We start from the raw sequence: 42,782 nt of genomic DNA, 5'->3' as shown, positions 1-42,782 counted from the left end.
GTCAACTGCGCCGAAAGTCCAAACATATCTCTGACATCGCGATCTACCAAGGATTGCATCGCCAATTCATTTGTCAGGGTTGGCGGCACAGTTTGGTTCACATCTTCACAAGCACTCGCGAACGCCTGAAGGGTTGCATCAATTTTGATGGACTGCTCAGGCGCTACTTGGAGTTTGCAAGATACTGTCAGGAATTGTTTCATGACAAGATTGTATCAGGTATTGAAGGCAGAAGGCACGGGGAAAGTTTTAAGATTGCTTCGTTCCTCGCGAAGCGTGGCAATCTGAAAACTCAGAGCTAGTTATAGCGGATCTCAATCAGGTGAGGTACTCGCCGGTTTTCTTACCAATTCCGCAATCGAAAATCGAAAATCGAAAATCCCAATCAGTACCTCACTCAATTGACAATTGCGATCGGTGCCTGGTGCCTTCTGCCTGCAATTTTCCTCAAAAACCGATGACTTGAGTGTCAGCAGGCAGTGCAGTGGCCTCGGAGACCTTTTTAAACACGGTTGCCTGTTCGTTTAAGGCATTAGGTCTGGCCTGTCCGGGATTGGTGCCTTGCAACTGAAGCCGCATTTGACCTTCGGAAGTCAATTCAAAAACTGTCTCAACGGTTTCTGTGCTGCTGAGGCCGACATCAAGGTGCATCGGTTTTTCACCGAGATTAACTTTGTACCTCATTTCTTTGGCGCGGGCTGCTCCGTCGGGGCCTTTAGCCATGAGAAACAATTTGCCTTCTGGGGCAAAGACGAAGGTGAAAGACTCACCGGAGGGGACTGTGCCTTGCCATTGACCTAGGAGTTGCGTGTCGATGTTGCTGGCGGCCGGGGCGGCAGCTTCAGCAATTGTTGGTACTGCTGCGGATGCCGGGCCGAGTGAGGCGTTGAAGCTAATTAGGATGCCCAAGCAAAGGCTACCTGCGATCGCTTTACCAATCATTTTTGAATTAGACATGAGACCGATCTAAAAATTGGTTATTTGTTTTGTACACTGTAGCGGTAAAACCGTACATTGTTTAGTTTAAATCTCTTTTAAGGATAGATATAGGTTATGGGTTGAGGTTTAAACCTGCAATGGAGTTGTCATCCCCGGACTAAAACTTCTCCTGAGCTTGTTGAAGGGTCATTCGATTTTAGATTTTAGATTTTAGATTTTGGATTGACCCCACGGATAAATTCGGGGGCTTGTACCACCTTTGAAATTCTTGGTCACGGGGCTTTCAGTTTTTTTATTGTAAAATCCAATACAAATCTGATTTTAGCTGCACAGTTCGCTGTGGTGAGCTGATTGTTCTTAATTCCAAACACCTAACTGACTATTGCCTTCGATCGCACCCCCAGATAGTTTGGGAAATCGATGGCATTAATAGTCTTTCATTAATTGTTTTCAGGATCGCTTTCGACTTGTTCTGTCGGAGATTCCGGCGCTGGTTCCTGTGGATTTTGCGATCGTTTCGTTCGCTCCAATGCCTCTGCGTAAGACCAAGCCACGCTCACAAGAAAAGCTTTCGCCATACCGTCCAAATCTTTTGAATCCTCGCTTTCGGGCGGTTCAGCTTTTTGGTTGCCGTCGTTCGTCATGTTTTTGTTTTCTCCCGGGCAGGTTTTTCTAACGACTTGTTGCAGTGTGCGATCGATACCCAAAAATTATGATTTTGCTTGCACCCGCACCCTACTTATCTTTGAGGGTATGACCTTGCTCATCACAGATAATATCATAAATACACTGATTCGACGATCGCATCAGAAGGAAACCTTTACTTCGCTCGTGGCCCGCAAAACGGACTCTTGCTGGAACGTGCGTTTGTAAGTTTCGATAATTTCATTAATAGCTTGATTTTTTTCTGGGCTACTTTCATAAATCATAATAACTATTTTAGAGTTTTCTCGAATCAGAATTCCCGATCTGTTGAGAAACTGCCCCGAACCTTCTAATACAGTTAGCCCTTCCCGAAAGCGAGGGGTAATAACTGACTTGACAAACTCCTGCCATTCTGCTTCTGAAATTGTCTCGCCTCCCGGTTTAGTTAAGCCAAAAAACAGTTCATCTTTGAGGAGATTTGTTTGTTTGGCATTAGTATCGGAAGTTTCGGGAAGCTGAGCGCGGGCAATTGTTGCGGGACAAACAGGCAGGACGAACAGCAGGCCGGTCAAGCAAAGACTGTTAAGATGTTTATTCATCAGGAATTACGCAAAACTTCTATATTTATGGTGCCTCCTAGGGCGTGTTTTCAAACTATTACACAACAGAATGCAGGCGATCGCGCGATCGTGGCTGTATAATTTGCCGCCAGCTTCTGATATCGGGTAGCCATCCGACTTGCATTGCTTGAGTCGATCGCACGTTCAACTTTTTTAGTCCTGGACGCAGAATGGTTTAGAAAGCGGGTTTTTTTACGAAAAGATCGGTTGTAGACCGCACCGAAGCTCAAAAACCCGGTTTCGCACGGGCTTCGATGCGTCCAGGACTGATTAACTTGAAATCTTTGTACCGAAGTAGCTGAATCTTAATTTCCCCAGATGTTTAATGTTCTGCCTGGGAGCATTTCATAGTTGTAAAAACACTTTTTCTGACTCCTTCCTTCTGCCTCTGGCCTCAAAACTCCAATGTCTAGCTGGGCTGCTTTCATTGAGATGCTCCCGTTCTGCCTTACCCTATTGGATGAAGCAATTGCTCAATTGTCCGTACTAACGTTTCAGGCTCGACAGGCTTGGGAAGATGCTTTTGAAATCCGGCTGCTAGCGCTTGCTGTCGCTCGCTCTCACCTGCAAATGCTGTCAGAGCGATCGCGGGAATCTGTCCTCCCTGGTCTCTAGATAGCTGTCTGATTTGACAAATCAACTTATAGCCATCGATTTGTGGCATCCCAATATCAGCAATCAAAACATCTGGCTTAAATTTAGTGAGTTGTTGCAGCACATCGGTTGCTGAAGATACAGAGATCACGGTGGCTCCCGCTTGCTCCAAGATAAATTGAACTAATTCTAAATTGTCTAGTTCGTCATCGACTGCCAGAATACACAATCTAGCCAAGGGTGAAGTGTGAGCATTGAGCGATACATTTTCCTTGCGGTCACTGTTTGCCTCATTGCTTCTGACTAACAAGGGAAGTGTGACAGTAAATGTTGCTCCCTGTCCTTCTCCAAAACTTTCGGCTTTGACAGTTCCACCATGTAGCTCAACGATATGACGCACGATCGCCAATCCCAGCCCTAACCCACCAAATGTTCTCGTAATAGTGCTGTCGGCTTGCCGAAATGTGTCAAAGACATAGGGAATAAATTCTGGCTTAATGCCTTTCCCTGTATCCCTGACTTGAATTTGAGCATAAGAATCAATCGTTTTTACCTCAACTTCAACTCGACCTCCTGTAGGGGTGAACTTAATGGCATTGGTCAGCAAATTCCAGACAACTTGTTGCAATCGGGTAGCATCTCCTAAGACGTGGCTGACATTGGGTTCTAGCTGGGTTTCAATTTGAATATTCTTCGCTTCGGCGGCCAAACTAACTGTTTCGATCGCAGCTTTAAGAGTTGTTTTCAAATTAACAGGAGTAGAGTTAAAACTCAGCTTGCCTTGCAGAATCCGAGAAATATCCAGCAAGTCCTCAATCAGTTGAACTTGCAACTCGGCGTTGCGTTCAATCGTTTCCAGAGCTACCGCCGTCTTGCTGGAATCGAGAGTTCCTCTTCGCAGCAGTCGAGTCCAACCCAGAATCGGATTCAACGGAGTTCGCAATTCGTGCGACAAGACAGCTAAGAACTCATCTTTAATTCGGTTAGCTGCTTCTGCTTGTGCCCTTGCTTGCCGTTCTGACTCGTAGAGCCTTGCTCGGTCGATCGCCTGCGCCGACATCTGTGCCAGTGCCAAAACGAAAGCCCGATCGCTCTCACAAAGCTGGGGAACGGTCGAAAAGCTGAGCGACAGCCCACCAACGGCTTGTCCTTCAATCAACAGCGGCACTGAAATCCAGGCTTCTGAACCAACCTTGGCATAAGCTTGGGCTAAATCAGGATAACGGGCAATTCGGTTTTCGATGGTTTCTAGCCAAACAGGTTGCCCAGTTCGCACGGCTTCTGCCAGAGGATAGGGTGCATGAATCGAAAAACTGCGCAGAAATTCTCCTACGTGCTCGTACCCGATCGCTTGAACAATCTCCAGTTCGCTTGTATCCTGGTTTAATACCGCAAGCAAACCACAACTCCCTCCCAGTGCAGACATTCCCTGTTCAATAATCACCTTAGCCACTTGAGCCGAGGTTAGCGATTCAGACAACGCTGTCATCAATGCCAGGAGTCGAGCCGTCCGCTTGGCAGCGAGTTCGGCGGCTAATTGCGCTTGTTGTGTTTCATTATAGAGACGAGCGTTATCAATGGCGATCGCTGCTCGCTGAGCCAAATCTTCAGCCAGGGCAATGTCTTCCAGGCGATAGCGGCGATCGGATTCAGCAAACACCAACGTAATGCTGCCCAACACGCGCCCGCGCGCCTTTAGCGGTGCAATGATGCAGGACTTTAACCCAACTCCACGCAAGATTTCCAGATATTCACCATTGGGCACTGCGGCAACCAACTGTTCATCTGTAATCTCAATTGAAATTTCAACCTGTCCTGTTTGCATGACTTTAGCAGTGCCATACCCATCATCGAGATGTCTGGGAAAGCGCCGATCCAACTCCCAGCCAAACTTTACTTTTTCCGGATCTGAATGAGCCACCGCAACACGACCAATTGTGCGATCGTCATTCAGCAGATCGACACTGCACCAATCTGCAAAATAAGGAACTGCCAGCTTTGCAACGCTTTGGAGAGTTTGTTCGTACTCTAGCGAAGAGGAAAGGACAGCACTCACTTGAGCTAAAAATGCTGATTTTTGTTGAGAATTCTCTGCTACAGCACGGGCTGCCTGTTCTTGAACAAGCTGTACTCGTTCGTCTTCGGTTTGCTTGCGTTCAGTAATGTCGCTGAAAGCAGCAATGATATTGATAATTTGCCCCTGTGCGTCAAACAAAGGGGAAGCATTGATCGAGAGAATCGTGCGAGTTCCACAGGCATGGCTAATGGCCTGTTCAATACCATAAACAGGCTCACCTGTTTGCATCACCCGCGCAAACGGCAGTTCATCTTCTGGGAAAGGATGACCCTCCACGGTTGCAATTAACCAGGATGGAGCGTTATAGCCTCGCTCCACAATGTCGCTGGGAGTCAATCTTAAAATCCTCTCTGCCGCCGGATTTGCGGCAATAATCTGTCCGGTAGAATCTAGAATGGTGATGCCATCAGGAATAGTTTGGAAGATGCTCGATAATTGCGCTTCACGTTCGCGCAGAGCTGTTTCTGCCTGCTGGCGTTGTGTAATGTCGTGCATCACGACAACTGCACCCTGTTTTTCGCCGTTTGCTGCAATAATCGCCTGTCCAGTGGCTAATAGCAATCGCGCAGTTCCCTGCTTCGGAACAATCATCATTTCCACATCACGAACGTTGTGTCCTTGCAATGCCTGGAACAGGGGAATATCCTCTGTATTCATGAGTGTTTTGCCGTCGGGCAAATACAAGTCATAATATTCGGCCCATCGATCGGGTGGAACTGGCTGCTGAGGTAATCCATGAAAATCTTTAGCTGCTTGGTTAAATACAGTCAATATGCCATCGGCATCGCAAGCGACAATACCAGCTTGAACGTTGTTGAGGATTGCCTTCAAAAAGTCTTGTTCTTTCTCAAGAGTGGCTTCTACCTGCTGCGAATTGGCGATTTCGGCTTGTAATTGTCGAGCGGCTTGAAATGTTTCACTCGTGTCTTGGAAGTAAATAAGTAAGCCATCTTCACTCTTGATGCAACGAATTCTCAACCACTTGTTGAGTGAGGGGTAGTGGTCTTCAAACTCGATTGCCGTTGACGTTGCGATCGCTTGATGGCAATATTTATATAGCTCAGAGGTAAGATCGACAGAAAATACAGTCCATATATTTTTGCCGGTGAGGTGTTGCCGCTTCTTGTTTAAAAGCTGCTCTGCTTTATGGTTTACATAGGTGCAGTGCCAATCTGAATTAATAGAAATGAAGGCCTCAGCCATGTGATCTACTATCACCGCAAATCGTGCTTCGAGTGCTTGGCAGTTCGTACATAGCTCTTGACGAAAATTTACAGTAAGCTCTTCTCGATGATTCAAGGAGTTTGTACCTTCTACATTCATTGCGGTTAGTCCTGCCTATTTACCTATTTTGCCAATTATTGGTAGGGATCAAAATGTACGTGGCTGACGCAGATATCCCCCTAAATTCGAGTTTAAAATGGGGACTTTGAGCGTTCTTCCCTTTTTTAACCTATGCGTTACCCACATCTTTCTTAACAATCTTGAAAGCCTTAGGCAAAAATACTTTCAAAATTCATTTTTCCACCCGCCTTGACCATTAAAAACTTGGGTTGGTCGATAAAAAGTTAAGTTTATTGAGAACTCGTGTCGAGGAATGGGGTTTGATAGCGCAAGAGCGATCGCTTTCCAAATGTTAATCAAGATGTTTATAAAGCATAGCTTAAAAACGAGGCTAGGGCGTGTTTTCTTGCCTCGTTGTATCTTAGATTGGGGCAAACTCCGGCATAGAATCTTGAGGAACACGTGGAGACTTAAGTACCGAACAGTGGGAGAAGTTAAAACCGCTACTTCCCCGCTCAAACCCCGAACAGGTAAATCCACTCACGATCGCCGACAGGTTGTTAATGGCAGGAAAGTGGATACTCAGAACCGGGACTCCCTGGCAAGACCTGCGGCGAACGTTATGAAAGGGGGAAAGTGTGACCGCAAGGTTTTAGCGGTGGCAAAAAGCGGATATTGGGAAGCAAGTCTTAGAACCGACTTGAGCAATGCAAGTCCGATCGCTACTTGATATGAGAACCGGGCTGCAAATTATACAGCCACGATCGGGCGATCGCCTGCACTCTGTTGTGGTTGTAGTTTGAAAACACGCCCTAGGGACGATCGAGGTTTTAGGCTTTTGGTGGGTAAGTCCTATTAACCTAAAACGCTTCCCAATCAAAAACCCAGTTCCACATGAGAAACTGGGTTTTGGAGTGTCAGTCCTAGTTTATTTATGCTCGCCTACTTGATTGCGTCGGCCGTATTAAGTAGCTCAAGCTATTTAAACGTCAAACTTTTCAGGTGTTGAGAAACCCTCAAGGGCGAGCACTCTTGGCTGCGCCCCGAAAGCAATCATGTTTCTCAGTGTTATATTTTTTTAGTTGGAGCTACTTATCCTTTAATTCGCGGATACTTCTCTTAGCAGTGTCTTGGTACATCTCCCCGAATTCTTTCACGGCTGCTCCTGCTTCTTGCCCAATCTTCTGAGCTCGTTCGCCCGGAGAGTCTGACGTTTCGCGAGCTTCTTGCCTCCATTCCCGCGTTGTTTGGGGTCTTTCAGGATTGTTTAGATCGCCTTTTGAGCCTCCTGAAGTGCCGAAACCTTTGTTACTGTGTCCCGAATCAACATTTGCCGTCAGCAGCATAAAACCGACTAGGACGACACTCAAAAAACTCTTCACTTGAAAGCCCTTAAGCAGGGAACTGATGCGAGCGATCGCAGTGGAAATCAAATTCATCTCGGTAATACTCCCTAAGTTGATTGGCGATAAATTTCAACATTTTTAAATCTCATTGGCTCACTCCAAACTCAGCAGCTAACGCGAGACAAAGCCAACTTAGCTTCACTTTGCTATTAACCACCTAAATAGAGTTATAGGTTAGCGATAAAATCTGGTAAAAACGCCACCTATGTGTCAGCCAATTAGCTTGTTCACACATGAATATCAAGTTAACAGCAGCAAAATTGTTCTACCTCTAACTAAAGTGATAACTTAATTAGAAGCAAAAAAAAAATTTTTATACACATGGTTAGACAAGTTTTTATCAATCATGCTATGCAGGGCAAATTCTTACTGCAAGCGATCGCCCGTTTTTACATCAAACCAGTGCAGCAACTGAGGCCCAAAAACCAGCTCTACAATTTCGGAATTCCAGTGGCGGTCATTTGGCAGCAAAGCCCGCACCGTTACTGACTCCACACCTTTAACTCGGACGCTAACTAAATTTTGCATTCCCAAGTTTTCCACTAAATAAACCTCACCTTTAATTGCCTCTGGGACCGACATATTGCCGGCCTCTGCATCTGCAAAACCGACGTTTTCCGGGCGAATTCCCAACACAATTTCTGGCGGCACAGTCGGCATATCTGGTAGTCGCACTCGAAAATCGCCCAAAATCGCAAAATTTCCCTGGCATTTAAGCACGAGCAAATTCATTTGCGGGCTGCCCACAAAACCCGCTACAAAATGATTGGCAGGACGGGTATAAATTAAGTGTGGCGGGTCTAGTTGCTGCACGTTACCGCTGTTAAGAACTGCGACTTTTGTAGAAAGCGTCATTGCTTCGGTTTGGTCGTGAGTGACGTAAACTACAGGAGCTTTTTGGGAGGAAAACAATTGTTTGAGTTCGGCCCTAACTTTTTCCCGCAATAATGCGTCGAGATTGCTCAAAGGTTCGTCGAGCAAAAATACTTCCGGTTGGCGCACTAATGCGCGGCCTAGGGCGACTCGCTGCCGCTGTCCGCCTGATAGTTTTCCTGGTTTGCGATCGATTAATTCGGTCAGTCCGAGGGATGTTGCAACTTCTGTCACTAATCGGTTGATTTCGCCGGAGGAGATTTTGCGAAGTTTGAGGCTAGATGCCATATTCTCGTATACTGTCATGTGCGGATAAAGCGCGTAACTTTGAAAAACCATTGCTATATCGCGATCGCCCGGTCTGAGATAAGTGACATTGCGATCGCCAATTATAATCTCGCCTCTAGTCGGCTGTTCCAACCCTGCAATTAACCGCAGTGTCGTAGATTTGCCGCACCCCGACGGCCCCAGCAAAGTCAGAAATTCCCCTTCGCTGACATCCAAACTAATGTCTTTTACGGGAACAACTTTAGGGCTGTAGGTTTTATTGAGGTTTTTGAGTTGCAGTTTGGCCATGATTTTTAAAGTGTTGACTGTTGACTGTTGACTGTTGACTGTTGACTGTGTTGTTTGACTCGTTCCCATGTTCTTCCTAGGAACCAGTTCAATCTAAAATCTCAAATCTAAAATCTCAAATCGATTTATCCTTTTACAGCCCCCGCAGTTAAACCTTGAACGATGCGCCGCTGGAACACCAAAACCAGGAAAACTAAGGGCAAAGTACCCAAAACGGTAGCTGCGGCGATCGGCCCGTAAGGAATCTCAAATACTGATACCCCGCTAAGTTGAGCCGTGGCAACGGGGATTGTTTTTAGAGATTCGCGAGTCATAAATGTCAGTGCAAAAATAAACTCGTTCCAAGCTGAAATAAATGTTAAGATTCCAGTGGTTACTAACGCGGGAAATGTCATCGGTAGCACGATTTGCCACAGCATTTGGAAAGTGTTGTATCCGTCAACTTTAGCCGCATCTTCCAAATCTTTTGGCAACTGTTGAAAGAAACTCCGCATCACCAAAATTGTCAGCGGCAGATTGATCGCAGTGTAAGGAATAATTAATGCTAAATAATTATTGCCTAAATCCAAAGCTTTAACAATTTCCAGCAGTCCCAAAAATAGCAGCACCGCCGGAAATAGCGTCACAATCGTCACACTTGCCAGGATGATTTTCTCGCTCCACAGCCGCAACCGGGCTAAAGCGTAAGCTGCTGGAGCGCCTACTGCTAAACACAGCAATGTTGAAGTAATCGAAACAAAAGCACTATTTAAAATGTAAAGTGCAAACGGGCGGCGCTGGAAGAGGGACAGGTAATGCTCGAAAGTAATTCGTTTGGGAATGTAGACGTTTGGAATCGCCGAAATATCTGGATTGACTTTGAAAGAAGTTAGCACCTGCCAGATAATAGGTGCGAGGAAATAGGCGACAATTAATATTGCCGATATTGGCAATATTAAGTGCCGGATGTTAAAGGTTGTTTGGGTAGTTTGTTCGCGGGCAATCGACATAATTTATACCAATGAAACGAACGTGTTAAGCTGTTGCGGTATTGAGATTTATTTTTTGGGCGGGCTTTCCGGCCCACCCCACAAGAGTTTCAAGAAATAGCGAGAAACCCGGTTTCTACGAGTTTTGTGGACGCGAACGAGAAATATAGGAATAAACCGGGTTTCTGGAGTCTGCGTGCGATCGCAAACTAATACCAATTTTAAACGAAATAACAGTATTCTTGTTCCCCCCGCAATGCAGCGGGGGGTCGAAGAGTGTTGCACGATTTTAGAAAAATGGTATAACTTAAATTCCACCAATCGAAAATCCAAAATCTCAAATCTAAAATTGACTGGCGCGGGCTCTCGATAACAGGTAAGCGGCGATCGCAACTGCTGCCACTAACATCAAAAAAGTACACACCACCAAAGCGGCCCCGTACCCAAAGTCTAAATACCTCATTACCGTGCTGTAAATGTAGATAGAAACCGTCTCCGTTGCCCCCGCCGGCCCCCCTCCCGTCATCACCTGAATCAAGTCAAAAATGCCGAAAGATTGGGCAAATCGAAACAGCACAGCAATCACTATTTGCGGCATCAGCAGGGGCACGGTAACTTGACGGAAACTCTGCCAGCTACTCGCCCCGTCAATGGCGTGGGCTTCGTACAAATCACCGGGAATCGATTGCAATCCCGCTAGCAAAAGCAAGCTGACAAAGGGCGTCGTTTTCCACACATCTGCTGCAATCACTGCCATCATTGCCAAAGTCGGATCTCCCAGCCAGCTAATGCTATTTTGAATCAATCCCAATCGCTTCAAAATGTCGTTAATTACGCCGTATTGGTCGTTAAAAATCCACCCCCAAGCTACTCCCATCAATGCAGTTGGCAGCGCCCAAGGCAGCAGGGAAATTGTGCGAACAATGCCGCGTCCTGTGAAGGATTGATTTAAGACTAAGGCAATGCCCATGCCGAGAATTAATTCCAGCACAACAGAGGCGACAGTAAATACTGTGGTGTTGCCTAAAGTTTGCCAGAAACGCCCGTCGCCTAACATTCGACTGTAGTTAGCAAAACCGGAAAAAACCAGTTTTAATTCAGTACCGAGGTTTTGGGTGAATACACTCAGCCAAAAAGCGCGCAATATTGGGTAAGCAAATACTAGCAGCAGAATTATCAAAGCTGGTGCTACTAATATCCATCCGGTTGTTTGTTCGCGCTGTCGCATCTTGTCTGATTGCATATTGTTCACCTTTAATTTATTTTTGGGCGGGCTCGCGTGCCCAACCCCTACTCCCCACAATTGAATTAACTTTGCGTGGAACAGGCCGGAGTGCCTGTTCGGGCGGGCTTTCCGTCCCACCCCACAATAAAAAAATTCACTCTTGGCGGAACGGGCATTTTGCATTCGGGCGGGCTTTCCGGCCCACCCCACAATAAAAAAATTCACTCTTGGCGGAACGGGCCCGAAAGCCTGTTTAGGGCTTACGAAGCTTGGGGTTGTTTCAAACTGCCTAATAAATTGCGAGTTTCGCTAGCTGCTGCTTTCATTGCTTGTTCTGCACTCATTCTCCCGGTAAAAGCTGAACTCAAATAGCGCTGCAAAATATCAGAAGCTTGAGCGTATTGTGCCAGGGGCGGGCGCAAAGCTGGCCGTTCCACTACTTTTAGCAGTTGCGGGTAGTGGGGATATTTAGCGACTATTTCTTTGTTGGTAAATAGGGATTTGTAACTGGGAATTAAACCGGTTTGTAAAATAAATTTGCGCTGGGTTTCCTCGCTGGTAAGGTACTGAATTGCTTTCCACGCTTGTTCTGGATGTTTTGAGGTTTTGGCAATTCCCCAGCCCCAGCCGCCCAAGCAGGAACCGCCTGTTTGACCGGTACTGCTGAGCATTGGCTCGATCGCAATTTTGCCTCTAACATTCGATCCTTCGGCATTTGCCAGCTTCCAAACATAGGGCCAGTTTCGCAAAAACAGCGCTTTGCCGTTTTGAAACAACAGCCTGGTTTCTTCTTCGCCGTAGGTGGTGACACCCGGAGGAGAAATGCCAGAGGCGATCGTATTTTTGAGAAATTCCACTGCTTTAATTGCCTCCGGTTTGTCTAACCCAACTTCAAAAGTTTGAGGGTTCGCCCAGAAGCCGCCGAAACCGGAGAGTACCTCGACAAACATCGCAGATACTCCCTCGTATTGTTTGCCTTGCCAAAGATAACCCCAAGTTGCTTTTCCCTGTTTCTGCAAGTTTTGAGAGATTTTTACCATCTCTTCAAAGGTTTTCGGCGCTGGAATTTTTGCTTGTTCTAAAATGTCTTTTCGGTAATAAAGCATTCCGGCATCGGAAGCGTGGGGAATTCGGTAAATTTTGCCCCGATACCGCCCGCCTTCGACGTTACCTTGGATGAATTTTGATAGTTGTTTGGGGGGAATTTTGTCTGTCAAATCCCTGACCCAACCTGCGGCTGCAAATTTGGGAACCCAGACAATATCCATGTTGATGATGTCGTAGGGCGAGTCGCCTAAAAGAAAGGCAGATGTGTAAAGATTTTCTATGAGGTTGGTGTCAAATGGCCCTTCTATGAGGTTGATGCGAATGTTGGGGTTTTTCTGTTCAAATTCTTTGACAAAGGGTCTCCAGTTAACAATGTCTTGACCTTGCATTAACATGGTGAGCACGACTGGCTGCTGAGTCAGTGCCGGCAGAATAAATAAAAGCAAGACGGCGGTTAATGTGACAGCGAATAAGGCTAAAACACGAGGCTTCTGCCTTCGTTGCGGTGGGGAATTTATTTTTTGCATTTGTTTTTAAGAAGTGGCGGTGCGATCGCCTTGTTTCTCTCATAACTCGCTTTCTTTTGTTTCGCTGGATTTAACGAGTTTGTGCAATAAAAATTTAAGTAAACTTTAGCTTACTTAATAATGGTGGAGTAAAAAGTCCAAATTTTCATCGAACAAGCCCGACAGCTACTTAAGCAAACATCTATCTACAGATAGAGATTGAGATAATTATCTAATATAGCAGTTGTCAATCGGATAAAACTCACATCTTGCACCATTGTCAAGAACAGGCTTTCCGGCCTGTTCCACAATGAAATCGATCTCTTGTGGAACAGGCCGGAAAGCCTGTTTCTCAACAAGTAATTGAGAATTGTGCAATTTCTCAGATGAAACAAAGTAGGGACTTATACCCAGCCTAATTTCCTACAGATGTTCGCATACAATCTATATTTATCGATACTTTTAAGAATTGGTATAACTTTTGTCGATCGCCCGATCCGCGATCTATTCTGCTATAAAAACCCGGTTTCTGAGTAAGTCCTAAATACAAAAAACACCGCTCCTCAAAACAGGAGAACGGTGTATAGGGGGTGTTATGGGTTGTTGTCTGGGATTAACCCTAACAAATCACGATCGGCTCAGGCTATGCCTTGTGATGGTTAAAAAATTGGCACAAACCTGGATTATCGCCCGGATCGCGATCGACCGCGAGCGATTAGCCCAACCATTCCACAACAGCATCTTCCTTGGTATTGGTGTGCCGTTCAGGGGTTTCGCGGTTGAATTTCATGTGGATAGCGCGGTTTTGTTCGCCGTCGGCTGCTACTGCAAAAATCGGATAGTCGATTAAGCCGTCTTGGAAAGACATCTGGAAGCGGAAAGTGCCGTCAGCATTGAGTTTAATCGGCTGTCCGCCTACGTAGACGGTGGCGTCGGGCTCGGTGGCGCCGTAGACGATCAGTTCGGCATCAGCAACCAACCAGAACTGGCGGGGGCGCATCGGGGCGGCGAAGCCAACTCCCGACATACCGACACCCGACATACCGAAACCGGACATGGTGAGGCCGGACATACCGACACCGGACATAGTGAGGCCGGACATACCGACACCGGACATGGTGAGAGCGGACATAGTAGGAACAGCCCACATTCCGACGCCGGAGGGGAACACGTAGGAACTGAGAGCTTGTTCGTGGATGCCGACTTGTTGCACCGAACCGGCGACGTGCTGCATGGAACCGAAGATAGAACCGGCTACGCGCAGGGCTTCGGCAGATTCTGCCATCCCGAATATTTGTTCGTAGATGGCGTTGCCGGTGCTAAAACCAGCGCCATTGCCTGCTTGTGCCATTTTCTTGGCGGGAGGCACCAGTTCGGCGAAGGTTTTGCCTTGCAACTCTTCTTCCCAGTCGAGGGTGATGAATTGGTCTTCAATCCAGTCGCTGGGATAGACGGGAGGAACGCGGACTTCGGCCGATCGAGCTAATACCAGCCAGCGGCCGTCTGCACAGCGGTAGCCGATGTCGATCGCGTAGTCCCGATCGCTTACGGGGATTGGCACGTACCATTCCCGCGCCAGTTCGTCGCAGGGATATTCTTGAATGCTGTGCGGGCTTTGGGTGTCGAGATTAACATCTGTAACGTCGTAGATCCGCAGGGCGAGTTGCTGTCCTCCTTGGCGGCGCATTTCTTCTTTGCGATCGTTGGGGATGTCCCAGTAAGTGTAAGCCCATTCTGGATCGCGTGGCATTAACACAACCCGACTTTCGCCGTACCCGTTGGGCAAATCTGCTAAACCTTCATCTACAGACGACAAAGAACCGCCTGTTCTATCTTCTTGACCGAGTTCAAACTTTGCTGCTTCCACTGCTTCTTGTGCCTCTAGTTTGCGAGATGGACTATATGAAAATTTGGTGCGCTGAATTTCTTGAATAGATGCCAGGAGTTGCGATTTCCGCATCCGGCTGTAGCGAGAGACTCCACATTCGCTAGCAACTCTGCGGAGTTGTCGCAAAGTCATCTCTTCTAATGGTGGGCGTTCTTTTGCCATGAGTTTGTTCTCCACTTATTTGGGATGGCGGGTTAGATTTTTCTTTTCAACACAAGTGTGTTGATTTTTTGAGTTAGAAACTCTTTGTAAGTGCAAATATGCTTGAGCTTCCACATCTCTCCAACCTTTGAAGCCTTGCTTGTTTTTAGCTTGCCTTGTCCCCACTTCGATCGGGGGCTGTGACTTATTAGCTTCTGCACGGACCGTCCGATCTAAATAAAACTTTATCTGTCGATTCTTGACTGACAAGATCGATTGTTTGAGTGCGATCGGTGCTGCTAGCAACGCTGTGCTGGCAGCACACGCGCTTTTTGACTCCCAGAGCTGCTTAATCCAAGCATTTCTTTGGGATCGCTTTGTCATGACTTAATCTTGCAGACAACTTGCGATCGGGTCAAGGGGTCTTTTCGGTCAATTATGGGTACTTATACGCATTTTCGTGAGTTGGGGGATCAATTTGTCAAGGTTCCATGACAATTTGGTGCCGACGGGGATCGTACCAGGAGCTATTGTCAAGATTCCATGACATAAATTAGATGTAAGATTGAGTCGGCTGGGGCGGTAGTATAGATAGAAGAGATTGAGTACCAAATTTCCTAGGCTGGCAGTTGGGCGATCGTCTTCTGCAAGCTTCGCTAACGGGCGATCGCAGCTACAAACCCGCAGTCCTGAACGCAAAAATGGTTTGACGCGCTACGTATACAGATAAGTTGCCCGCTGCACACCCCAGACATAGAGGTTCTGCGTAAATCTTGTAAAATCTAAAATCTAAAATCGAAAGACATAGAGGTTCTGCGTAAATCTTGTAAAATCTAAAATCTAAAATCTAAAATCCAAAATCGAATGACTTTAACGCTTTACAACAGCTTGACCCGTCGCGAATCACCTTTTGAACCCATCGAACCGGGAAAGGTGCGGATGTACTGCTGCGGCGTTACGGTATACGATTACTGTCACGTCGGTCACGCCCGCGCTTACATTGTTTGGGATATGGTACGGCGTTATCTGATGTGGCGGGGATACGATGTGCGCTACGTGCAGAATTTTACAGATATTGACGACAAAATTCTCAACCGCGCCCGCGAAACTAATTCCACAATGGAAGCCGTGGCGGAACGCTTCATCGATGAATATTTTGCAGATATGGACAAGCTAAATATTCTCAGGGCCGATGAATATCCCCGCGCCACCCATACAATGGACGGCATAAAACGGCTGATTCACGAATTAGAAAATAAAGGTTATGCCTATGCTTCCGGCGGCGACGTTTACTACAGCGTCAGGCAATTTCCCGATTACGGAAAACTTTCCGGCCGCAAGTTGGAAGAAATGCAAGCCGGGGCTAGCGGTAGATTGGAAACCGCAGAAATAGAAGCTCAAAAAAAGCAAGATTCCTCTGATTTTGCCCTGTGGAAAAGTGCTAAACCCGGTGAACCTGCTTGGGATTCATCTTGGGGAAAAGGCCGCCCCGGATGGCACATCGAATGTTCGGCGATGGTGCGCGATTGCTTGGGCGAAACTATTGACATTCACTGCGGCGGTTCCGATTTAACTTTTCCCCACCACGAGAACGAAATTGCTCAATCTGAAGCCGCGACGGGCAAGTCACTTGCTAATTATTGGATGCACAATGCTTTTGTGACTGTCAACGGCAAAAAGATGTCGAAATCTTTGCACAATTTTATTACAATTCGCGATTTGTTGGAGGGGAATTGGTCGGGCGATACAGCTTTGGAAGGAAGCGAGAAGTTAAAAGCGGTCGAACCGATGGCGGTGCGGCTGTTTGTGTTGATGGCGCAGTATCGCAGCCAAATTGATTTTACCGAAGAGGCGATCGCTAGCGCTAAAAATGGCTGGCATACTCTGAAGGAAGGCTTGCTTTTTGGCAGTCAACACGGATCTAAACTTGGTTGGGATGTTGAGAAAATCGAGCAATTGACTGGACAAGATAGCACACTTGTGCAGCAATTTCAATCAGCAATGGACAATGATTTCAATACTCCCGGTGCTTTGACAGTGTTGTTTGAAGTCGCTAAGGAATTGGGCAAGGAAGGTAATGTTTTAGTGCATCAGGGAAAAACAGAAACTTCACCGGATTTATTGCAACAAAAATGGGTGAATTTGGTTAAATTAGCCGGGGTTTTGGGTTTAGAAGTTCAGCCGGAAAGTGATAGCAATGATGCTGTTGACGGTTTGAGTGATGCGGAGATTGAGGTGATGATTCAGCAGCGGAAAGATGCCCGAAAAGCTAAGAATTTCGCTGAGGGCGATAGAATTCGCAACGAACTTAAGGATAAGGGAATTACTCTGATCGATCAAAAGGATGGTACCACGATCTGGCATCGCAGTTGAAATTTAGAGTTTTTTAACCGCAGATGAACGCGGATAAACGCTTCAGAAAAATCCATCCGCGTTCATCTGTGTTCATCTGCTGACATCTGCGGTTAAAAACTCCCATTGACAAACTCCGCAACAGCCGCGACAAATTCGGCGGTTGATTCGTAGGGCAAAACATTGCGCCCCGGCATTAATAAACCTTCCGCATTGGGAAAAGCAGCTAAATATTGCGCTAATCTTTCATCCGGTTTCTCTTCCTTACCCGCTTGACTGATGCTGGAGGCTTGTTCTCCCATCACAACGAGTGCGGGTCGATCGAACTTTTGAATCGTGCTACTATAATCCTGCCGCCAAAACCCAGCTAAAAACGAGAAAACCGCGTGCCGGCTGTCAGGATTCGCCGCCCCAGCCTGCAAAGCATCCAACCATTGGCTGTCAACTTTTGACGCATCGCCAAACAGTTGTTTGATAGAAAAAGAACGCAAAAACTCAGCGCGTCTGGCGTAGCGGTAAAAAGCGTTTCCCAAGGGAGAACTTAACAAATTCCAGACAATTCTTTGCTGTGTGTCTGTCGAATGTTTGTTCATTACCGCCCAAGCTGGAGGCCCTGCGAGGACTAAGCCGCGAATTAAATTTGAGCCGCTTTCCTGCTGCATTTTTGCTAAAGCCAAGCCTACAGCTAGTAAAGCACCTTGCACGAGGACGATCGCAGGTTTTTTGACTGCCGTTTCCAAGAAATACTGCAACTGTGCGGCCCAATCGTCTGGATAGCAAGCCACAGCGGGCATTTCGCAATCGCCGCAGCCCAAAAGGTCGGGATTGTAAATCGGATTAGTGTTCCCTGCTTTGTACCAACTCTCACAAAATCTATGCCAAAAGACTCTTGACAAGCCAACTCCTATCGGATGAATTAATAACAAAGGGATGCTATCTTCTGTCGCAGTAGTTGGTTGATAAACCTCATAAGCACAGCGATAATTTTGCCATTCGTAAAACAGCGTTGGTGATTTTATAGACGAAATAGTGGAAAAATCTTGGGTTGAATATTGCGGTTGCATATTATTATTTTTGGGTGCAGATGTTACTTTTTATTATAATATGAGCAGTGGCGGGTTTTACCCGACATATATTTGGTAACTGACAAGATAAATAAACCAGCCCTGCGGTATGGCATAAGCGCGAATACAAACCTTGATTACTACTTAATCATGTCAGAACAGCGGATTACCATTTCTTTACCTAACTTGCTGCTAATTGTAGCATCGTCCTTGCTGCTAGTGCTGCTGTGGCAATTGCGGAGCCTGCTAGTAATTCTGATGATATCAGTCGTGCTGGCAGCATCGATCGTCCCGATCGTTAATTGGGCCCAAACCATGCGGGTTCCCCGCTGGCTGGCGGTGATTATGGTTTATTTAACTCTCATCGGCGGATTTAGCGGGACGGTAGTGTTAATCGGGCCCACGGTCATCGAACAAATAGAGTTACTGCTGCGGCAGTTACCAGTTTATGTCGAAAGTTTGAGAACTGTGGCAACTAATGTATTGAGTCGGTTGAGCGACAATGCCCCAACATTGGTGGGTCAGTTAGTGGACACTCAATCGGTGACTAATTGGCTGATTCGATCGAGCCAGCAACTGGTTTTGCGATCGTACAGTTTAACTAGAGGCATTCTCGGCGGTTTCTTCAGTTTAGTTTTAGCGTTATTTATTTCAGGTTACATGGTTGCCGACAGCGACACATTAATCAAAAGTTTGGTGCAGTTTTTCCCGAAACCTTGGGATGCAAGATTAGCCGCACAAGCCACGCCAATCGGTCAAAGAATGGGGAGTTACATTCGCGGGCGAGTGTTAGTTTCGGGCATTTTAGGAATATTTATTACCGCAGGTTTGAGCGTTTTGGGAATGCCGGAATTTGCTTTAGGCTTGGGTGCGATCGCAGGTGTTACCAACTTAATTCCCTTCATCGGGCCAGTGTTGGGAGCAGTACCGGCATTAATCGTAGCCTTTGCTAAAGGTGGCTGGCTATTTGTGTGGGTATTGCTGTTATTTGTAATCATCCAGAATTTGGAAACCTACGTACTCGATCCTTTGCTGGTTGGTTCGTCGGTTGGCGTGCATCCTTTATATCAATTGCTGTCTGTCTTGGGAGGCGTTCAAGTATTGGGAATTATTGGAGCTGTAATAGTACCGCCTTGGTTTGCGGGAGTGGCAGCTTTGATTGAGAACTTGTATTTAAAACCGAAGCTTAGGAGCGAACATCGAGAGACAATAAATCAGGCTAAAAATAATTCTGACTTGCCGCCTGTTACACCTTCGGCGTGATAGCGGGGGAGAAGAAATTTCGGGAAGTGAAATATATATTTTATATCGTTTCTGTTGGCATCGGAATAATAATTTTAGGAGTGAAGTGCGAGCTTAATGTCTCGCGTTTAACACTTGCTCGCGGCGAGGCTCGTGCTGGTGTATAATTCCTTACTTACCGAGTTTGAGATTAAATTCACAACCAGAGTTTTAACATCCCAAAAGCCGTTTGCATCCAATTATTCGATCGCTACCATTGACACTTCAACACAGTATCTACAAGTGGGCCCACTGATAACTAAGGATTAATTGCCACTTCAATGCGGCGGTTGCGCTGCCGATTAGCATCAGAACTATTATCCACCGAAGGGCGACTTTCCCCATAGCCGATCGCCACCCAATGATACTTCTGACCGAGTACGCCCGACAAATACTGCACCACCGCCTGAGCCCGCGCAAACGACACATTGCGATTGTCCGCCGCTTCCCCCGCGTCGTCAGTGTGGCCGGCAACCCGCACACTTGCCCCCTCGTGATTGCCCAACTCCGCCACCAAATTGTCCAAAATCGCACTTGTTCCCGGGCGCAAAGAAATGCTGCCAGTATCAAACAAAACATCGCTGGGGAGAGTCACCATCAGCCCATCCCCCCCAAACACCGGATTGTTGGCATTCTGTGAGGCAGCATTCACCGTTTCAGGATTCAGACTCGGGCTGCTGCCCGCCACCGCGGGTAAAGCAGGAACAGGAGTTGCCGCCGTTTCCGGCCCTGCCAATTCCCGCGACATCAACTGCAAACGCTTTTCCAAAGTTTCCGTCGGGCGGCTGCTGCCCAACTGACTCTCCAAAGCAGCAGTGCGGCCAATCAGCGCGTTGAGCTCGCCCTGCAACTGTCTCAAATCCGACTGCAATTTCTCTCTCTGGGCAGGACTGATTTTTGACTGGGGAGTCGGTGTAGCGGTTGGTGTCGGGACGGCCGGAATTTGGGTTGCTGGGGCGCGTTTCGGGCTGGGGGTCAAATTTTGAGTTACGCGCAGCAATCTCTCTGCCAGCGGCATCTCCGTCGTGCGTGAGGGATAAATTTGAGCGACCGCCATCCCCAAAACCCAAGCAAAACCGCCGCCCACCCCCAGCAGCAGCAGTCGAAATATCAGCGACAGTACAAGCAAGCCTTTTCCCCGCGACTTGGAGACGCGAGTCGGGGGGATTGAAGGTTTTTGATTAAAAGATGGCGTCATGTTTCCTCCCTCTCGGTGTACATAGCAGAGTGAACTACTCAGCGCTGACATAAAGGTACAGCGTGAGCTTCTGAATTCAACGGGGATTGCGTCAACTTGGACTTGCGTCCCAGTTTCGGGCTCACATCCCCTCCATCAGCAGAAGTCCTGGTTCCCAAGACCCATAGCATTCTGATTCCTTCTGCTCTGATATTTATTGAGGCGTTTCCATCCCTATCGTGATGAGTACCGCAATTAGGACAAGTCCATGTCCTAACGTCTAATGGCATTTCACTCACCTGATAGTGGCAATTTGAGCAGAGTTTCGAGCTAGGGAACCATCGGTCAATCTCTACCAACACTTTACCTTCACGGTCTAGTTTGTAATGCAAGAAATTGACAAATATTCCCCAACCTACATCAGAAATTGCTTGAGCTAGTTTGTGGTTACGAACCATGCCCTTTGTGTTTAGACTTTCGACTGCGATGACTTGGTTATCGTCAACAAGCTTTCTTGACAGCTTATGTAAGTAGTCTTGGCGGACATTGCTAATTCGTTCGTGAACCCTAGCCACCAGTTTCCTGGCTTTGTCTCTTGACTTGCTTCCTTTCTCCTTTCTGGCTAGTTTTTTTTGTTTTCTTTTGAGGTTGCGCTGGTGTTTTGCTAAAGGCTTTGGATTAGGGTACTTGGATGTCTTGATACCATCATTGACAATCGCAAAATCTTTCAACCCTAGGTCAATTCCAGCTACTTTTCCATCGGTGCAAGCAACTGGTTTATCTCCTTCTAGTTCTGTCAGCACAGAGGCATAGTATTTCCCTGAAGGAGTAACACTTACAGTTACGGTTTTGATAGTTCCCTCAATCGGTCGATGTAGCTTGGCTTTGACAGTGCCGACACGACCGGGAAACTTGAGGGAGCCGTCAACAAGTTTGACTGATTGCGGGTACTGGATTGACTGCCTATGTTTCTTTGCTTTGAATCTAGGGTATTGAGCTCTCGACTCAAAAAAGTTCTTGTAAGCAGTTACCAAGTTGAGCGTAGTCGCTTGCAAAACCTGAGAATAACACTCAGACAACCATTGTGTTTCTTCTTGTTTTTTGAGTTCTGGTAGGAGTTTGTTCAACGCAATCTGAGTCAAGCCTTTACCCGTGGCTTTGTAGGTTTCAATACACATATGGAGTGCGTAATTCCACCACCAACGGGAACAGCCAAAGTGTTGAGCTAATATGGTTTGTTGTTCAATTGTCGGATACAGTTTAACTTTGACGGCTTGATGCTGCATTACTTCTACCTCTTGTTACCATTATATACATTTATGATAAAAAGTCAACATTGTTGGCAAATTTTACGCCTGTTTGACCGGATAAAATTTGCTTGGGGGAGTCCATGTATCCCAACGCTGACCCAACGGGTACAGCGTGGGACTTATCGCTCCCCCAAACCCCCTCAAAAGTTAATTTCGATACTATCTTACCTATCTGATTTTAGATTTGAGATTTGAGATTTTAGATTTGTCCTTCCATCTAAAATCTAAAAAAGAAACCCGGTTTCTACAAATCCGGGGTTTGACTGCGAAGCATCGAGGCAGAAACCGGGTTTATCATCTCCTGCGTGCCAGCCTGAATCTGTTGGATAATTCAGTAAAACTTTTGGAAAAAAACCGATGACTGACCCTTTAAATAGCCCTTATCCCGTTCCTTGGGAATGGATTACCGAGACTCACGCTAAAGTGAGCTCCACTGCCGGTACAGGCCTCCGCTACTATCGCAGCCCTTCCCTACTTTCAACTAACGGCCAATACGCTGCTTACAGTCGAATTGAGTTGCAAGTGCAGCCCGAATTCTCCCGGTGTCGGGTTAGCAGCATCATGTTTGTGGAAAACCTCAAAACCGGGGAACTGCAAACAGTTGCGGCTGCTTCGCCGCTGGCAGAAAGTGGGATGTATGCTAGCGATGATACAGATATGTCCGGGACGATCGCGATTTTAGTGCCTGTTTCTTGGAATCAAGAGGGTTCCCGCGTTCTCGCCCGCGAATTTGAAGCCCTTTTCAACTCTTCCGATATGTCCGACTACGCGGTCATCTGGGACAAAAATGATAATTACACTTATACCGTTGCTCCCGCTCGCAGTCTTTACACTCATGCTGTATTGTTGGGTTGGAGTCAAGTTTGTCCGGGACAAGTTCTATTCCGCGCCGGCAATTTGGGCGATCGATCTTGGCCTCTTTGTGCAGTGGATATGAAAGGTCAAACGGTAGCTGTCACCGAGGACAAACCCCTAGTTTTCGGCAGTCAAGCCAGCACAGACTGGATCGAACCTAAAACTCGTTTTTAGATATTATGGCTACATTTTCTTTGAGCGGGCCAACAATTTTTTTAATATCTGGTCAGTCTTTCGACCAATTGATTTTGACTTTGGGGCTGATTGTTTTAGCTGTTGTTTTCGGTTTAACAGCATTTATTTTTATTCGGATTTTTCTCAATTGGTTGCAGGCGAAACTGGAAAAAAGCAACCTTTTTTTTAGACGCTCGTTCAAAAGAACAACAGACAATTCAACCGCTAATATTTCAAAAGCTGAAAACGTTTTTTTAGAACCCGTATTCGTAGAAAGTGACGGCAATTTAGCTGCTGGTATTTTTGGAGAAAAAAGCGATATTGCAAAAGCGTTTGACCAGGAAATTACCTGCGAAGATTCAGCAGCAGTTGCCGATCTCTACAAGCCGATCGCTCTTTGGCACGGGCGCTTAATTTTACCCTTGAACGAAGAGCGCCAGCCCTACGGTACAGTGTTTTTTGAAGTGATAAATGCGCCCAAAAAATATCAAAATTTCATTGGCAAAACAGCATTTTTGAAATGGAGTACAAATCGCGAAGTACAGTTTTTCGTCCACGCAGTCAGTCAAGATATCAACTTCACAAAACAGGCTATAGATAGTAAAAAATCTGGCAACATTCATCCAGATAGATTGAACGGCTGGCGAAATGTCGGCCCTTTAGAAACTCTAGCAGGCAGCAGACTCGAAGACAGCGTGACTGTGATGCTGCGAAGGCCCGTGATTGCGATTCATTATAGCAGCAGCGATCGCCGCGAACTCACGATCGATCGCGAACCAGTACAAATTATCGGAAGTTTGTGCGCCTTAGTATCAATTTTACAGCGAAAAGAACCCGACAGCGACAAATTTATTGTCCGGCATTTCAACAAAACATCTCAACAATTTGACGGCGCAGCCGAAATTATTCGGATTCCGCAAGTACAGCCAGACAAAAATGGCGTAGCGAGGTCTACCAATCACCCGATCGAACAATCGCCCTTAAATCCAGACGGCTGGTACATTTACGGCGAAAGAGACGAAGACAGTATGTTTGTAGTCCAGGCAATCGAACCCCGCAAAATTGCTCAATTAATCCCAGATGAAACACATTTCGGACTGCAAAAATCTATCGCTTATTTAAACAGCAAAAATTGGGAAAATACACCAGCCCAAAAAGGGCAAGCAAAAAGAGTATTGTTAATGCCAAATGATGCGACAGAAAACGCTTCAATCTCTCCTTGGCAAGAAGGAGATGTCGGGATAGTGATTCACAGTTTCGGCGGTATCGGCGGCAAAAAAGGCGAAAAGCCAGCGCTGGGAATTGTCACCGGACATTTTGCTTTGGGAGTAGCAAAAGTAGTGCGCGATCGCTTTACCAGCGAACTGCGTTTTGACATAGAATACAAACAAGTTTACGCCCACAATCCCGACGGAATTGTCGCCGGTTCCAGCAAATGGCAAAGTTACATGGGAGACTTGCAGCGCGGCTGGTTGGGCGATCGCCCGGTTTGCGATATCATCTGTAAATTAGACTGCGTGTGTTGCGACTACGATTTTGACGGCATCACTTTGTCGCCTTTAACCGAATTAAACCAGCAACTAGATATCATGATGGCCCGCTACCGCAGCGGAGACGGCACCGGTGCAAGTTTAGTCACGCCAGCAACTTCTTGCGTGCAAGATTCAAGTCAGGCAATCTACGCGACAATTAAAAAAATCACTTCGGAAATAGAGTCAAATCCTCAGATTCAAAACTGGTTGAAAACACATCCCACCGACGCACAAACCCAAAGATTTCACCAGTTAGTAGCTTTAGGAGAGAGTTTAGAAAAAGTATTAATGCCCCTCGGCATTGTCCGTCCAGATTGGCGCAAAAATTCGAGATTGGCGGGGATTGATTCTGAACTGAAAAAAAGCTTTTTTGCCGGTATAGCGAACCTGATCAAAGCTGCTATTAGTTACCGAACAATGCTGCCCAGGCGCACCCAAGATGAAATCGCCAAAATTCTTTTAAAACAGGGAGCATTTTTGTGGATAATTCGCACAAATCAAGTCGGAGGATTTGACCCAGATATTGAACCGATCGCACCGACAGGGTTTTGAATCAGCAATCGGTTTGTAAATGATTCTGCGATTGATATCAAATCCGTTGGCATCGGAATTATTCATCTCTCTCTTCCCTTTCTCTGTATCCTCTGTTTTCTCTGCGGTTTCATCATTCCGATACAACCGGAATTGATATGACAACTGACTGTTTGGACACTTGAACAATACCGATGCAACCGGAAACGATATGAAATCGCTACTAGAAAAACCAAGTCTGCCTCCGCCGACTAAGAGATTGATATCATGTCCGGTCAATTACCCTGATTCCTGTAGGGGCTCCCCTCACCAACAATATTTGCTAAAAACCGACAATCTCAAAAACCCGCCCCGGCAATTGTATTATGCGCGATCGATCGGACATGGTATGAGGCAGCATTTAAGCGGGAGTTGGTATCAGTCAACAGTCAACAGTCAACCGTTAACAGTCAACATTTAACCGTTAACAGTCAACAGTCAACCATTACCAAGGACTGACTTGAACAGTACCGTCGGGTGCCAAAACCACCCGAAAATCAGCCAGCGGTTCCGCAGGTGGCCTGCTGCCAATCGGTTTGTAAAGCAACTCCGACAAGGGCGTTTCGGATCGATCGACTGCTGCCGAATTCTCCGACTTGTAACCGACAATCGCCCCGTCTTGGGCCACACTCACCCGATAAACCAACTCCGCACCAACCGGAGGCTGATTCTTGACAACGCCGTCTATTTGCTGGGAAAGTTTGCCCCTCAACACCTCAATTGTCGCTGGATCGGTAATTGCCACGGCTGCTGCTTCCGGACTTGCCAAACCTTCAGAAACAGGACTGGGCGTGCTTTCCGGCAAAGTGCTCGACTGCGGTGTGGCGCTTGGTGAAGCGTCCGACTGCGGCGCGGGGCTCGGAGTCGGCGAAATCGGTTCAGCGTTCGGAGTTTGATTCCCCGGCAACAAACCGTCAGCAGGGGGCGTGGGATTGGGATTAGGCGAACCCGATCCGCCGGGATTCGGCGTTCCGAGATTCTGGCCTGCAGGATTGGGCTGCGGCACCGGATCTCTGGGGCGCTGGACTTCCGGCACCGGCACCAAGAAAAACGCCATCGCAGCCAAAGCCAAACTCGACACCCCCACGACAGCAGGCAAACTCCGCTTCGCCAAAGGTTCGGCCGACTTGATATAACGCCTGGAAATTGGGGTTAATTGCAGCGATAATTCCGGCAGCGTCTGCGTGTCGGCAAAAAACTGATCGATCGCCTCTACCAAGTCAAATAGCTGTACCGTCGTCAAATCTACTTTTGCCGACAGTTCTGTGTTTTGATCGATTTGGGTCGGGCTGCCTGTGGAGGCGGGTAGAACGGTCAATCGGTGCAAATTCCCGTCAATTTTGTGCAACTGTACCATACCCAAATTCGGGCCGTAGCGATCGGGATAATGCACTCCGCTCATAAATTCTTGAGCGTAGCTGCTGACGGCCCTCACCAAGCTTTCAAAAAACTCCCGTCCCCCGCTTAGGGGCTCGCCGAGACCTGTAACATAGCATTCAGCGCTCATTAATATCGAAAGCACCGGCCGTATATCTAACTGGCTGGCTGCCGACCCATCGCTCAACCCTTCTAGAACCAGGGTGCAATTTGGCAGACTGTACTGACGCCTAATAGTCATTTTTTATTCAACTTCTCCATCAAACAGGCTAACCCAGAAGCGCTGCATTCCGGCTGTGCCTGTACAAAATAGCAGTTTGCTCAACAAGTTCAAAGCCAGTTCGTTGAGCTTTTCGTCGGAATCGTAAGCTGCAACTAGCGATCGCTTCGGGTTCATGCGCGATCGAAAGTGAGCTCGAAAGCGTTCTAAATACTCGGCCAGCGGCAGGTTCTGGTTGAGGGGGATATTTCTCGATCGCAACTGCTGCGAGTCTAGCAGCAACTGTCGAATTGTCGCGGTTAACTTGCGCGCCATATTGCAGGCGATCGCCACCAGCGCTTTTGCCTCCACAATGGTAAGGGAGCGGCGCTGGGCGTAGCGTCTCAGCGGGTTAGTATTGCGCATCAGCCAAAGGGCAACCCGATTTTTGATAATTGATTCCAATTCCAGGTCCTTTGACACTGCAAGCATTTCTTCAGCACCTCCGAGATACAAGGCTTCGATCGCCAGCAACATCAGGTCAATTTGCAATCTAGCCCGGCGGGGACATCCGCCATCGGAGGGCGACAAGTCTGGCAAACTGTCTAAAATTAACGGGTTTGACTCGGTAAGCGAAGTTTCTGACGGCATTACAATCACGGCAACATCCATTCCAACACAATATACGGGCAAAGGGGGATCGGGTCTGACAAATTCTCAACCAGATCCTCTGAGAGAGATACTTTACTTAAATCATTACTTAAATCATTGTTATTTCTAATTTCAGTCTAGTATGCGGTTGTGTGTGCCGCAATTTTGCAAAATCCACACTCGGGTAATTATACAAAATTTCTCATTAAGTATAACCAACGTGACCTTCATCAGCCAGGGTACAAGCCCCCGGATTCATTCCGAAAGCAGACTGAGGGGGCAAATTCTTCAATCGAAAATCGAAAATCGAAAATCCCTCGCCCTACTTTTTCCAACTTTTGCCACCAAAACTAATTTTTCGCTCCCAAATTGAGCGATCGAACAACCTACTCTACCTGACTGCAAATTCTTGCTGCTCCTACAACAATAGTAAATATCAAAGCAAGCGATAAGAGCAGGAAAACGATTTTGAATTTACTAGCAACTGAGCAAGATAGGAATTTAAAAAGTAGCGATTCTGTGAATATTGAAAATGCCATATGCAAATTTAGTTTTGCACTTACAGCAGTTTCTCTGGTGTGTTGTCAAACTTTTTTATCAGATTCATATCCCCCTAAATCCATCCTGATTAGTGGCGGTGTCCCCGCAGCCGCCCGCTCGCTGGGGGAATCTCTGGGTTTGAAAACACGCCCTAGCAATTCAACCTTTGAAATATCAAATATTCAGACATCAATTAAATACAGCATACCCCAAGAAATCTGCATAAACCAGGATGCAAATGAGTATCATTGCCCTTAAATCGTACATGAATAGCGAGCTACTAGCTCGCACTCTCATCATTTCCCGATTCCCGATTCCCGATTCCCCATAGGTGTCAACTTAAGCTCAAACGCAGTCACAGATTGCGGTTTGACTATTAAGACCAGACCCCCCCGTTGCCCCCTTTTTGGTGAGAATGAAACAGCCCTGCCTTCTGAAGGGGGATTTAGGAGGATCTAGACTAGGCTGTGAACTAGATTTCTCAAGGCTTTCAGGCTTAAGTTGACACTAATCGGCTCTTGAAGTGTCCCTGCAGGGAGCGAACTATCTGAGGTGTAGTTCATAAATATGGAATCTGCTGTAAAATCGGAATCTTCAAAAATTAGACTTATTGACGACTTCAAACAAATCGCGAACAGGAGTAGGCGCTCGATCGCTACTGTTCTCGGTTTGCACAGTAACGCGATAAAGTCCCGGTTGCAAGTCAGCGATCGCCACCATCCATTCTTTTTCTTGCTCGACAAAATCAAGGGTGAGAGCAGCTTGCTCGTGAGAAACTGCTTGAATATTAGCTTTTAGCTTTGTTGCTGAATCTGGTAATCCAATAAGTTTGGCACGCAAGGTAATAGCTTCATCTGCTAGATACAAATCATCCAAGCTAAGACTGATGGCTGTTTGAGGTTCACTTCCCCTTACAGAGCCCAAATCAAATCGGCTAAACCGCAGATTATTTAGTAAGTTTTCTAACACTTGAGCCTGATTCTGCAAACCCCCATGCTGTTCGGCAATAAAGAAATTATCGAGGTTTTCCGATCGCTCAATTGGAATCGCAGAAATTTTTGGAACAGTTCCATCCCCATCACCCAAATCGGATCTATTGATCAACACCTCTGGTAAATCCTCGCTGGCTGTTAATTTTCCATTAATCAGTGCCGCCGATTGTAGGGTTGGCTGTTGTACGCCAGAAATGGGAACTGTCCTAAAGGAGTTGAGGTAACGTTCATCTTTGAGATGTGGTTCAACGGCGGCTTCAATTTCCCGGTGAAATGCTAAAGCATCTTGCGCCTTGAGCCGATCGACATTGGGAAGGTTTTATAGGTCAGCGTTCCAGGAATAGTATTCAAGGTGTCAATCATCCAGTAGGTCAAAGCACCATTCCGCTCGTTTCCATTCACCGCATACTCAAACGCATATTCGGTTGGACGACAAGCTGCTAGCACTACGTAGTTTTCGGACCCTGGAACCAACGTAGGGCAGTTCGATCCTTCAACCAGCGATCGCCAGTTGTCGATCAACTCTTCGCGAGAAGCTACCGAACTATCTTGGGGACGAGGTGCCGTGTCCTCCTCCTGCGAACCGCGAATATCGCAATCACCGCGAGTTGCACCACCGGAGTGGCAGCTATCGAGAACGACAGTGACACCCAATCCTTTATCGGTCATGCGTTTTAGCAATGTAGCTAGCTCAATATCCCGGAGGTAGCGCCCATCTTGTTCGCCAATATCCATTGGGACAATTCCCTCATCCTTCTGTCCATCCCCCTTGAGATCCGAGTAGATGGTCGTTGCACGTCCACCATGACCGGAGTAGTGGATGTAAACTAACTCTTGCGGTTGAGCTTTCTCAGTAATTTCTTTAAACGCATTGACGATGTTTTCGTAGGTTGGCAAAACATCTGGTTCGTTTCCACCCCTAACTTCTGAAAGAGTTGAATCTTCTCGATCTGGAGAAGTAAGTTTGCGGATTCGTTCTGCTCGAATGTGTAACGTTCGTCTGAGGTAGTCATCTACTAAGTTAATGTCGCGCACGCACCCTTTAAGATTTGGGTACAAGCGGTTGGGTTTGTAGTAGTCAATCCCAATTAAAAGTGCATGAATGTTCGTTGTTTGCTCGGGTTGGTCAGCCATTTTACTTCCCTTGCTTAGTGTCTCTTTTCAAAAGTGTTGCTGCTGCATTCTCAAGCCACAAGTTCCAGCTTTTGAGAAAGCTCTGGCAGTTCAGGAACGCATCTTTAAATTCAAGATTGGGTTAACTAGCTTGCGCTCGCTCAAGCCATTAGTTTGAATTTATACTGGACTATCGCTCGGCTTAACAAATGAGCAATTTAGCTAGCTCATGCAATACAAACTGTATTTTGTATTTAACTTTGATTTTAAATAAAATAAATACCTTTAGGCTGTACTTTGTATCCAACTTTAGTTACAATATAAATTGATACCTTTAGGTAGAGTTAACTCAATTTATTTTGAGTCTAAGTTGAAGGCATTGTTTTTAGGCTACATCAGAAGTGTAGGCGACTCCAATTAATTGGAGCCACTGATACAAATGAGAGCAGCAATCGAGCTGCGTATGATTATATTTATTCTCAAGGTGACGCCCCAGATCCGAATGTCAGCATCACCAGCGTTGCACTTCCATAACGATCTTCTCTAGCAGGATCGGCGATGTTTGGTTTTCTGGAACTTGGTTATCCTTGGAAAAAACGAAAAGCGATCGCACCCTAAATGTAATCTGAGAGCGAGAGGGTTTTACGTTTAATGTGGGTTTTTCTGCTGTTTAACCGCCGCTTCTCTTTGGGCTGTAAAATCAGTAGACGGCGCATTTTCAGTCAGACTAATTTTTCCCTTGAGGGTTTCTCCTTCGACAATCCCTCGCAGTTTAACAGAACTGTTTTGACCGGTTGCTGTGGAGTTGCTGCAACCCGCTAAATTAGGAACCGCACCCGACAAGCTCAATCCTTGAGTTTCCCACTTGCCAAATAGAGAAGGTGTCTCCTCTGCTATTTTTTCGCGATCGCCCTCGCTGCTGCCCGATCGCAAATTACCGCTCAAATAAACACCCGATTGCTCGATTGTCAAGACCAAGGAATCAGATTTCAGACATTCGGGCAAACTTTTAGCATCGAATCGATATTTTCCCCCAATTGCCGGAGCAGCCTTTAAATTTGTTTCGCCGTAAGCACTCACTATTTTAAACAGCAGCAAAACTGAGCCGATCGCAATTCCGTAAAATGCCAGCGATTTGAGGCTTAAATGATTCATAATCTTGATAATTGGTAATTAATTGCTAATCGATAATTGCGTAAGGTGCGAAATGTGTACCCTACTAATGAATACTAATGAGTAGTTTGACTGAGTGCCGAAGCCAAGTGCGATCGCACTTTAACGTAACAGCGCGCAATCAGCAGCGAAGAATGACACTGCACAGCCAATTCATCAGTATACTGTCCCAAAGTTTGGCGCTCAATTCCCCACTCCCGACTCGTACCCGCAATAGTCAAATCAGCATTAGCAGAAGCCGCTACTACTGCTTGAATTGGTTCAGCAGCCTCCACAATCGGAGTTTCAATTCGCGATCGCACCTCAACCGGCAACTGATCCATCACTCGCCGAAACTCGTAACTCAGCTCGTTTTCAGCTTCCCCGTCAACCGCCACCCGCAGCACCGTCAAACGGCGTTCCTCGCTATTAACTAACAGTCTCAGCGCCAATTCTAAACCCAAATCATCGTGAATGTTTGCCGCGTAAGGTACTAACAAGTTATTCAACCTTTCCCGGCCTCTGTCAACAAAAATTGCTACATCCACCTTAGCGTTGCTGAGAATTTTGCCGACACGTCCTCCCAAACGGTTGCTGCTAAAAGTAGGTCTGTGCCATCCTACTAAAATCAAATCCGCGCGATCGATCTCCGCAATTTGGGCCGTTTCCCGGGCTACATCATTAGTAACCCGAATGATGGGATGTACGAATTTTCTTGCCTCCGGCAGTTCCAAACTATCAATCAATTCTGATAATTTCGCGCGGCGTTCTTGAATAATGCGATCGGCTTCCACAGGCGTACTTTCAAAGGCATAATCCTCATTGAATTCTATCAAACTTAGAGGATGAACCGCCGCCGACTGTAAATCATTACCACCCATACCAGCGGCAGGCTGTGCCAGCGCTACCGCTAGTCGCAGTAAACCTTTCTGCGTGCTGGGATTGGCAACCGGTACTAAAATTCGATAAGTTGGCAGCAATTTATTAGCAGTTTCTTCGCTGCTGTCAGCCGTTTGTGAATATTCTAATTCTGAATCCTCAGAGTTAACTTCTGAAATATCTAACCGAATTAACCGTTTTGGATAAGTCCACTCCAACAGAGGCGAAGTCATAAAAGTTGTCACTAAAGCCATGATGACTAACATCGTAAATAGCAGCGGTGAAACTACGCCCAAGGAAAGACCGATATTCAGCACAATTAGTTCAGTCAAACCGCGAGTATTCATCAGCCATCCCAGCGCTGAAGCTTCGCGGTTGCTGATGCCACAGACTCTGGCCGCAACGTAAGTGCCGACGTATTTGCCGATAATTGCCACTCCTAAAACTGCGGCGCACAGCAACCACAATTCGGGACTGTTGAGCAGGCCGATTTGAGTCCGCAAGCCGCTATAAGCAAAAAATATGGGCAGCAGAAATATTAGTACAAAGTCTTCGGTTTTTTCGGCTAATTCTCGGGTTAATCCCGCATTTTTAGGCATGGCAGCACCCAGCAAAAATGCACCGAAAATTAAATGAATGCCGATCCATTCAGTAATTAAAGCGGAAGCTACAACTCCCATGTAAATGCCGGAGAGCAATAACTGTGTTAATCTGCCAGTGCGGTTGTACTGTTTGGAAAGTCGCTGCAAGAACCAGCGGACTACAGTCAGCATGAAACCGATGTAAATTAAAGACTCAATAATTGTCGGCAAAGCACCGATCATCGAATTAGTACGAGTAACTGCGATCGCCACCGCTAACAAACACCACGCCGTCACGTCATCTACCGCAGCGCAAGTCAATGCCAGCGTCCCCAATTTTGTATTCTGCAAGTTGTGTTCTGTAATAATTCTTGCCAGCACCGGAAAGGCAGTAATTGACATCGCAGCACCCAAAAACAGGGCAAATGCTGTAAACGAAACGCTATTATTTGAAACGATGGGATACAGCAGCAGTGCGAGCAAGCTTCCCAGGGAAAACGGCACTAGAATGCTGACGTGGGAAGTTAAAATCGCTATATCTAAATTGCTTTTGAGATACTTGGGATTCAGTTCCAAACCAATCAAGAACATGAAAAATATTAGCCCCACCTCAGACAACACGTTGAGGAAGGGAACGGCCTCGGCTGGAAAAAGTGCTGTTGCGGTGGCAGGTGCAACTAAGCCCAACAGAGAAGGCCCAAGCATAATTCCTGCTACAATTTCTCCAATGACTTGAGGTTGTTTAATCGCTCGAAATCCTAAACCTACAAGTCTCGAAAGTGCGATGACAATTAGAACTTCAAGTAGGACGAGAATGGGTATGGGCATGGCGTTTTTAGCTTTGGGATTTTTGCGGATCGAGAGAGCAGGGTACTAAAGCTGACTGAATTGCCGATCGAAAAAAATGGATACCAGCTCGATCGAAGGTAGAAGGCACAAGAGGCACACCAACAACGCCATTCTCTCACAAGCGAACAAAGGCTTTGGCAACCTCCCACCTGGATTTTTCGTTTTTTACAAGCGCTTGCCAAGTAACTTTAACCGCAGCGTGCGTACCCCGCACCCAACCCGCGGACTAAATCTCACCTGCTGCTGACAAGCCAACCCTACGGATATCAAATTGTCAGAAAAAGTAGCGCTGGCTGTGATAAACTAGAAAAGTTGTTTAAATTCGCACATCCGGGTTTTCGGGTGTTTCTAAGGCGCAAACCTTCAGAAATACGACCGGGTGGAGGATTAACCCGAATCAGGAGTTAAAAATACAATGCCAGTAGTCAGTTTGGCTCAAATGTTAGAGTCAGGGGTTCACTTCGGACACCAAACCCGTCGGTGGAACCCGAAAATGTCTCCCTACATTTTTACAGAGCGCAACGGGGTTCACATCATCGACCTCGTGCAAACCGCTCAGCTTATGGAAGACGCCTACGAGTACATGAGAGTTGCCTCAGAAAAAGGCAAAAAGTTTTTGTTCGTGGGTACGAAGCGCCAAGCAGCAGGGATTGTAGCCCAAGAAGCTCAACGCTGCGGTGCTTATTACGTCAACCAGCGCTGGCTGGGGGGAATGCTCACAAACTGGACGACGATTAAGTCCCGCGTGGAGCGCCTCAAGGATTTGGAGCGCCGCGAGGAAATCGGCGCCCTCGATTTGCTGCCGAAAAAAGAAGCTTCCGTACTGCGCCGAGAAATGGCAAAACTCCAGAAATATCTGGGCGGGATTAAATCTATGCGGAAGATTCCCGACGGAGTGGTGCTGGTAGACCAACGCCGCGAGTATAATGCGGTGTTGGAATGCCAAAAGTTGGGAATTCCGATCGTCTCTCTGTTGGATACCAACTGCGACCCGGATTTGGTTGACATTGCGATTCCGGCGAATGACGATGCTATTCGATCGATCAAGCTGATTGTCGGCAAGTTAGCTGATGCCATCTACGAAGGTCGTCACGGTCAGCAGGGCGGCGACTCTGATGAAGACTACGACTACGAGGGTGGTTACGAAGGCGCGGAAGATGATGTCGAAATCGAAGAATTGGATGACCCCGATTATGTAGATCCCGACGACGCCGCTGACGCTGACGGCGAAGAAACCGAGGGCTAGTATTGCCCTCCGAATCTGACACCAAGAAATTAAAAATTAAAGATTGAAAAGTAAAAATAATAATAATTATTTTTACTTGGACATTTTTAATTTTTAATTGTACGTGGCAGGAGTCTAAGTCATTAGTAGAGTTCTGGCAAAAGCATTCGTTGTGTCAGTGCTAGAATTAATTCTGGCGCTACACCTACAACAAACTCCGCTCTATGGCGGACTGGGTATTTCTTCACTTGGGTCTAATCATTAACATTAAGATTAGTGACTAATGACTGATGATTAATGACTAATGACTAATAACTAATTTTGATTGGGAACTTAAAGAAGATGGCGGACATATCTGCAAAACTTGTTAAAGAACTGCGCGACAAAACCGGCGCGGGCATGATGAACTGTAAAAAAGCCCTCGCTGAAAACGATGGCGATATCGAAAGATCCATTGAGTGGCTGCGGAAAAAAGGTCTCGCCGGGGCTGACAAAAAAGCAGGACGGGTTGCCTCGGAAGGACTCGTAGGTAGCTACATTCACACAGGCGGCCGCGTGGGAGTGCTGGTGGAAGTTAACTGCGAAACTGATTTTGTGGCACGCCGCGAAGAATTCCAAACTTTGGTGCGGAATATTGCGATGCAAATTGCAGCTTGCCCGAATGTGGAATACGTGAAAGTTGAAGAGATCCCCGCCGAAGTTGTCGAAAGAGAAAAGGCAATTGAAATGGAGAAGGACGACTTGGGCAACAAGCCGGACAACATCAAAGAAAAGATTGTTCAAGGCCGCATTGACAAGCGCCTGAAAGAGTTATCTTTGATGGATCAGCCTTTTATTAGAGATCAGAATATCTCGGTAGAAGAGTTGGTGAAACAAACGATCGCCCAAATAGGAGAAAATATCCAAGTGCGCCGCTTCGTGCGTTTTGTCTTGGGCGAAGGCATTGAAAAGGTAGAAGCTAACTTTGCCGATGAAGTCGCAGCCCAAATGGGTGCTAAATAATCCAAAATTAAGATTGAGAATTAAAAATTAAAAATGTGAAAAGTTGATTTTTTACATTTTTAATTTTTAATTTTTACATGACTCCCGGACTGCGTACAAAACACCCGGTTTATAACCAGTATTAAATAGACATCTCCAGAAAAGCCATCTTTGAACAGGCAGGATACCTGTTCCACAATAATTATTGGAGATGTCTAATGGAAACTCAGACAATTTGTGGCAGAAACTGATTTTTTTGCCCGCCTTCTATTTTAATTTTATACGAGAGATATGGTGCGATCGAGAGAGCGAATAGAGCAAGATTTGGCAGGACTCGAAGAGGCTTTAGCAGCCTTGACTTTGGAGTTTCGCAGTACCTACGATGGTTATTTAACTGCGTTGGGACAAGCAGTGCGGCAGCAGTTAATTTTGGCTTGCTATCACCTTTGCACTCAAGCAGTACCGGAGTCCTTTCTCAAGTTGTCCTTCGACGGGCGGCAAAAAATGCAGCAGTCTGTAAGGGCTTTGGCTGCGGCGTCGGAGGAAAAATTGCGATCTCTAGTGACGACTGAATCCGAAGAAGAAGAGGAAGAAGAAGAGGAAGAAGAAGAGGAAGAAGAAGAAGAAGAAGAGGAAGAAGAAGAAGAAGAGGAAGAGGAAGAAATAAAGGAAAAAAACGAAGTTTCCGCCATTAACTATCTATTTTCATTGGCAAATTATCAATTGCCAAGTGCCAATTCCCCTGAAAGTTTGGCACGCTGGCAAAATAGTATTGAAAAGTCGATCGTCCATATACTCAAGCTGCTTTCTCGCGACACCAACCGCTTGTTGCAACAATCGGGAATGTTGCCCAGTCAATTGCCAGAACCTGTTCTAGAAGCTGCTTCTGGTGCTGAATCCTCCGGCGACAGCGTTGCGGGGCCGCCTAACTTATTAAACTTAATCATCGAAACCGATGCCTCACCAGCATCGCGAAAATTAGCAGAAGCCTTAAGCAGTAGGGCGCTGCACATTACAGCGATTAAACTGCGGCTGTCGGAAATAGAGTTTGCCGATGCCGGAACCTCGGCTTGGCGCCAGCAAATTCGCAACCTCTCTGTAAAGTTGAACTCGCTGGGTCGCGATTATCAGAAAAAGCAGCGGGAATTGGCTGTGGTGGACGCTGAGTCGGCTTGGCGATCGAGTTGGTTTGAAGATTGATCGGATGTTGAGGGAAGAAGGAAGAAGGAAGAAGGAAGAAGGAAGAAGGAAGAGGGAAGAAGGAAGAGGAAAGAAGGAAAAACGTACAACTTTTAAGCTATTGGAAACCGGGTTTCTTAAAGAAACCCGGTTTCTCGGTGTTATAATTTTTTTGGTGGAAGCTTGTTAAAAGAAAAAGTTAAAATTTAAAATCTAAAATCTAAAATCTAAAATCTAAAATCTAAAATTGATATGACTAATAATCAACCCGAATGGCAGCGATTGCAAAAAGCTCTTTCCGTAGAAGCCGATCGCGGATTTAACGATATCCAAGGCAGTCAATACCGCTTCAGCGAGTTTCTGGGCCTGAGTTTGAGACAGTTGGCAGGTTCTGTGGCGGCTTCGGCGCGCGATCGAGCCAGACAACTAGCCGCTGAATTTGACATCTACCCTCAGAAAGATCTCGAACAGCGCCAACATTCGATCGCCATTACGGTTAGTTTTCTCAGGCAAATGGAGCAAGTTTGGGAACAAGAAACTCGCCACCAGCAAGAACAAGCAGCACAAGTCAGACCCGCAAACGCTGCCCAACCAACCGCCCCAGCAGTTTCCGTTCCCCGAACAGCACCCCTGAGTACAGCACCCCCACCACCAAGCCTGACTCTCGACCAACAGTTAACCCGCACCGCCGGCATCGGCCCCGCCAACGGCAACCGCTTGGCAAAACTGGGTTTATACACTGTATATGACTTGCTTTACTACTATCCCCGCAACCACATCGACTATGCAAAGCAAGTACAAATTCGCGAGCTAGTAGCCGGGGAAACTGTCACTTTAATCGCTGAAGTAAAGCGGTGCAATTGCTTTTCTAGTCCGAAGAATAAGAAGTTAACTATATTAGAAGTAATTTTAAAAGACCGCACCGGAGAGATAAAAATTAGTCGTTTTTTTGCAGGCCCTCGCTACAGCAATCGCGGCTGGCAAGAATTCAAAAAGCGCGAGTATTGTACAGGTGCGGTGCTGGCGGCTTCCGGGTTGGTGAAGCAGGGTAAATATGGAATTACTTTAGAAAATCCTGAGTTAGAAGTATTAGACGACTCCGGCGGTGCGATCGAATCAATGAAAGTCGGCCGCCTGATACCGGTTTATCCGCTGACGGAGGGGGTGGATGCCGGTTCGGTGAGGCGATCGATTTTGGCGGCAATGCCGGCGGCGAAAATGTTGCCGGAATCGCTACCGGAAGATTTGCGCGAGCGTTACGGTTTAATGGGTTTAGCCGATGCCGTGACTAATATTCACTTTCCCCTCGATCGAGATTGTTTGGCCGCCGCCCGCCGCCGCTTAGTTTTTGACGAATTTTTCTACCTGCAATTAGGACTTTTAAAGCGCCGCCAAACCCAAAGAAAAGCTCAAGCTAGTGCAGTCCTCATTCCTAGCGGCAAATTGATCGAACATTTTTATGAAATCTTGCCTTTTGCCTTGACTAATGCTCAGGAAAGAGTCATCAATGACATCCTCAACGATTTAGCTTCGCCGCAACCGATGAACAGATTGGTGCAAGGCGATGTCGGCGCCGGCAAAACTGTAGTAGCCGTCGTGGCAATGCTAGCAGCAATTCAATCCGGCTATCAAGCCGCTTTAATGGCGCCGACTGAAGTTTTAGCAGAACAGCATTACCGCAAATTGGTAGGTTGGTTTAACTTGATGCACTTGTCTGTCGAACTGTTAACTGGTTCCACCAAAGTAGCCAAGCGCCGGGAAATTCACAACCAGTTAGAAACCGGAGAATTGCCGGTTTTAGTGGGAACTCACGCGCTGATTCAAGATACGGTGAATTTCCATAAATTGGGTTTGGCGGTAATTGACGAACAGCACAGATTCGGCGTGCAGCAGCGCGCTAAATTGCAGCAAAAAGGCGAAGCTCCCCACGTTTTGACGATGACGGCAACTCCCATTCCCCGGACGCTGGCGCTGACGCTGCACGGGGATTTAGATGTGAGTCAAATTGACGAACTTCCCCCCGGCAGGCAGGCGATTCAAACCACTGTACTGTCTGCAAAAGAACGCATCCAAGCTTACGATTTGATTCGGCGGGAAGTGGCTAGCGGGCGTCAAGTTTATGTGGTGCTGCCGCTGGTGGAGGAGTCGGAAAAGTTGGACGTGCGATCGGCAATTGAGGAACAAGAGAAACTGCAAAAAAGCGTATTTCCTGAGTTTAAGGTGGGTTTGCTCCACGGCAGGATGAGCAGTGCTGACAAAGATGAGGCAATTAGTAAGTTTCGAGACAAAGAAACTGATATTTTAGTATCTACTACTGTCGTCGAAGTGGGAGTAGACGTGCCGAATGCTACGGTAATGCTGATTGAAAATTCTGAGCGTTTTGGACTGTCCCAACTGCACCAGTTGCGGGGTCGAGTCGGTCGGGGCAGCAACCGTTCTTATTGTTTGTTAATGCCCGGTTCCAAAACTGCGGAAGCTATGCAGAGAATGAAGGTTTTAGAACAATCTCAAGATGGTTTTTTTATTGCGGAAATGGACATGAGATTGCGCGGGCCGGGTCAGGTTTTGGGAACTCGGCAGTCGGGTTTGCCGGATTTTGCTTTGGCGAGTTTGGTGGAGGATCAGGAGGTTTTGGAGTTGGCGAGGGCGGCGGCTCAAATGGTAATTGAGAATGATGAAAGTTTGCATCAGTGGCCGGTGGTGCGGGATGAATTGGAGCGGAGATATCAGCGGATGATGAGTGGGTCGATTTTGACTTAGATAGTTTTGGACGCAGCAACGGGGTTTTTAATAATATTTTGTAGGGGCAGGTTAAGCGAAGATATATCAAAGCCGGCAGTTTATTGCTGCACTCACGCGCCCTCCTCCCCGTAGGGCGGTTGATTTGGACCTACTTATTTAATGTCAGTAATTTCAGAAACCGGTTTTCTTCCCACAAACTCACCTAAAATCCTAGGTTTTTTGTCAGGAAACGCGGTTTATAGTTTCTTGCTGAGACTGCTGCAAAATATCAGGTTGCTCGAAACGTCAAAAACACGAATTTGTTGGGTAGGAGTGCCTCAACCCAACCTACTTTCGGAGACGATTTTTCCCTCGCTCTAGGGTGTTTTTATGAGTTGTCAGGCTTGTGGCACTTATTAAACCAAGAATCCTTCGCAGGAATGACGAGAAAGTGTCAAAATTAAGATTGTCCTGCCAGAAACAGGGGAAAGAAAATCTAGCCTGTACTGGCCTTACCAGGCAACATTGATTCCTCGCTTGTCACGCTTGCAGGTGGTCGCCGACGGTTCGTCGCATTTAATCTCAACATTAATTATGAAAGATCTCACTCGTTATCGAAATATCGGCATCTTCGCCCACGTAGATGCTGGCAAGACCACCACAACAGAAAGAATCCTGAAACTGACAGGTAAAATCCACAAAATTGGTGAAGTTCACGAAGGCGCGGCGACGACTGACTTCATGGAACAGGAGCAAGAGCGCGGTATTACGATTCAATCCGCTGCTACCACCTGCTTCTGGAACGAGCATCAGCTCAACATCATCGATACTCCCGGACACGTCGATTTTACGATCGAAGTTTACCGTTCTTTGAAGGTTCTCGATGGTGGCATCGGTGTGTTTTGCGGTTCGGGTGGAGTTGAACCGCAATCTGAAACCAACTGGCGCTACGCTAACGATTCCAAAGTCGCTCGCGTCATCTACATCAACAAGCTCGATCGCACCGGCGCAGATTTTTACCGCGTTGTCCAGCAAGTCGATAAAATCCTCGGCGCTAAACCGATGGTAATGGTATTGCCGATCGGCATAGAAGAAAAGTTTTGCGGCGTAGTCGATTTGTTGACCCGCAAAGCCTGGATCTGGGATGATTCCGGCGATCCGATGAACTATCAAATTAAAGATGTCCCCGCCGATATGGTCGATGATGTCGAAACTTGGCGCGAAAAGTTGCTCGAACTGGCCGTCGAGCAAGACGACGATGTAATGGAACAGTATCTCGAAGGCAACGAGCCGAGCATTGACGACCTCAAGCGCTGCATTCGCAAAGGTACTCGCGATCGGGCATTTTTCCCCACCTACTGCGGCTCATCCTTTAAAAACAAAGGCGTGCAGTTGGTTCTCGATGCCGTAGTTGACTACCTGCCGAACCCGATGGAAGTCACACCGCAGCCAGAAGTCGATCTCGATGGGAATGAAACCGGCGAATTTGCCGTTGTCGATCCCAATCGGCCATTGCGGGCACTCGCGTTTAAGATCATGGACGATCGCTACGGTGCTTTAACCTTCACGCGCCTGTACTCCGGTAAGTTGTCCAAGGGCGACACCGTACTCAACACCGCCACAGGCAAAACCGAGCGCATCAGCCGCTTGGTGGAAATGCACGCCAACTCTCGCGAAGAAATTGAATCCGCGCAAGCAGGGGACATTGTGGCGATCGTCGGCATGAAAAACGTCCGCACCGGACACACCATCTGCGACCCCAAAAATCCCGCCACCCTAGAGCCGATGGTATTCCCCGATCCCGTTATTTCGATTTCGGTCAAACCGAAACAAAAAGGCGGCGAAGAAAAAATGGGAGCAGCCCTCACCAAGATGGTGCAAGAAGACCCATCCTTCCACATGGTGACGGATCAAGAAAGTGGCGAAACGATTCTCAAGGGGATGGGCGAGTTACACCTCGACATCAAAGTAGACATTCTCAAGCGCACCCACGGCATCGAAGTAGAAGTCGGCGAACCGCAGGTAGCCTACCGCGAGTCGATTACCAAGCGCCTCGAAGACGAATACACCCACAAAAAGCAATCAGGTGGTTCCGGTCAATTTGCCAAAATCGGCTACGTGATCGAGCCTGGTGAGCCTGGAAGCGGCTTCCAGTTTGAGTCCAAAGTGACCGGTGGTAGCGTGCCGAGAGAATATTGGCCAGCGGTCGAAAAAGGCTTTGAAAGCTGCATCGACAAAGGCGTCTTGGCCGGATTCCCTTGCTTGGACTTGAAATTCACCCTACTAGAAGGCGGTTTCCACCCCGTTGACTCGTCAGCAATGGCCTTTGAAATTGCTGCCAAAGCGGCCTATCGCCAGTCTCTGCCTAAAGCGGCGCCTCAGTTGCTCGAACCGATTATGAATGTCGATGTATTCACTCCAGATGATTACATGGGCGACGTGATCGGCGACCTCAACCGCCGCCGGGGCATGATGAAATCTCAGGAGACAGGACAAACAGGAGCGCGGATCAAGGCAGATGTGCCGTTGAGCGAAATGTTTGGTTACATTAGCGATTTGCGTACAATGACCTCTGGGCGCGGGCAGTTCTCGATGTCCTTCTCGCACTATGCTCCTTGTCCGAATAACATCGCTGAAGAAGTGATTAAGGCGGCAAAAGAGCGTCAAGCTGCGAAGTAATGTATTGAGTGCGACGAAGTGATTTGTCGCAGTCAATCACCAAGGTTAAAAACTAGATTTTTGTAGTTTTTAACCTACATTCCGCACTTCTTAACATAGTCAGAAGTGCGGAATGTAGGCTCAAAGAAGCGCTAGAGTATCGTGTGCGCTTGAGCGACTTGGCCCAGAAAGTGTTGTTGAGCCGTAGCAATCTGACCCATCTGGTCGATCGTCTGGAAAAAGCCGGACTGCTGTATCGAGAACGCTGTCCGAGCGATCGGCGTGGCGCCTATGCCGTGCTGACTGAGGCTGGATTGGAGATGCAACAGAAGATGTGGACGGTTTATGCTGAAGGAATCGCAGAATACTTTGGCTCTCACTTGGATGATGAAGAACTTCAGGTGATGCAGCGAGTGTTAGAGCGAATGCTTTAAAAAAAGCAACACCCTGAAACCCACATCAATTCATGCCAATATACCTGGGTTCGATCATTACCGTTACCAACTGCTACCTCTACGCTCAACTCAACCTAAGTTCATAACTGTAATTGCCCTAGCTGACTGCAACAGCTATCTTCAAGA

At 47.0% G+C, this 42,782-nt stretch carries 35 protein-coding genes and 2 pseudogenes; 15 read left to right on the top strand and 22 right to left on the bottom strand.

What is annotated here, in order from left to right:
• From QUA80_RS12655 to QUA80_RS12630, 6 genes and pseudogenes are all read right to left on the bottom strand, one after another.
• Positions 1–203, bottom strand: a pseudogene (locus tag QUA80_RS12655) (RNA-guided endonuclease InsQ/TnpB family protein); the annotation flags it as partial.
• A 244-nt stretch (positions 204–447) separates the two neighbouring features.
• A complete protein-coding gene (locus QUA80_RS12650) occupies positions 448–957 on the bottom strand; it encodes a hypothetical protein (protein ID WP_333424919.1) in 510 nt (169 codons plus the stop codon).
• Between the two features lie 422 nt (positions 958–1,379).
• Positions 1,380–1,583, bottom strand: coding sequence for a hypothetical protein (locus QUA80_RS12645; RefSeq protein ID WP_333424918.1), 204 nt, complete (start codon positions 1,581–1,583; stop codon positions 1,380–1,382).
• A gap of 162 nt (positions 1,584–1,745) precedes the next feature.
• Positions 1,746–2,183 carry a DUF3574 domain-containing protein gene (locus QUA80_RS12640; protein ID WP_333424916.1) on the bottom strand — a complete coding sequence of 146 codons (438 nt, stop codon included), beginning with the start codon at positions 2,181–2,183 and terminating at the stop codon, positions 1,746–1,748.
• Between the two features lie 326 nt (positions 2,184–2,509).
• Positions 2,510–2,632, bottom strand: a complete 123-nt coding sequence (locus QUA80_RS12635) for a hypothetical protein (protein ID WP_333424914.1) — start codon at positions 2,630–2,632, stop codon at positions 2,510–2,512.
• A 20-nt stretch (positions 2,633–2,652) separates the two neighbouring features.
• Complete coding sequence (locus QUA80_RS12630; protein WP_333424912.1) at positions 2,653–6,198, bottom strand: PAS domain S-box protein; 3,546 nt, start codon at positions 6,196–6,198, stop codon at positions 2,653–2,655.
• A 437-nt stretch (positions 6,199–6,635) separates the two neighbouring features.
• Here QUA80_RS12630 and QUA80_RS33780 point away from each other — a divergent pair.
• A pseudogene (locus QUA80_RS33780) lies at positions 6,636–6,770 on the top strand (transposase); the annotation flags it as partial.
• 477 nt (positions 6,771–7,247) lie between these two features.
• On the opposite strand, the gene QUA80_RS12620 reads toward QUA80_RS33780, so the two are convergent.
• The 7 genes from QUA80_RS12620 to QUA80_RS12590 all read right to left on the bottom strand — a co-directional run bounded on the left by QUA80_RS12620 (position 7,248) and on the right by QUA80_RS12590 (position 15,173).
• Complete coding sequence (locus tag QUA80_RS12620) at positions 7,248–7,598, bottom strand: hypothetical protein (RefSeq protein ID WP_333424908.1); 351 nt, start codon at positions 7,596–7,598, stop codon at positions 7,248–7,250.
• Positions 7,599–7,931: 333 nt separating this feature from the next.
• Positions 7,932–9,014, bottom strand: a complete 1,083-nt coding sequence (locus QUA80_RS12615; RefSeq protein ID WP_333424921.1) for an ABC transporter ATP-binding protein — start codon at positions 9,012–9,014, stop codon at positions 7,932–7,934.
• Positions 9,015–9,139: 125 nt separating this feature from the next.
• On the bottom strand, positions 9,140–10,003 hold the full coding sequence (locus QUA80_RS12610; protein ID WP_333424906.1) for a carbohydrate ABC transporter permease: 864 nt from the start codon (positions 10,001–10,003) through the stop codon (positions 9,140–9,142).
• 322 nt (positions 10,004–10,325) lie between these two features.
• On the bottom strand, positions 10,326–11,225 hold the full coding sequence (locus tag QUA80_RS12605; RefSeq protein ID WP_333424904.1) for a sugar ABC transporter permease: 900 nt from the start codon (positions 11,223–11,225) through the stop codon (positions 10,326–10,328).
• Positions 11,226–11,467: 242 nt separating this feature from the next.
• Entirely contained in the window at positions 11,468–12,781 is a 1,314-nt protein-coding gene (locus QUA80_RS12600) for an ABC transporter substrate-binding protein (RefSeq protein WP_333424902.1), read from the bottom strand.
• Positions 12,782–13,475: 694 nt separating this feature from the next.
• Positions 13,476–14,810: a DUF4912 domain-containing protein gene (locus QUA80_RS12595; protein ID WP_333424900.1), complete on the bottom strand. Its 1,335-nt coding sequence runs from the start codon at positions 14,808–14,810 to the stop codon at positions 13,476–13,478.
• A gap of 15 nt (positions 14,811–14,825) precedes the next feature.
• Positions 14,826–15,173: a hypothetical protein gene (locus QUA80_RS12590; protein WP_333424898.1), complete on the bottom strand. Its 348-nt coding sequence runs from the start codon at positions 15,171–15,173 to the stop codon at positions 14,826–14,828.
• A 217-nt stretch (positions 15,174–15,390) separates the two neighbouring features.
• Between QUA80_RS12590 and QUA80_RS12585 the strand changes: the two genes are divergently transcribed.
• Both QUA80_RS12585 and cysS read left to right on the top strand, forming a co-directional pair.
• Positions 15,391–15,519 (top strand): hypothetical protein, encoded by a 129-nt coding sequence (locus tag QUA80_RS12585; RefSeq protein WP_333424896.1) that lies wholly within the window; start codon positions 15,391–15,393, stop codon positions 15,517–15,519.
• Positions 15,520–15,653: 134 nt separating this feature from the next.
• Entirely contained in the window at positions 15,654–17,162 is a 1,509-nt protein-coding gene (cysS, locus tag QUA80_RS12580) for a cysteine--tRNA ligase (protein ID WP_333424894.1), read from the top strand.
• 92 nt (positions 17,163–17,254) lie between these two features.
• On the opposite strand, the gene QUA80_RS12575 is transcribed toward cysS, so the two are convergent.
• Positions 17,255–18,205, bottom strand: coding sequence for an alpha/beta fold hydrolase (locus QUA80_RS12575; RefSeq protein ID WP_333424892.1), 951 nt, complete (start codon positions 18,203–18,205; stop codon positions 17,255–17,257).
• A 150-nt stretch (positions 18,206–18,355) separates the two neighbouring features.
• Between QUA80_RS12575 and QUA80_RS12570 the strand changes: the two genes are divergently transcribed.
• Positions 18,356–19,468: an AI-2E family transporter gene (locus QUA80_RS12570; protein WP_333424890.1), complete on the top strand. Its 1,113-nt coding sequence runs from the start codon at positions 18,356–18,358 to the stop codon at positions 19,466–19,468.
• Between the two features lie 277 nt (positions 19,469–19,745).
• Here QUA80_RS12570 and QUA80_RS12565 read toward each other — a convergent pair whose 3' ends face one another.
• Together QUA80_RS12565 and QUA80_RS12560 are read right to left on the bottom strand one after the other, a co-directional pair.
• Complete coding sequence (locus QUA80_RS12565) at positions 19,746–20,684, bottom strand: OmpA family protein (protein ID WP_333424888.1); 939 nt, start codon at positions 20,682–20,684, stop codon at positions 19,746–19,748.
• A 38-nt stretch (positions 20,685–20,722) separates the two neighbouring features.
• Positions 20,723–21,949, bottom strand: coding sequence for an RNA-guided endonuclease TnpB family protein (locus QUA80_RS12560; RefSeq protein WP_333424886.1), 1,227 nt, complete (start codon positions 21,947–21,949; stop codon positions 20,723–20,725).
• Between the two features lie 381 nt (positions 21,950–22,330).
• Here QUA80_RS12560 and QUA80_RS12555 point away from each other — a divergent pair, with 381 nt between their 5' ends.
• From QUA80_RS12555 to QUA80_RS12545, 3 genes are all read left to right on the top strand, one after another.
• Positions 22,331–23,002 (top strand): hypothetical protein, encoded by a 672-nt coding sequence (locus QUA80_RS12555; protein ID WP_333424884.1) that lies wholly within the window; start codon positions 22,331–22,333, stop codon positions 23,000–23,002.
• Positions 23,003–23,007: 5 nt separating this feature from the next.
• Entirely contained in the window at positions 23,008–25,086 is a 2,079-nt protein-coding gene (locus QUA80_RS12550; RefSeq protein ID WP_333424882.1) for an abortive infection protein, read from the top strand.
• 190 nt (positions 25,087–25,276) lie between these two features.
• Positions 25,277–25,525: a hypothetical protein gene (locus tag QUA80_RS12545; protein ID WP_333424881.1), complete on the top strand. Its 249-nt coding sequence runs from the start codon at positions 25,277–25,279 to the stop codon at positions 25,523–25,525.
• Positions 25,526–25,549: 24 nt separating this feature from the next.
• Here the strand turns inward: QUA80_RS12545 and QUA80_RS12540 are convergent, their stop codons facing one another.
• Positions 25,550–26,722, bottom strand: coding sequence for a DUF4335 domain-containing protein (locus tag QUA80_RS12540; RefSeq protein WP_333424879.1), 1,173 nt, complete (start codon positions 26,720–26,722; stop codon positions 25,550–25,552).
• 3 nt (positions 26,723–26,725) lie between these two features.
• Positions 26,726–27,352 carry a DUF3038 domain-containing protein gene (locus tag QUA80_RS12535; protein WP_333424877.1) on the bottom strand — a complete coding sequence of 209 codons (627 nt, stop codon included), beginning with the start codon at positions 27,350–27,352 and terminating at the stop codon, positions 26,726–26,728.
• Positions 27,353–27,799: 447 nt separating this feature from the next.
• Here QUA80_RS12535 and QUA80_RS12530 point away from each other — a divergent pair, with 447 nt between their 5' ends.
• Entirely contained in the window at positions 27,800–28,129 is a 330-nt protein-coding gene (locus QUA80_RS12530; protein WP_333424875.1) for a hypothetical protein, read from the top strand.
• Between the two features lie 336 nt (positions 28,130–28,465).
• Here the strand turns inward: QUA80_RS12530 and QUA80_RS12525 are convergent, their stop codons facing one another.
• The 4 genes from QUA80_RS12525 to QUA80_RS12510 form a co-directional block, all read right to left on the bottom strand.
• Complete coding sequence (locus tag QUA80_RS12525) at positions 28,466–28,978, bottom strand: hypothetical protein (RefSeq protein ID WP_333424873.1); 513 nt, start codon at positions 28,976–28,978, stop codon at positions 28,466–28,468.
• Positions 28,979–29,139: 161 nt separating this feature from the next.
• Complete coding sequence (locus tag QUA80_RS12520) at positions 29,140–29,997, bottom strand: caspase family protein (RefSeq protein ID WP_333424871.1); 858 nt, start codon at positions 29,995–29,997, stop codon at positions 29,140–29,142.
• 627 nt (positions 29,998–30,624) lie between these two features.
• Entirely contained in the window at positions 30,625–31,131 is a 507-nt protein-coding gene (locus tag QUA80_RS12515) for a hypothetical protein (protein WP_333424869.1), read from the bottom strand.
• Positions 31,132–31,205: 74 nt separating this feature from the next.
• Positions 31,206–33,416: a cation:proton antiporter domain-containing protein gene (locus tag QUA80_RS12510; protein ID WP_333424867.1), complete on the bottom strand. Its 2,211-nt coding sequence runs from the start codon at positions 33,414–33,416 to the stop codon at positions 31,206–31,208.
• A 436-nt stretch (positions 33,417–33,852) separates the two neighbouring features.
• Between QUA80_RS12510 and rpsB the strand changes: the two genes are divergently transcribed.
• The 7 genes from rpsB to QUA80_RS12475 all read left to right on the top strand — a co-directional run bounded on the left by rpsB (position 33,853) and on the right by QUA80_RS12475 (position 42,635).
• The gene (gene rpsB / locus QUA80_RS12505) at positions 33,853–34,683 is read left to right on the top strand and encodes a 30S ribosomal protein S2 (protein WP_333424865.1); all 831 of its coding nucleotides are present in this window, start codon (positions 33,853–33,855) and stop codon (positions 34,681–34,683) included.
• 321 nt (positions 34,684–35,004) lie between these two features.
• Entirely contained in the window at positions 35,005–35,664 is a 660-nt protein-coding gene (gene tsf, locus QUA80_RS12500; protein ID WP_333424863.1) for a translation elongation factor Ts, read from the top strand.
• Positions 35,665–35,934: 270 nt separating this feature from the next.
• Entirely contained in the window at positions 35,935–36,843 is a 909-nt protein-coding gene (locus QUA80_RS12495; RefSeq protein WP_333424861.1) for a hypothetical protein, read from the top strand.
• Positions 36,844–36,847: 4 nt separating this feature from the next.
• Positions 36,848–37,012, top strand: a complete 165-nt coding sequence (locus QUA80_RS12490) for a hypothetical protein (RefSeq protein WP_333424859.1) — start codon at positions 36,848–36,850, stop codon at positions 37,010–37,012.
• Positions 37,013–37,074: 62 nt separating this feature from the next.
• Positions 37,075–39,582: an ATP-dependent DNA helicase RecG gene (gene recG / locus QUA80_RS12485; RefSeq protein WP_333424857.1), complete on the top strand. Its 2,508-nt coding sequence runs from the start codon at positions 37,075–37,077 to the stop codon at positions 39,580–39,582.
• Between the two features lie 555 nt (positions 39,583–40,137).
• Entirely contained in the window at positions 40,138–42,222 is a 2,085-nt protein-coding gene (gene fusA / locus QUA80_RS12480; RefSeq protein WP_333424855.1) for an elongation factor G, read from the top strand.
• A 143-nt stretch (positions 42,223–42,365) separates the two neighbouring features.
• Positions 42,366–42,635, top strand: a complete 270-nt coding sequence (locus QUA80_RS12475; protein ID WP_051041536.1) for a MarR family transcriptional regulator — start codon at positions 42,366–42,368, stop codon at positions 42,633–42,635.
• Positions 42,636–42,782 lie beyond the last annotated feature (147 nt).

Source organism: Microcoleus sp. F4-D5, assembly GCF_036704885.1.
Taxonomy (GTDB): domain Bacteria; phylum Cyanobacteriota; class Cyanobacteriia; order Cyanobacteriales; family Microcoleaceae; genus Microcoleus.
Note: the sequence above shows the minus strand (reverse complement) of the source record. Positions and strands in the feature narration are given on the sequence as shown.

Excerpts from the sequence above, each read along its gene's own strand:
- QUA80_RS12610 (WP_333424906.1), bottom strand. The coding sequence starts at position 10,003 with ATGTCGATTGCCCGCGAACAAACTACCCAAACAACCTTTAACATCCGG.
- QUA80_RS12565 (WP_333424888.1), bottom strand. The coding sequence starts at position 20,684 with ATGACGCCATCTTTTAATCAAAAACCTTCAATCCCCCCGACTCGCGTC.
- QUA80_RS12615 (WP_333424921.1), bottom strand. The coding sequence starts at position 9,014 with ATGGCCAAACTGCAACTCAAAAACCTCAATAAAACCTACAGCCCTAAA.
- QUA80_RS12645 (WP_333424918.1), bottom strand. The coding sequence starts at position 1,583 with ATGACGAACGACGGCAACCAAAAAGCTGAACCGCCCGAAAGCGAGGAT.
- QUA80_RS12495 (WP_333424861.1), top strand. The coding sequence starts at position 35,935 with ATGGTGCGATCGAGAGAGCGAATAGAGCAAGATTTGGCAGGACTCGAA.
- QUA80_RS12605 (WP_333424904.1), bottom strand. The coding sequence starts at position 11,225 with ATGCAATCAGACAAGATGCGACAGCGCGAACAAACAACCGGATGGATA.
- QUA80_RS12570 (WP_333424890.1), top strand. The coding sequence starts at position 18,356 with ATGTCAGAACAGCGGATTACCATTTCTTTACCTAACTTGCTGCTAATT.
- tsf (WP_333424863.1), top strand. The coding sequence starts at position 35,005 with ATGGCGGACATATCTGCAAAACTTGTTAAAGAACTGCGCGACAAAACC.
- QUA80_RS12560 (WP_333424886.1), bottom strand. The coding sequence starts at position 21,949 with ATGCAGCATCAAGCCGTCAAAGTTAAACTGTATCCGACAATTGAACAA.
- recG (WP_333424857.1), top strand. The coding sequence starts at position 37,075 with ATGACTAATAATCAACCCGAATGGCAGCGATTGCAAAAAGCTCTTTCC.
- rpsB (WP_333424865.1), top strand. The coding sequence starts at position 33,853 with ATGCCAGTAGTCAGTTTGGCTCAAATGTTAGAGTCAGGGGTTCACTTC.
- QUA80_RS12630 (WP_333424912.1), bottom strand. The coding sequence starts at position 6,198 with ATGAATGTAGAAGGTACAAACTCCTTGAATCATCGAGAAGAGCTTACT.
- QUA80_RS12545 (WP_333424881.1), top strand. The coding sequence starts at position 25,277 with ATGAAATCGCTACTAGAAAAACCAAGTCTGCCTCCGCCGACTAAGAGA.
- QUA80_RS12640 (WP_333424916.1), bottom strand. The coding sequence starts at position 2,183 with ATGAATAAACATCTTAACAGTCTTTGCTTGACCGGCCTGCTGTTCGTC.
- QUA80_RS12590 (WP_333424898.1), bottom strand. The coding sequence starts at position 15,173 with ATGACAAAGCGATCCCAAAGAAATGCTTGGATTAAGCAGCTCTGGGAG.
- QUA80_RS12490 (WP_333424859.1), top strand. The coding sequence starts at position 36,848 with ATGTTGAGGGAAGAAGGAAGAAGGAAGAAGGAAGAAGGAAGAAGGAAG.
- QUA80_RS12575 (WP_333424892.1), bottom strand. The coding sequence starts at position 18,205 with ATGCAACCGCAATATTCAACCCAAGATTTTTCCACTATTTCGTCTATA.
- QUA80_RS12635 (WP_333424914.1), bottom strand. The coding sequence starts at position 2,632 with ATGAAAGCAGCCCAGCTAGACATTGGAGTTTTGAGGCCAGAGGCAGAA.
- QUA80_RS12620 (WP_333424908.1), bottom strand. The coding sequence starts at position 7,598 with ATGAATTTGATTTCCACTGCGATCGCTCGCATCAGTTCCCTGCTTAAG.
- QUA80_RS12600 (WP_333424902.1), bottom strand. The coding sequence starts at position 12,781 with ATGCAAAAAATAAATTCCCCACCGCAACGAAGGCAGAAGCCTCGTGTT.
- fusA (WP_333424855.1), top strand. The coding sequence starts at position 40,138 with ATGAAAGATCTCACTCGTTATCGAAATATCGGCATCTTCGCCCACGTA.
- QUA80_RS12555 (WP_333424884.1), top strand. The coding sequence starts at position 22,331 with ATGACTGACCCTTTAAATAGCCCTTATCCCGTTCCTTGGGAATGGATT.
- QUA80_RS12535 (WP_333424877.1), bottom strand. The coding sequence starts at position 27,352 with ATGGATGTTGCCGTGATTGTAATGCCGTCAGAAACTTCGCTTACCGAG.
- QUA80_RS12595 (WP_333424900.1), bottom strand. The coding sequence starts at position 14,810 with ATGGCAAAAGAACGCCCACCATTAGAAGAGATGACTTTGCGACAACTC.
- cysS (WP_333424894.1), top strand. The coding sequence starts at position 15,654 with ATGACTTTAACGCTTTACAACAGCTTGACCCGTCGCGAATCACCTTTT.
- QUA80_RS12515 (WP_333424869.1), bottom strand. The coding sequence starts at position 31,131 with ATGAATCATTTAAGCCTCAAATCGCTGGCATTTTACGGAATTGCGATC.
- QUA80_RS12520 (WP_333424871.1), bottom strand. The coding sequence starts at position 29,997 with ATGGCTGACCAACCCGAGCAAACAACGAACATTCATGCACTTTTAATT.
- QUA80_RS12650 (WP_333424919.1), bottom strand. The coding sequence starts at position 957 with ATGTCTAATTCAAAAATGATTGGTAAAGCGATCGCAGGTAGCCTTTGC.
- QUA80_RS12510 (WP_333424867.1), bottom strand. The coding sequence starts at position 33,416 with ATGCCCATACCCATTCTCGTCCTACTTGAAGTTCTAATTGTCATCGCA.
- QUA80_RS12550 (WP_333424882.1), top strand. The coding sequence starts at position 23,008 with ATGGCTACATTTTCTTTGAGCGGGCCAACAATTTTTTTAATATCTGGT.
- QUA80_RS12540 (WP_333424879.1), bottom strand. The coding sequence starts at position 26,722 with ATGACTATTAGGCGTCAGTACAGTCTGCCAAATTGCACCCTGGTTCTA.